Below are 55,933 nucleotides of genomic sequence, written 5' to 3' on the forward strand. Positions count from 1 at the left end.
CGGTCCGTCCGGTCCAGAGCGCGCAGCCGTGGGGCGTGGGCTGCGCGTAGGCTGTCCCGGTGGCTGATCTCCTCGTCTGGATCGACTGTGAGATGACCGGGTTGGACCTTGGCAGTGACAAGCTGATCGAGGTCGCGGCACTGGTCACCGACCCCGACCTCAACGTGCTGGGTGATGGTGTCGACGTGGTGATCCACGCCGACGAGGCCGCGCTGGAGGCGATGCCGGAGATCGTCCAGACCATGCACGCCAAGTCCGGCCTCACCGAGGAGGTCCGCCGCTCGGCGGTCACCCTGGCCGAGGCCGAGGACCGGGTGCTGGAGTACATCAGCACCTTCGTCAAGGACCCGCGTACCGCGCCACTGTGCGGCAACTCGATCGCCACCGACCGTGGCTTCATCGCCCGGGACATGCCCCGCCTCGACGCACACCTGCACTACCGCATGATCGACGTCTCGTCGATCAAGGAACTCTGCCGCCGCTGGTACCCCCGGGTGTACTTCGGTCAGCCGCAGAAGGGCCTGGCGCACCGGGCGCTCGCCGACATCCGGGAGAGCATCCGGGAGCTGGAGTACTACCGGCGCACCATCTTCGTCCCGCTGCCCGGCCCGGACGTCGAGACCGCCAAGGCCATCGCCGCCGACCTCTGACGGCGCCTGCCCCGGACGGCGCTCGCCGGCCCCTGCTGTCGGTGCTCGGCGCGGTCGGCGGGGAACCCGCTGGACGCCGTGAGCGGTGGTGTGGCTATTATTGGTCCGCACCCCGCCCGGGGCGATCGACCGGGCGTCGGAGGCGTGGTGGCTGTAGCTCAGTTGGCAGAGCACCGGGTTGTGGTCCCGGTTGTCGTGGGTTCAATTCCCATCAGTCACCCCATATCTCAGGCCCCCTCCTCGGAGGGGGCCTGAGTCGTTTCGGGGCTGGCTGGTGATCCACGCCGTTTACCGGAAACCGGGGTATCCGGGTTCGTCGGATACCCCGGTTTCCTGGATCTCGAGTCGATCCAGGTGGCTGGATCAGGCGGTCGGCGTGGCGGACGGGGTGACGGCGCCGTCCGGGGTCGGCGAAGCGTCCGGGTCGGCCGGCGGCTCGTACGGCAGGGCGCTGCCCTTGACGTACTCGTCCCAGCTCATGTTCCAGTCGGTCCAGCCGTTGCCGTTCTGGAGCTTGCGCTCGGTGCCCTTGACCGTGATCGGGTCGCCGATCTGGGTGTTCTTGAACAGCCAGTCGCCGTTGGCCATCGACACGTTCACGCAGCCGTGCGAGACGTTGACGCTGCCCTGCTGCCCTTCGGACCAAGGGGCCGCGTGGATGAACTCGCCACCCCAGGTGAGCCGCTGCGCGAAGTCAATCTTGGTGCGGTAGCCCTCCTCGGGGCCCAGCTCCTCCATCGTGTCGAACACGGTCTTACGCAGTTTCTCGATCACGACCATCGTCCCGCTGGACGAGGGGGTGCTCTTCTTGCCCAGGCTGACCGGGATGGTCTTGATCACCGAGCCGTCGCGGGTCACCGTCATCCGCTTGGTCTTGTTGTCCACGGTCATGATCAGCGACGAGCCGATCTTGACGTCCACGGAGAGGTCCGAGCGGCCGTAGTAGCCGTCACCCATCGGCAGGCCGCCGGCCTGAACGCGGTAGGAGACCTTGCTGTTCGCCTTCCAGAACTCCTTCGGCCGGTACCGGATCTCGGTGGGGCTGACCCAGTGCCAGATGCCCTCCTGGGCCGGCGTCGAGGTCACCGTCATCCGGCGCTGCACGTCGTCGCGGTAGTCCTCCGGAACGGCACGGCTGAACTTCACGATCAGCGGCATCCCGACGCCGACCACCTGGTTGTCGCCGAGGAAGCTGCTCACCCGTACCTGCTTGTCGGGCTTGGCCATCGTGGTGAAGGTGCTGGTCGCGGTGGCCGGCCGGCCGTCGTCGCCGGTGGCGGTGACCGTGGCGGTGTAGCTGGTGGCGTACTCCAGCGCCCCGTTCGGAAGCCACGTCTTGCCATCCTTGGCGAGGGTGCCCTCGACCGCCTTGCCGGACGCGTCCTTGAGGTCGACGGTGGTCTCCTCGGCGTCCTTCGTGGTGAAGGTGATGCCGGTGGACGCCGGCACGTCCTTGGCGTCCGCCGCCGGCTCGCTGATGGTCGCCGCCGCCTTGGGGGCCGGGCTCTCGTCGCCGCCCTGCCACGAGGACGGCTTGCCGCCGTCGCCGTTGGTGCAGGCGGAGGTGAAGGCCAGCGCCACGGCGAGCAGCCCCGCCGCGAGCACGCGGCGTCGCCCACGGGGCCGGATCAGCTGGTCCTGGCTAGCTCGCATGATGTCCTCACAGTCGTGGTCCCTGACCCATCGTCTCCTAATGACGCGCCAGAACCGGCCTCGGTTGCCGAGGGTGAACCGGAACACGCCGATCAGGATGCCGGAATCTTGGTACCATCCGGCGTTTCGTGATTCGGGCTCGTCTTTGTGCCGGGACTGAGGGTCGCCGCCGCCGTCGTCACGGCGCGGGCAGTGCAAGGGTACGCGCCGGCCCGTGCCATCGGCAGGGCCGGCGCAAAGGAGCCGAACCGTCAGAGCGCCGGGCCGGACCCACCCTTGGGCACCGGCAGAGCGCTGCCCTTCACGAACTCCGACCAGCTCAGGCTCCATGCCGTCCAGCCGTTGCCGGCGACGATCTTGCGCTCGGTGCCCTTGATCGTGATCGGATCGCCGATCCGCGTCTTGTCGAACAGCCACTTGGCGTTCGCCGTCGACACGTTCACGCAGCCGTGCGAGACGTTGGACCGCCCCTGCACATGCTCCGACCAGGGCGCGGCGTGGATGTACTCGCCACCCCAGGTGAGCCGCTGAGCGAAGTCGATCTCGGTGACGTAGCGGTTGGCCGGGTCCGGATCGTCGCGGGTGTCGAAGACCGTGGACTCCTTCTTCTCCATCACGACCATCGTCCCGCTCGACGACGGGGTGCTCTTCTTGCCCAGGCTCACCGGGATGGTGCGCGACAGCGCACCGTTCTCGTACACCGACATCTTCTTCGTGGCGTTGTCGACCTTCATCACGAACGACCGGCCGATCTTGGCGGTGGCCTTGCGGTCGACGTCGCCGTACTTGCCGTTGCTCAGCGGCACGCCGGCCAGCGCGATCCGCACGGTGATGGTGGTGCCCGGCTGCCAGTACTCCGGTGCGCGGTAGTAGGCCTGGGTGCCGTTGTCGACCCAGTGCCAGGCGCCCGGCTGCGGCGGGTCGGTCTTGACGAACATCCGCTTCTGGACCGCGGCCCGGTCCTTCTTCGGGATGCCCGGGTGGAACTCGGTGACCACCGGCATGGCGACCCCGTAGCTCTTGTCGTCGAAGAGGTACAGGCCGGACCCGATGGTCGACTTCGGCTTGGCCATCGTGGTGAAGGTGCTGGTGCCCTGGCTGGTCGTGCCGTCGGGCCCGGTAGCGGTCACCGTGGCGGTGTAGTTGGTGCCGTACTTCAGGGGAGCGGACGGCACCCAGGCGGAGCCGTCGGTGCGCAGCTTGCCCTCCACCGCACCCCCGCCGGCCGCGGCCAGGGTGACTGAGGCGACCTTGCCACCGTCCGGGAGCTTGGCGCTGATCTCCGTGCTCACGGGCTTGTTCTTCGTGCCGTTGGCCGGGCTCAGCGTCAGTGCCGGCCCGCTGGGCGCGTTCGACGCACCCGGGGCTGACGGCGCAGCCGATTCGGGTACGGCACTTGCATCTGTCGACGTCCCGCCGACGAATTCCGGCTTCTTCTGCTCGTCGCCGCACCCGGTCAGTGCCAGCGACGCCGCCAGGGTCAGAGCGCCCACCACCGCCCCGGCTCGCGTGAACCGTGCCATCCCCACCTCTGTTCTCGCGTACCTGGCGGACATCGTGCCCCATCAGTGCCCCGACCCATGCCCCTGCCCCGGAGCTGGCGGTCGGTTTATGACTGTATGTTCCTTAAGCTCGACCGAAGGGGGGAGTCGGGTAACCGGATTGGAGCCCGAGTTGGCGGGGTGCTAATGTTCTCTCCGTTGCCGACGAGCGCCGCTAGCTCAACTGGCAGAGCAGCGGACTCTTAATCCGCGGGTTCGGGGTTCGAGTCCCTGGCGGCGCACCAACGAGCAAGGCCCTGATCTGGTGTTCACACCAGGCCGGGGCCTTTTTCGCGTACGTCGCGGTCGGCGCGGGCGACCTGCCGGGCGCTACCGGGCCCGTCGGTGTCGTCCTGCTCGGAGACGCCGGTGCTCACCTCGACCGGGGCTACCCGTTCCTGAGATCATGTCGCGATGCGGGGACCGGCATGAGCATCACGTCCGTCATCAACTACAAGGGCGGGGTCGGTAAGACCACGATCACCATGAACCTCGGCGCCGAGCTCGCCGCCCGTGGCCGCAAGGTGCTGCTGATCGACTTGGACCCGCAGGCCAGCCTCACCTTCTCGTTCTATCCGGCCGCCGAGTGGGAGACCGACCTCGCGTACGAGAGGACCATCCTGCAGTGGTTCGGCTCGGTGCTTGCCGACGAGCCCACCGGCGCGCTGCACCCGTACGTGCTCACCCCGGAGCCGGTCAACGCGCTGCTGCCCGACGGCGGCCGGCTCGACCTGATCGCCTCCCACCTTCAGCTCGTCGACGTAGATCTGGACCTCGCCGCGGCCCTCGGCGGGTCACGCTTTCAGCACGGCAGCCCGCATTTCCTGCCGCTGCACCGGGCGCTCGCCGACGCGCTCGCCACCGACGAGTTCGCCGGGTACGACGACATCCTGATCGACTGCGCGCCCAACTTCACCATGGTCACCCGGACGGCCATCGTGGCCAGTGAACACATCCTGACCCCGGCGAAGCCCGACTACCTGTCCACACTCGGCATCGACTACCTGCGCAGCAAGGTCTCCGAGCTGGTCCGCGATTTCAACCGGGTGGCCGCCCCCGGCCCGACCATCGACCCGCAGTACCTGGGCGTGGTGTTCACTATGATCCAGTACGCCGCGGGTGGTCCGATCACCGCGTCCCGCAACTACATGCGGCTCACCGACAACCTGGAGGTCCCGGTGTTCCGGCAGACCATCCGGGAGAACAAGACCCTGTTCGGCACGGCCGGTGAACGGCACCTGCCCGCCGTGCTGGTGCCGAACGCCAACGACAAGGTGCAGTACGAGCTCCAGCAGCTGGCCAGCGAGTTCCTGGCCCGCACCCGCCCCTAGAAGGAGAGCCACCGGTGTCCGACCCCGCCGACCTCGCCCACGCCGTACTCCTGCGGGTGGCGGAGTTCGTCCGCGCGCTGCCCGCCGACCAGCTCGCCGCCCTGGCCGACGGCGCGGCGAAGCTCGCCGTCGTCGACAAGGCCCGGCCCGCCGCCCGGACGACGACGGCGGCTTCGGCCGGCGTGGACACAAACCGGGTCCGCACCGACCTCGCGGCGATCGGCGACCGGGCGGCCGGCGCCCGCTACCTCGCCGACCTGAAGCTCACCGTGGTGAAGCTGCGGGCGCTGGCCAGGGAGCTGGGCATCGCGGTGCCCAGCAAGGCCAAGAAGGCCGACATCGAGCAGGACATCCTGCAGTGGACGGTGGGCCGACGGCTGGATTCGGCCGCCATCAGCCGTCCGTCGGCCGCCCGGAACTGACCGCGTCCTCCGGCAGCAGGCTGGCCCGCAGCTCGGCCAGCACGTCGGCCCAGAACGCCGGCGGCGCCGCGCCGCGGAGCTGACCGGCGAGATGTTCGGCAAGCCGGTGAGCCTCCCGCCGGGTGAACGTCGCGTCCGCCGGGTCGTCCATCGACGGCCGGGGCCGGACTGGCGCGTCCAGCGGCACCGGGTCGCCCGTGCAGACGATGTCCAGGTGCCCGGTCGTGCGAGTCAGCGCCACGTACAGCAGCCGGTGGCCGCGTTCGTCACTGGCCACGATCTCCACCGGTTCGACCACCACCACCGCGTCGAACTCCAGGCCCTTGGCCTCCTGCGGGCTGATCAGGTTGACCGCGCCGCCCAACTCGCCCCGGTCGGCGCTGCTCCAGGTCATCCCGTTCGCGGCCAGCGCCGCCTCGACCGGTCGCCGCTGCCGGGGCGGGCAGACGATGCCGACGAACCGGCCGGCTTCGGCGTGCCCCCGCGCCACCGTGACCGCCCGGCCGGCCAGCTCGGCCAGGCCCACCCGGTGCACGCCGGTGTCCGCCGGCCCGTCCCGGACCACTTCCACCGGTGTCACGCCCGGCGCGGCCACCGGCAGCAGCGGCGCCGCCGTCTCGTACGCCTGGCGGGGTACGCGGTAGCCGTACCGCAGGGGGGTGATCCTCGCCGGGTGCACGGTCGGCAGGTGGGTGAGCACCTCGTCCCACGAGTCGCGCGCCCAGTTGCCGGTGGACTGGGCGAGGTCACCGACGACCGTCAGCGACCCGGTGGCGCTGCGTCGGGCCACCGCGCGCAACTGCATTGGGGACAGGTCCTGTGCCTCGTCGACCACCACATGCGCGTACCGCCGGCCCGGCCCGTCGATCAGGTGCGCCAGCTCGTCCAACAGCGGCAGGTCCGCTGCCGACCAGGTCTCCCGGGACAACCGGTCCGCGCCACGCCGGTGCAGCGCAGCCACCTCCGCCGGGGTGAACTCGTCCCCGGCGGCTGCCCGCAGCCGCGCGGTGGAGCCCAGCAGGTCACGCAGGAAGCCGGCCGGGGTCTGCGGTGGCCAGAGCCGGTCGGTGAGATTGCCGACCGCCTCCGAACGGGCCGGGTCCAGCCCGGTCCGGGCGGCGACCAGGGCGGTGAGCCGGTCGCGCAGCAGCCCACGGCGGCCCCCGTACGGCAGGGTCGCCGCCCGTGCCGCGGCGAGCGCCTCGGCCACTTCGACACCGGGCAGGGCGACGAAACGGCCGCCGACCAGCAGCCGCTCGGCCGGGTCCGGGGCGCCGATCCGGGCGTCCAGCGCGCGGGCCAGTAGACCCGCCATCCGGGCCTCGCCCTTGATCCGGGCGACCGCGTCGGGCTCGGTGCGGCCCCGCGGCACATCCGGGCCGAGCCGGCCGACGTCGCGCAGTTCCACCCCGTCGTCGCCCAGCGTCGGCAGCACCTGGCCGATGTACCGGACGAAGGTCGGGTGCGGCCCGACCACCAGCACATCCTGCGCCGACATGTCGTCCCGGTGCTGGAACAGCAGCCAGGACACCCGGTGCAGTGCCACGGCGCTCTTGCCGGTGCCGGGACCACCCTCGATCACCAGCACCTGGTCGCGCGGGGCGCGGATCAGGGCGAACTGGGCGGCCTGAATGGTGGCCACGATGTCCCGCATGGTGCCGGTACGCCCCCGGGCCAGATCGGCCAGCAGTTGCGCGTCCACCGCCTCGGCGATCTCGGCGAGGATGGTGTCGGCGACCTCCTCGATCGTGTTCCCGGCACAGATGAAGGCGCGCTTGCGACGTACCCCCGCTGGGTTTTCCGGGGTGGCCTCGAACCAGCCTGCGGCGGCCGGCGCTTGCCAGTTGACCACCAGCACCTCGCCCTCGGCGTCCCGGATCAGGTGCCGCCCGACGTACCAGGTGTCGCCCGTCTCTGCGTCCACCCGGCCGAACGCCACCGCTTCGTCCGTCGCACCCAACGCCCGCTGCGCCGCGTCGGCGTACCGCCGCAGGTGCGCGGCGGCGCCGGAGTGGGCCGCGGCGGACGGCAGGTGCCGCAGGTCATCGCGACGTCGGTTCCGGTGCGCCGCCGCCGCATCGAAGTACGCCTGCTCGGCGGCGATCTCGGCAGCCCTGGACGTCACGCACCCTCCCCACACCCGAGCCGGCCCGTGGGACCGACGGGATTCGATCCGGTTACCGTACCGGTCGGGTCCGACCCCGCGTCGGCCGTGGATGGACACCCACCGTCCTTGCCCGAGCCGCGATACTGGGGCCGTGTCGAGTCTTCGTCGAGTGCTCAGTGCGATTCGTGGCGCCCACCGGGCACGCTGGCTGCGCCGCGCCCTGCTGGTGGCGGCGCTCGGGGCGGTGTTGGCCGGCGCGGTCACCGGGGGCAGCATGGTGTGGGTCCGCTCTGGCGCGGAGGGCCGGACCTTCACCGTCGAGGACGTTCCCGAGGCGCCGGTGGCCCTGGTGCTGGGCGCCCAGGTCGACCCCGGCGGGCAGCCGTCGGCGTTCCTGGCCGCCCGGCTGGAGATCGCGCGGCAACTGCTCACGGCCGGCAAGGTCCATGCCATCCTGGTCTCCGGTGACCACATGAACTGGGGGTACGACGAGCCGGGCGCAATGCGGCAGTGGCTGGTCGACCGGGGGGTGCCCGACCAGAAGGTGGTGCTCGACCACGCCGGCTTCGACACGTACGACTCCTGCGCCCGGGCCAGGCAGATCTTCGGGGTGCGCCAGGCCACCGTAGTCACCCAGTCCTTTCACCTGGACCGGGCTGTCACGCTCTGCCGGGCCCTCGGCGTCGAGGCCAACGGCGTGGGCGACGAGACGGCCAAGCGGTACGCGCCGCTGTGGCGCCGGGGCGTCGCGCGCGAGTACGGCGCCGCCGACAAGGCGGCGTGGGACGTGCTGTCCGGGCGTGACCCGGTGTACCTGGGCCGGTACGAGACAGGCGTCGACGACGCCCTGCGAGGCTGAACCGGCGGCGCGCCACCCAGCGCGAGGGGCAGTGACGGGGGGCGCACGGCGCCACGATCGACGTCACGAGCCGCCTCGACCACGGCACGCTGTTCGCCATCACGTTCCCCTCGTCGTCCCAGCCTCTCGCCGACGCCGCACAGCCAGCGCAGACGACCGACAGACGGCCCCGACCGTCCTGTCCGGACGGCCAGGGCGGGCCCGTCAGGCCGGGTCCGTGGCCCGCAGCCGTGGCCACCGCTGCTCGGTCCAGGCCCACCGTCAGTCCGGTCAGGTTGGCGGTGCCCCCACCCGAGGCGAAGACCACCGCACCGGCCAGGCCGATCGGATAGCCCAGCTGCTGCACCCGACGCAGGAGCCGCCGGTTCCCGACGACGTCGGTGAGGAGCCGGCGAGCGCGAGGACGAAACCGATTCCGCCGGTCAGCAGGACGGCGGCGCGCAGCGCGGTCCCGACGGCGACTCTTCGCGTGGCGAGCAGGACCAGGCCGAGCAGTGCGTACGTGGTCAGGATGTCGCCCTGGAACAACAGCACCGCGTGCAGGATCCCGAGCACGAAGAGCCCGGCCAGCCGTCGCCGGAACCGGGGAGCGAAGTCGACGCCCCGCCGAGCGGCGGAGTCGAGCTGGAGCGTGAAGCTGTAGCCGAACAGGAAGGAGAAGAGCAGGTAGGCCTTCATCGCGGGGAGCGCCTCGACCACCCACCGGGCCGCCTGGTCGCCCCACGAGTCGTGGGCGGGATCGGGGACCAGATGGAAGGGGTAGCCGGAGGCGAAGAAGGCGATGTTGACAACCAGGATGAGGAGCAGCGCCACGGCGCGCAGCGCGTCGACGTCGGCGATCCGGGAGAACGTCCCGGGCGACCCGTCATTCACGACTGGCGGGTCTTCGATGGAGAACTTCGCGCGACCACCCCCGTGGCGAACAGGAAATCGTTCCGATGGCTCCTCCGTGACGCTATGGAACGGCCTGTCCAGGTGACAGCCGGTGAGCGGGAAGGTCGCCGGTGGGGCAGGCCCTACCCCCGGGGTGGAAGGTGGAACGAATGCCGGCGAACCGACCGGCCGGGATGGCTACTGCCGCTTCGGGAGCAGCAACTCCTCGTGGTCGAGTTCCCGCTCCAGGACCCGCAGTTCCTCGTCCGGCAGCCGACCGGAGTCCCGCCAGCGCACCAACTCCTCGCGCTGCGCGTCGAGGGCCGTGCGGCGGACCCGCAGGGCCGTCTCGTACTGCGGGGAGGTGGGTAGCTCTTCTGACCCGCTCTGCTCAAGCAGGTCGAGTCGCCCGCGGTAACGCGCCAGGCGGGCCAGCAACTGGGTCCGGGTGGTGTTGACGGCCACCGTGCTGTCCGGCTCGGCGGCGGCGACCTCGTCGAGGCGGGCCAGGGCGGCCTCCACCGCCGCCGAACGGGCCTCGTTGCGTACGCGGGCCTGGTCCGTCTCGTTGGCGCGCAGGCCGAGCATCCGCACGAGCGGTGCGAAGGTCAGGCCCTGCCCGACGAGCGTGACGAGCACGACCACGAAGGTGCAGAACAGCAGGAGGTCGCGGTCGGGGAAGGGTGACCCGTCGTCGGTGGTCAGCGGCAGTGTGAAGATCGCAGCCAGGCTGATGACGCCGCGCGTACCGGACCAGCTCAGCGCCACCACCTCCCGGGAGGTGAGGCGGCGGGCGTTGCGGTCGGCCCGGGCGATCTGCCGTGCGGTGCTCGGCTCGTCGGTGTCGTCCTGCTCGGAGATGCCACCCAGGCGGGTGTGCAGGGAGCGGGGGAGCGACTGCGTCATCACCAGCCAGGCGGGGCGCAGGAGCAGCACCACGCCCACGGACACCGCGACGGCGATGACGATGGTCGACGTGTCGTACTGGCGCAGTCCCTTCACGACCTCCGGAAGCTGCTGGCCGATCAGCAGGAAGACGAAGCCTTCGAGGAGGAAGTCGACCAGCCGCCACACCGCGCTGGTCTGCAGCCGGGCGGCCCCGGACCCAACCTGCGGCGCCTGGTGACCGACGATCAGCCCGGCGATCACCACGGCGAGCACGCCGGAGACGTGCAGCGCCTCACCCAGCAGGTAGGCCACGAACGGTGTCGCCAGCGAGATCGCGTTGGACAGCAACGGGTCCGCGGTGAGGGGTCGGGCCAGCCGTTTCGCCCAGGCGACGGCCGCCCCCACAGCGACGCCACCGGCTGCCGCCAGCACGAACTGCGCGACGGCGGCGGGGAACGAGAACGTCCCGCCGACGGCGGCGGCCACCGCCACGCTGAGCATCGTCAGCGCCGTCGCGTCGTTCAGCAGCCCCTCGCCCTGAATGATCGTGACCATCTTCGGGGGCAGGTTGACGCGCCGGCCCACCGCCAGGGCGGCCACCGGGTCGGGCGGAGCTATCGCGGCGCCGACCGCGATTCCGGCGGCGAGCGTCGCCCCGGCGACGAACAGGTGGAACCCGATGCCGACGAGTACTCCGGTGAGAAGCACCAGGACGACGGACAGGCTGACCACGATGCGCAGGTTCCGCCGGATGTCCAGCAGCGAGGAGTCCAGTGCGGCGCTGTAGAGCAGCGGCGGCAGCACGACCATGAGCACCAGCTCGGGGTCGAGGCTGACGTTGGGGCCGGGGAGCAGCGCGTACGCGATGCCGATGAGCGGCAGCAGCGCCGCCGCCGGCAGGCCGGTGCGCGACGCCACCCACCGCACGGCGACGATGACCGCGACGGCAGCGAGCACGAACAACACCATCGAATGGGCGCTCACCTGGTGACGTCCCCCTGGATCGGCGCGCGGCGCGGGCCGCACCAGCGGTAACGAGCCTACCCGCTAGATCAACCCAACCCCGGTCGGCGGTGGGGTGACCCGGGCGGGTCCGCTGGCCGGTATTGCTCGCCCATAGGCGTACGTCTATAGTCTGGCGATCACCACATTCATGGCCGTGGTCAACGCGGCCGGGTCGTCGAAGCGCTTCGACGATTCGTCGTTCAGGCCCGTCAGCCGGGTGTCGAGCCTGGCCACGCCGGTCTCGGCGCCCCCTGGCGCCTGTCGTACGACATGAGGAGAACCGCATGCGGAACAGGCGCCTTCGGCGCGGAATCACCGCGCTCGCGCTCGCACTGCTCGTCCTACCGGCCGTCCCCGGCGCGGCGCACGCCGAACCCACCTACCCGTTCCGAGATCCACACCTGCCCGTGCAGGCCCGGGTCGACGACCTGCTCGGCCGGCTCACCCAGGACGAGAAGATCTCGTGGCTGCACCAGTACCAGCCGGCCGTTCCCCGACTGGGTATCGGCCTGTTCAAGACCGGTACCGAGGCGCTGCACGGGGTCGCCTGGTCGACCGACATCGACAACAACGGCGCGGTCGTGAAGGCTCGCGGCACGTCCTTCCCGCAGCCGGTGGGCATGGCGAGCACCTGGGACACCGACCTGATCCAGCGGGTCGGCTCGGCCGTGGGCGACGAGGCGCGCGGCTACCACGCGCAGAACCCCCGGGTCTGGGGTCTCAACCTCTGGGCGCCGGTGGTCAACCTGCTCCGCGATCCTCGGTGGGGCCGCAACGAGGAGGGCTACTCCGAGGATCCGCTGCTCACCGCGAAGATCTCCACCGCGTACGGCTCGGGGATGTCCGGCGGGGACCCGGACCACCTCAAGAGCGCGCCGACCCTCAAGCACTACCTGGCCTACAACAACGAGGTCCGGCGCGACGTCACCTCGTCGAACGTGCCTCCGCGGGTGCTCAACGAGTACGACCGGGCGGCCTTCAAACCGGCCATCGCCGCCGACGCGGCGACCGGCGTGATGGCCTCGTACAACCTGGTCAACGGCCGTCCCGCGACCGTGGACCCGGACCTGGCGACGGTGGTACGGAGCTGGACCGACAAGCCCCTGATGAACGTCACGGACGCGTGGGCACCGAACAACCTCGTCGCCTCGCAGGGGTACTACCCCAACCAGGCCGAGGGGAACGCCGCGATCGTCAAGGCCGGCCTCAACAGCTTCATCACCGACGACACCAACGCCCAGCCGACCGTCACCGCCATCAAGCAGGCCCTCGCCAGCGGCCTGCTCACCGAGGCGGACATCGACGCCCGGATCTCCGAGACCCTGAACGTCCGGTTCCGCCTCGGTGAGTTCGACCCGGGCGGCGGCCGGTACGGCGGCATCACCCCGGACGTCATCAACAGCCCCGAACACCAACGGCTGGCGCGTCAGGCCGCCGGTGAGGCGATGGTGCTGCTGAAGAACTCCCGACAGGCACTTCCGCTGGACCCGGCCCGGACCCGCAAGGTGGCCGTGCTCGGTCCGCTGGCCGACACCCTCTACTCCGACTGGTACGGCGGCGACCTGCCGTACGAGGTGACCGCGCTCGACGGCATCCGCGAGCGGCTGGGCGGCTCCGCCAGCGTCAGCGGGCTCGACGGTGCGGACCGGATCGCCCTGAAGGACCCGGCGACCGGCCGGTACGTCACGGCCACCGGCACCACCGACGCCGACCCGGTCGCCGCGACCGGTGCCACCGCCTCGCTCGCCGCCCAGTTCGACGCGGTGGACTGGGGCCAGGGTGTGGTGACGCTGCGCAACGCCGCCAACGGCCGCTACCTCGGCTACAACTGGGGGCCCTTCATCACCCGCGACGAGCAGCCGAACGGCTGGTACGTCCAGCAGCAGTTCACGCTGGAGCCGCAGGCCGACGGTACCGTCGCGCTGCGCTACACCGGCTACGAGACGAAGGAGAGCTGGTTCGGCGCCAACACGTACGTCACGGTCGGCGACGACGGCGCCCTCACGCTCGGCGCGTCCACCGCGGCGGACGCGACCCACTTCGACCGCGAGGTGATCAGCAGCGGCGTCGACCGAGCCGTCGCGGCGGCCAGGGCGGCCGACACCGCAGTCCTGGTCGTCGGCAGCAACCCGTTCATCAACGGGCGCGAAGCGCACGACCGGACCTCGACGGCGTTGAGCGCCGGCCAGGAAGCGCTGGTCAAGGCCGTGACGAAGGCCAACCCGCGTACGGTGCTGGTGCTGCAGACCAGCTACCCGGTCACCATCGGATGGGAGCAGGAGCACGTCCCGGCCATCGTCTGGACCACCCACGCGGGCGCCGAGACCGGGCACGCCGTCGCCGACGTCCTGTTCGGTGACCGCAACCCGTCCGGCAAGCTCACCCAGACCTGGTACCGCTCGGATCGGCAACTACCGCCGGACCTGCTGGACTACGACATCATCTCGTCCGGGCAGACCTACCTCTACGGCACCGCGAAGCCGCTCTATCCGTTCGGCCACGGGCTGTCGTACACCCGGTTCCGGTACGGCCAGCCCCGCACCGACGCCCGCTCGGTCGCGGCCGACGGCACCATCACTGTCCGCGTCGACGTGACCAACACCGGCAGCCGAGCCGGGTCCGAGGTCGTCCAGCTCTACACCCACCAGCGCACCTCCCGAGTGAAGACCCCGATCCGGGCGCTCAAGGCGTTCCAGCGGGTGCAGCTCGCACCGGGGCAGACCCGGGCCGTGACGCTCCGGCTGCCCGTCGCCGACCTGGCGAACTGGGACGTCACCCGCAGCCGGTGGGCGGTCGAGTCGTCCACGTACGACCTGCTGGTCGGCGCGAACGCCGAGGACATTCGGGCCCGGACGGCGGTCGCGGTGCGCGGTGAGACGATCCCGGCCCGGGACCTCTCGCGGACCACCCGGGCCGAGAACTTCGACAGGTACGCGGGGGTCCGGCTCGTCGACGAGACGAAGGCACAGGGTACGGCCGTCGGCGCCACCGCCGCCGGTCAATGGATCTCCTTCGCCGGTTCCGTGCTGCGCCCCGGCGCCCACACGTTCACGGCGAGGGTCGCCAGGGCGGCGGCGGGCGCCGGCACGATCCAGGTCCGGCTGGGCTCGCCCACCGGCCGGCTGCTCGGTACGGCCACCGTGCCCAGCACCGGCGACGACTACCGGTACGTGAACGTCAGCGCCGAGGTGGCCCGGACCGCCGGCACCCACGACGTCTACCTGGTGTTCGACTCTCCACTGCGGGTGGTGGACTTCTCGCTGCGGTGACGAATGCGCCCGGTGCTTCGTGATCGTTGGCGGCTGGGCGACACGACACGCCGAGCGGCGCGCTGCTGAGCAGCCACCGATCGGCTCGGGCCGGGGTGCTGGTGCACCCCGGCCCGATTCATCGGATGATGCCCGACCGCACCTCGTCTTACCCGCGTCTTTTGCAACTTTCATAAGCATTTAAACATAGATGAGACCCAATCTTGTATTGCATTCGTCACACGTCTGACATACGCTCCGCGAGAGACTTCGTAGCGATTGGCAAAAGAGTGCGGTCGGGCTGCACCACCCGCCCCCCGCCGATCCTTGGTGGCGTCGCTGTTCCCTGCTTGTCGCTCGATGCACGTATCACGCACCACATCGACGACAAGTGAGAAAGGACAGCACGTGAGATCAGCCGTAACCACCACCACCCGCACGGCACTGCTCGCGGCGGCGCTCGTCGCCGCCACGCTGCCGGCCGTGGTGATCAGTCAATCGCCCGCCTCGGCCGCGGTTCAGGAGACCTACTACGTCGCCCCGGACGGTAACGACTCCAACGCCGGCACGCTGGCGTCTCCGTTCAAGACGGTGCAACGCGCACGGGACGCCGTTCGCACTGTGAACGCGAACATGACCGGCGACATCAACGTGTACCTGCGCGGCGGCAGATATCCCGTCACCAGCACCGTCGAGTTCGGCGCCAGCGACTCCGGCACCAACGGGTACCGGATCAGTTACGCCGCCTATCCCGGCGAGACCCCGGTCCTGGACGGTGGCGTCCAGGTGACCGGCTGGACCCAGCACAGCGGCAACATCTGGAAGGCGCCGCTGGACCGCTCCACCAAGCTGCGGGCGCTCTACGTCAACGACAAGCGGGCGTACATGGCGTCGAAGACGATCAGCTCGGGCGGGTGCTACGGCACCTACACCATCACGGCCGGCCAGGCCGCCTGGGCGTGGGAGTCGGGCTCGCAGTGCGACGGTGCCAAGTACAACCTGAACGACTTCCCGGCCATCGCCCGCAACCAGGACGACCTGGAGATCGAGACGGGAACGACCTGGACCACGGCCATCGTGGGAGTCCGCCAGGTGACCACGAGTTCCGACGGCGCGAACCGGGTGGCCCTGTTCCAGCAACCGGGCGCGGCCATCGCGCAGGGCGCGTTCAACGGCAACGCCCAGGTGGGTGGCAGCCACAAGGTCATGAACGCGTACGAGTTCCTGGACACGCCCGGTGAGTTCTACTTCGACAAGGGCGCCAAGACGGTCTACTACTACAAGGCCAGCGCCGAGAACATGTCGACCGCCGCGGTCTACGCGCCGAACAACGTCACCACCCTGCTGCGGGTCGCCGGCACCTCGACGAGCAGCCACGCGCGCAACATCACGTTCTCCGGCCTGACGGTGCAACACTCCGACTGGAACCTGTTCAACGTCGCCGGCTCGTCCTTCAAGCAGGCGCAGCAGGGCAACCTCGGCGCCCAGGTGTACGCCAAGGGCAACTTCCACGTCTACTACTACCGCAACGTGGACGTCACTCCCGGCATCGTCCAGGTGCAGAACGCCGACGGCATCCTCCTGCAACGCAACCGGATCCAACACACCGGCGCCGACGGCATCAGCATGGTCAACGACGTGCAGGGCACGCAGTTGATCGGGAACTACACCAACGACATCGCGGGGTCGGCCGTCAACGTCGGCCATCCCCAGCACGTCTACATCGGAGACGGCACGTCGACCAACCGGGAGAAGTACTCCCCGCAGGTCGAGGGGCTGCCGAAGAACATCGACATCAAGAACAACTACATCTACGACAGCGCCGTCCTGTTCAACGGGCACAGCCCCATCTCGGCGTACTTCGCCGACACCCTCACCATCTCGCGCAACCGGATCGAGAAGGCCCCCTGGTCGGGCATCACGATGGGCTGGGGCTGGTGGAACTTCGACGGGTCATCGGGCTCGATCGTGCCCAACCGGCCGACCACGACGGCGCGGAACAACACCATCAGCTACAACCACATCATCGACACGGTCCAGCGCCTCAGCGACACGGCGCCGATCTACACGCTGGGCAGCCAGCCCGGGACCACGATCACCAACAACTACCTCCAGGGCGTGCCCTCGGGCCACAAGTACGGACTGCACCCGGACGAGGGGTCGGCGTACATCACCTTCCGGGACAACGTTCTGAGTATCGACAAGAACGTCACCTGGATGATCAACTCGGACGACTTCGGGCGGAAGCACGATCTGTCCATCACGCAGATCTACGGCCCGATCAACAAGGTCTCGAACAAGAACCTGCCGAACAGCACGATCGGCGACATCATCGTGTCCTCCGACTACGTCTGGCCGGCGGCGGCGTACGGCATCGCGGCCAACTCCGGCCTGGAGGACGCCTACCGGGACATCATCCCGGCGAGCAGTTTCTCCGCACCGAACTATGTGCTGCCGGCCAGCACGTTCGTCACCAGTGCCACGGCGTCGATCCCGATCCGGAGCACCGGCGACGCCACCAAGTCGGTCTGGCTGGCTCCGTACGGCACGACCACCTTCACCGCCGGGCCGACGATGACCGGGGCTTCCGGCACCGCCACGTCCATCGCCGTGCCGACGAGTCAGGGCGAGTACCGGCTCTACGTCGTCGACGCACAGGGCAACCGGTCGGCCGAATCGACCTCGATCGTCCGGCAGCAGAGCGGCGGCGGCAGCCAGCAGGGCGGGCAGCTCGTGGGCGGCCAGTCCGGTCGCTGCGTCGAGGTCCCCAACTCCTCCACCACCAACGGCACCCAGGTGCAGCTGTGGGACTGCGGCGGGGGCACGAACCAGCGGTGGACCTCCACCGCCAGCAAGCAACTGATGGTGTACGGCAACAAGTGCCTGGACGCCTCCGGGGCCGGTACGGCCAACGGCACCCAGGTCATCATCTGGGACTGCCACGGCGGGCTCAACCAGCAGTGGAACGTCAACGCCAACGGCACCATCACGAACGGCCAGTCCGGGCTCTGCCTTGATGCCAACGGCGCCGCCAGCGCCAACGGCACGAAGATCATCCTCTGGTCGTGCAACGGTGGCCCGAACCAGCAGTGGAGCCTGCGGAGCTGACCGACCGACCACACCGGGGCCGGGCCGATGACGGCCCGGCCCCGGGCCGTCCGCGTCCCCGCCTCCTCGAGGCAGCATGTGCTACCGGACAACAAGTGGGTAATGGTGGGTGATGACGACAACCTGGAAGCCTTACGAGAAGCACGGCGGCCTGTCGGAGAAGGACAAGCGGGAGTTGCCGGAGAGCGTTTTCGCGTTCCCCGACAAGCGCAAGGAGCCGATGACCGACGCGAGCCACGTCCGTAATGCCATCGCCCGCTTCGACCAGGTGCAGGGCGTCACCGACAAGGAGCGCGACCTGGCGTTCCAGAACATCCTCGCCGCTGCGAAGCACTACGGCGTCGACGTCGCGGAGACGGACTGGCGCCAACTCGGCAAACTGCCGCACACGCCGAACCCCGCACATTGAGCGCGCCACGTCCGGCCCCGGGCGGGTCCGAGGGCCGGATTGAAGGCGTGTTAGCGTGCTCGTCGTTGTCAGCGAGCGCCGCTAGCTCAACTGGCAGAGCAGCGGACTCTTAATCCGCGGGTTCGGGGTTCGAGTCCCTGGCGGCGCACCAACAAACACTTCCTCGTACCCGACCGACAGGCTCTGGCGCGCGGAACCGACGCCTGACGGTCGCCCGAGGAACCCGACCATCCCCCGCGTGGCACTGGCCAGCTCATGCCGCTTGTTCACACGCTCAGTTCGAGTACCAGGGGACGGAGGCGCACCTGATGATGGTGTTCGCTGCCTTGACCGTGCTTCGCGGGATCTGGAACATCACTGGCCGAGTCATCGACCGCTTCGGCACCAGCGATTACCGCATTCGGTTGAGCGCTTCGGCCAATGATGCCGCGACGTCAGGCTGAGAGAAGTCCCAGACCGTCAGCAGCCCGTCCGAACTGGTGAGGGTGAGTCGTCCGTACAGCATGATCGGTAGTTGTCTATTGTTCTTGAAGCGGCGATCCGGACCGCCCGACTTGTTGGTGTACTGCCAGGTTGTCCCGACGCATTGAGCATCGGCCGGTGGAGCTTCCGACTCGATGAAGCGCTGTGGCTGCGCATGGGCATTTACTGCGGCATAGGGGAGGTCGGCGTACCGTCTGCCGTGGCGGACGATCAGCCGGTCCGGAAGAAAGTAGATAGAGTGTTCTTTACCGTGCAGGCTCGGGACGGCGATGTTCGTCACGAGCACGGGCGGGCCGGCCAAGTCCAGAGAACCCGTGCTACGGCGTATCAGCGCTCCGGCCCCGGCATTAACTTTCCGCTGGTACGGAGTACTCAGGGCGCCCTCGGCTTCGACATGCCAAACACGCTGGATGCGGCTCACAAAACCGTTGCTCGCGGCGAAGCGTTCGTACTTTACTGCGGGTGCGTCGTCAACCTGGTAGAAGACGACGACTGACCGGCGCGCGATATCTCGTTGCCTAAACCACCACACGGCGGGCAGGCCAGGCACGAGCAGTGCGAGGCCGTACGGCGCGGAGATCAACGCCAACATCGCGACGGCGGCGGCGATCCACGGCCACAGTAATCGCCGTTGGGCAGCAGTCTGGATCTGATTGATCAAATCGGCGGGATGTGCTGCGACTAGATGTTGCACCGGAGTACCAGACAACTCCTGCATAACAATTTCGTCAGTTTGAGCTACGGGTGGCCTCGACGGTTGTGGGCCAGGCGAGGTCGGGATAGGTGCCGGGCTGCCGAAGTAGGTCGTACCGAGACCTGCGACGCGGATGTAGTTGCCGCGAGGTCCGGTGCCGACCCGAAAGCCGGGGACGCCGGCGGAGACACCGACGCCCGATGGTGACAGGTTGAACCGAAACGGACCCGCCTTGAGAGTGGTCCGTAGGTAGAAGCCCATGAGTAACCTCGCGTCGTCACTGGAGTGTGGGCAACGCTATGTCGCTGCACGTGTCAGAATAATCGAACTATCGGACATTGCAGTGCGCCGAACGAGCGAACCCGTCGCTAGTCTCTCGCCTTCAAATGGCTCTTTGGAGTTTACGGGGGGTGACGTTGCCCATGATCGCGGCTCCTTGCTTGTGGCCGCCCGTGCTTTGACACTCAGGTCCTCATCGGTGGGCTGCGAGCCCTCCACGCGTCGGGCCGTCTCTAGCCACAGGCCCGCCTGAGACGGAAGAGTCGCCGACGCTCGTTCCTGTCGGTAACCGGACTGAAGTCCCCGGTCGGTTAATGGTGGCCGCCTGGATGGCTGGAACTGCCGATCCGAGTTGTCGATTTTGCCTTGAGGACTGCGGCGCTACCTTCGTCGGGCCGTGGTGAAGCCTTGGGGGTAATGATGGGATACCGCTTCAATGCACCACCGAACTGGCCGGCTCCACCTGTTGGATGGATCCCGCCATCGGGCTGGAAGCCGGATCCCGCGTGGGGTCCTCCTCCATCCGGGTGGCAATTATGGATCCCCGACTCGTCAGCTCCGGCTGCGGCAGCGCCTGTTGCGGTCGCTCGGCAGGTTGCTGCGGCCCCTGTCGTCGTCTCCCAGCAGCGCACCGAAACTCCCGAGATTCCCCTGTTCGGTGCCCGTGGCAAGGCACGCGAACTCGCTGCGGAGAATGAGCATCTTCGCCGCGAGTTGGACCAGGTAACGGTGGAGCTGACCGGTCTGCGGGCAGAGATGTCACGGCTTGGCGTGCTGTCTGCGATCGAGCTTGAGCAGCATCGGGCTCGACTTGGCCGCGAGGTCGCCGACCAGGCTGCGAAGGGTGAAGCACAAAAGGCCGAACTCGATCGGCACTTGGGTGGTCTCCGGCAGCAGATCGTGGTCACCGAGGAGACTGCGCTACTCCAGGAGGCAGGTGTTTATCAGTACCGGCACCCCCTGTCGGACGCGGTCGCCTACCAGAGCCAGCTAAGCCGCCTTCAGGAGCGGATCAAGGCGATGACCAGGAAGGACGGGGGCGCGGTCAAGGCCGCCACCGGGTGGACGGTCAACGGCTCGGCTGCCGAGGGCCGGGCTATGATTCGGGATTTCTCCAAGCTCATGCTTCGCGCCTACAACGCCGAGGCGGACAACCTGGTACGGGGGTTGAAGCCGTACAAGCTCGCCTCGGCCGTCGAGCGGCTGGGGAAGGTGGCTGCGACCATCGCCAAGCTCGGCAAGACGATGGACATTCGTATCGCCGAGGGGTACCACCGGCTGCGGGTGGAGGAGCTTGAACTCACCGCCGACTACCAGGAGAAACTGGCTGAGGAGAAGGAGAGAGAACGCGAGGAGAAGGCTCGGCTCCGGGAAGAGCGACGTGCTCAGCAGGAGATCGAGCGCGAACGCGCTCGGCTGGACAAGGAACGCCAGCACTACGCCAATGCCATGACGGTCCTTCAGGCCAAGGGTGATATCGATGGGGCAGCCCAGATGCAGGATCGGTTGAGCCAGATTGACACTGCGCTCCAGGATGTCGACCGGCGGGCCGCCAACGTCAGGGCTGGCTACGTGTATGTGATCTCCAATCTCGGTGCGTTCGGCGAGAAGATGGTCAAGGTCGGCATGACCCGTCGCTTGGATCCGCTGGACCGGGTGCGCGAACTCAGTGACGCCTCGGTGCCCTTCAACTTTGACGTCCACGCCCTGTTCTTCTCCGAGGACGCTGTCGGCATCGAGGCGCAGATGCACGCTCGTTTGGCCGACCGACGTGTCAACCTGGTCAACCACCGCCGCGAGTTTTTCTACGCCACTCCCGAAGAGGCCAAGGAGCACCTGCTGAAGTTGGCTGGCAGCCTACTTCAGTACGAGGAGACCCCCGAGGCACTGGAATACCGGCAGAGCCTCACCCATGCGCAGAAGCAACCAGCCGCAGCCACTTGACAGGCCAAGTTCTTGGATGGCGGGTGCCACCAAGCTAGCGGGGGTCCAACGGATCACTGTGCACACGCGCTGTGCAACCGTTATGAGTATCCGTCGCCGATGGGCCAGCCCGCTCTAGCCATGATCAAGCCGAATTGCCGAGATGAGGTGAACAGGTCGTTGGGTGGACTGTTCGCCTTCCGGTCAGGTGGTCCACGACAAGACCAGAGCGAACTCGCCGACCACACCGTCACGCAGGTGTACCGCCTCGACAGGGGTTTGGTGGCCGAGATGGGGATCCGGGAGTGACATGACGTGCTTCTCTGCCGCCGCTGGCTACGACCTCACCGTCCGCGGCGATTGAAGCCGAGGAGGCATCGTGGTCGCTGAACCCACCGGCAGCCCGGCCACGATCCTCGTCTGCATCCGGGGCAATTCCGGCTCGGGGAAGAGCAGCATCGCCCGGGAGCTTCGACGCCGGCACGGTCGGGGCTGCGCCCTGGTGGAGCAGGACTACCTGCGCCGTATCGTGCTGCGCGAGCGGGACACACCCGGCCGTGCGGCACCCGCGCTGATCGGGCAGACCGTTCGGTTCGCACTGGACCACGGCTACCACGTGGTGATGGAGGGCATCATGCACGCCAGCCGCTATCGGAGCATGCTGACCGCACTGCGGGACGGCCACCGCGGCCGGTCACTGTTCTGCTACCTCGACGTGTCCCTGGCCGAGACGCTGCGCCGACATCTCACCCGTCCGCAGGTCAGTGAGTTCACCGCCGAGCACATGAGCGGCTGGTACGCCGCCCACGACGTCCTGGGCTGGCCCGACGAACTCGTCCTCCCCGAGACCACAGGGCTGGACGAGGCCGTCGAGGTCATCGCGGCTGCTGCCGGACTGCCCCAGACCGGGCGCGACGACGACCTGCTGCCGAACGTCGCGTACCCGTAGGGCACCCGACGGTCGCGGCCACGGGGACGAATAGAACTGCAACTATCGACGTCAATGGATTGATTTAATATAGACGGGCAGTAATATATGTGCGGGTTCGGTCCGTCCCGGGCTGATCGGCGGCAGGAGTTTCTGATGGGTGTGCAACGACGGCGCAAGCCACGTCCGGCCACGGCGATCGGTGTGGTCGGTTCTCTCGTGGCGGGGCTGCTGACCACCCAGGCCGTCGCCGGCCCGGCGGCGGCCGCCGCCGGGCTCGCCCTGACCGTGGACGTGTCCGCCGCCCGCCACAAGATCAGCCCCGACATCTACGGTATGAACGGCGGCGACCCCGCGCTCGTCGCCGAACTCGGCACCCCGGTGGCGCGCTGGGGCGGTAACGCGAGCAGCCGCTACAACTTCAAGAACCACACCTACAACACCGGCAGCGACTGGTACTTCGAGAACATCGTGGCCGGGCCCGACAACACGGTCGAGGCGTTCGTCCAGCGAAACCGGGACCACGGGACCAGGCAGGTGGTCACCGTGCCGTTGATCGGATGGGTGGCGAAGGACTCGCCCTCGTCACACCCGTTCGCCTGCGGCTTCCCGGCCACCCGCTTCCCCGAGCAGGACTCGTTCGACCAGTGGGACCCCAATTGTGGCAACGGCCGGCACGCCGACGCGAACCTGACCGGGGCGGTCCCCACGGACACCTCGATCCCGGCCGACGCGTCGTTCGCCGGCGAGATGGTGTCCCATCTGGTGACCCAGTTCGGCCCGGCGTCACGTGGCGGCGTACCGATCTACGAACTCGACAACGAGCCGGTGCTGTGGAACTCCACCCACCGCGACGTGCATCCCGACCCGGTGAGCTACGACGAACTGGGCGGCAAGGGCACGGCGACCGCCGCGGCCATCAAGGCCGCCGACCCGCGCGCGGCGGTGCTCGGCCCGTCCGGTTGGGGCTACTGCGAATGGGTGGCGTCCGGCGTGGACGGATGCGCGCCGGGTGCCGACGCGGCGGCGCACGGCGGGCTCAACCTGTCCCAGTGGTATCTGAAGAACATGAAGGACTTCAGCGACGCCCACGGCGGGAAGCGATTCCTCGACTACTTCGATCAGCACTACTACCCGCAGATCAGTGGCGGCAAGGACGCGGAAGCCAACGCGCTGCGGCTGCGGTCCACCCGGTCGCTGTGGGATCCGACGTACGTCGACGAGTCGTGGATCGGCCCCGGCGGGGTGAACGCTCCGCCGTTGCAGTTCATCCGCCAGATGAAGGCATGGGTCGCGCAGTACTACCCCGGCACCAAGGTCGCCATCACCGAATACAACTGGGGCGCCCTGGACGACATCAACGGCGCGCTCGCGCAGGCCGACGTCCTCGGCATCTTCGGGCGCGAGGGTCTGGACCTGGCCACCATCTGGGGCGAACCGAAGCCGACCGACCCCGGCGCGTACGCGTTCCGGATGTACCGGAACTACGACGGAGCCGGGAGCAGGTTCGGCGACGTGAGCGTGTCGGCGGTCAGCGGCGACCAGGGGCAGCTCTCGGTCTACGCCGCGCAACGCTCGTCCGACAAGGCACTCACCGTCATGGTGGTCAACAAGACGGGCGGCGATCTGACCTCACGGTTGGCGCTCTCCGGATTCCAGGGCGGGGACAGGGCGCAGCGGTTCACCTACGGCCCGGCCGATCTCACCTCGATCGTCCGCGGTGAGGATCTCCGGGTGGCCCGGGGCGGCGTCAGCGCGACGTACCCGGCGAACTCCGTGACGCTGCTCGTCCTGCCGCAGCGCCGACACTGAGCGCCTACTCAGGCTTTGGCGAACCTCGTGGTGAGCCGCTCGGTCGGGTTGACCGTGTACTTCAGGTGGTAGCCGGCGGCGATCACCATCGCCTCGGCGACCTTCGCCGCGTGCTCGTGGCCCTTGACGGCGGCGTTGGCGGCCAGGTCGACCGGTTGCCCGGTGGCGAGGCTGCCGGCAAGGGCGACCAGCCGCTGGTCGTCGTCGGAGAGTTGCTCGACCGCCGGTAGCGCGAGCAGCGCCGGCCAGTCGCGGATGACCGCCACCTGGATGTCGTGACCGTCGTCGTACTCGGGGATCTGTACGACCTCGACCAGTTCGGCGAAGCCTGGTTGCTCCGGCAGCTTGGTGAAGGTCAGCAGGTGTACGGCGGCCTTCTTGGTGTCCGGGCGGTCGATCCAGGCGCCGGCGCGGATCAGCGTACGCAGAGCGTCGGGGCTGAACTCGGAGGTGGACATGCCAGTGGGCCTCCTTCGCCGAGGGGGAATCCTCGCTGTCGAGTACAGCAGACGTCGACAACCGCCTCAGGCTGGCCTGGAAGACGCGAGAATGTCGAGGTAGTGCGGGTTGGTCATGACCCCCAGCACGTTGCCGAATGGGTCCACCACCGCCGCGGTGACGAAGCCCGCGTCCCCGTGGGGCGTGATCGGCTGGTATTCGGTGGCACCCATCGCGAGGAGCCGTTGCACGGTGGCGTCGAGGTCGTCGACGTGCCAGTGCATCACAGCGCCACCGGGCCCGGCCGTCGCGTCGGGCGGGGCGTACCTGCGGTCGATGATGCCCAGCTCCGCCTGGTAGTCGCCGAGGCGGAACTCGGTGTAGGCCGGACGCCCGTCGGGGCCGGGCCGCGAGAAGTACGCCTCCTGGCCCAGGAACCGGGCGTACCAGTCGGTGGCCGCCGCCACGTCGTCGGCCCAGATGTTCAGGGTGGCGAATCCGCGCAGGCTCACCTGGTGTCCTCTCGTCGATGTCGTCCGGTGGTCACGCTATCGGCGGGCACCGACAGCTTCGTCCCGACACGGAGGCGGCCAGCCGTGTAGCGCGCGGTATCCCGGGTAGTCGCCGCCGTCAGCCCGACGAGCGGCGGGAGCCAACGTGGAGACGACGTACCCGGGGGTGGAGGAGCACGGCCTGATCGGTGACCTGCAGACCGCCGCGCTGATCAGCAAGGACGGCACGATCGACTGGTTCTGCGCGCCGCGCTTCGACTCGCCGAGCGTCTTCGCCGCCCTGCTGGACCGTCGAAAAGGTGGCCACTTCCAGCTCTCACCCGACGGCATCGAGTATTCGAGCAAACAGCTCTACCTACCCGGCACGCCGATCCTGATCACCCGTTTCCACAGCGCCGACGGGGTGGGGGAGCTGTTGGACTTCATGCCCGTCACGGGCGAGCAGGCCACCGACCGGCACCGGTTGATCCGGCTGATCCGGATGGTCCGGGGACACATGCCGTTCCGCTTCGACTGCCGGCCGCGGTTCAACTACGGGCGGGATCCGTACGAACTGGAGGTGTACCCGGAGGGCGACGTCTTCCGCAGCTCGACCCTCAGCCTCACCCTGGCCCCCTTCTCGGACGCGGATCGGCTCGTCGACAAGCGGACGATCCAGCGCGACACCGAGGGCGTCTGCTTTCGCAACGAGCTGCACGTCGGCGACATCGGCGGAGTCGTCCTGGAGACGGCCTGCCCCCACCCACCCCGGGCCCTCAGCACGCAGGAGGCGTGCGAACTGCTGGCCGAGACACGGGACCACTGGCGTCGGTGGGTGGGCCGTTCCTCCTACACCGGCCGCTGGCGGGAGATGGTCGACAGGTCGGCGATGACGCTCAAGCTCATGACGTACGCCCCGACGGGCGCCGTGGTCGCCGCCCCGACGGCGGGGTTGCCGGAGCAGATCGGTGGACCACGGAACTGGGACTACCGCTACACCTGGATCCGTGATGCCTCGTTCTCGGTCCACGCGCTGCTCAGCGTCGGTTTCACCGAGGAGGCCCAGAAGTATCTGACCTGGCTCGAAGCGCGCATCCGGGACGCCCGCGACGGCAACGTGCCTCTGCAGATCATGTACCGCATCGACGGCTCGCCGGACCTCCCCGAGGAGGTGCTGGGCCACCTGGAGGGATACCGCGGCTCGGCGCCGGTGCGGATCGGCAACGGCGCGGCGGGCCAGGTGCAACTGGACATCTACGGCGAGGCGCTCAACTCGCTGCATCTCGCCGACCAGAGCGGGTTGATGACGTCGTACGACGGGTGGCGCAAGACGGCCGGCCTGATGGACTGGCTCTGCGACCACTGGGACCAGCCCGAGGACGGCATCTGGGAGACCCGCTCCGGGCGGCAGGACTTCACCTACGGGCGGATGATGTGCTGGCTCGCGTTCGACCGCGCGATCCGCATCGCGCACGCACGTGGGCGTCCCGCGAGCATCACCCGCTGGGCGGACGAACGCAACGCCGTCTACGAGCAGGTCATCGCTCGGGGATTCCATCCGGAACGACAGGCCTTCGTGCAGCACTACCGCACCGACATCACCGACGCCTCGCTGCTCGCGATGCCCGGGGTGGGCTTCATCGCGCCGAACGATCCGATGTGGCTGTCGACGTTGCGGGCGATAGACAACGAGCTGGTCTCGGACAGCCTCGTCTACCGCTACGACCCGAACGCCTCGCCCGACGGGCTCGCCGGCTCCGAGGGCACCTTCAGCATGTGCACCTTCTGGTACGTCCAGGCCCTCGCCCAGTCCGGCCGGCTCGACGACGCCCAGCTGACGTTCGAGAAGATGCTGACGTACAGCACGCCGCTGGGGCTCTACTCGGAGGAGATCGCGCCCACCGGTGAGCAGATCGGTAACTTCCCGCAGGCGTTCAGCCACCTCTCGCTGATCAGCACGGCCCACCACCTCAACGCCCTCCTCGACGGAAAGGGGTGACCGCGGGCGTACCCGTCAGAAGAGGGTCAGTGGTTCGACCGGTATCGGTTCGGGAAGTGCGTCGAGGCCGGGCACGCGGGCGCGTACCTCGTCGTGAAAGCGGCGGGCGAGCCGCGGCGCGTCGGCGTTGTCCGGCGTGTGGACGAACATGGTGGGGGAGCGACCCTCGCGCAGCCAGTCGGCGGTGACCTCGACCCAGCGCTGCCACCCCTGGACCGTCCGGGCGTTGTCGTCGCGGCCCAGGTAACGGACGATCGGGCGGTCGGTCAGCGCGACCGACCGCAGCGGCACCCGTGGCTTCTTGGTCCAGGCGTCGCGTTCCGCGTCGCTGGTCGGCGGACTGGTGAAGAACGCGGTGGTGTCGAAGGGGATCCATTCGGCCGAGGCCGCGGTGAGGGTCGCCTCGAGCAGCCGGATCGCGTGCGGGTCGGTGAAGAACGCGGGATGGCGGACCTCCACGGCGTACCGGTGGGAGCGCGGGAGTTGGCCGAGGAACCGATCGAGGGCGGGCACGTCGGCGGGCGAGAACGACCCCGGCAGCTGGATCCAGAGAGCGTGGGCGCGTGGGCCGAGGGGCTCGATCGCGTCCAGGAAGGCGCGCAGCGGGTCGCCGACATCGGTGAGCCGGCGTTCGTGCGTGACGACCTTGGGAATTTTGAGGACGAACCGAAAGCTGGGATCGGTCTGCGCCGCCCAGGACGCGACGGTGTCCCGGGCCGGCGTCGCATAGAACGTCGTGTTGCCCTCGACGGCGTCGCACCAGCTCGCGTAGTGCCGCAGGCGCTCCGCTGGCGGCAGCAGGCGACCGGGCCACGACCGGTGGGTCCACATCGCGCATCCCACGTGCAGCCGCATGACCGCCCCTCCTCTGGTGAAGCCGCGCCCACCGTATACGCGCCCCGTGGCAGCTCGGGACAGCCGTCTGTGCGGCGGCCGACCGCCGCCCCGCAGGGCTCGTCGTCGTTCACATTCGTCGTCAACTCAGGGTTGACGGGGAGGGGGCGTCAACCTATGGTTGACGCATGACCGAGCCTTTCCAGATGAACAACCACGTCAAGCTCGACGACCTGATCCAGGCGATCAAGAAGGCGCACACCGACGCGCTCGACCAGCTCACCGACGCGGTGATCGCCGCCGATCACCTCGGTGAGGTCGCCGACCACCTGATCGGGCACTTCGTCGATCAGGCCCGGCGCTCAGGCGCCTCCTGGACCGACATCGGCCGCAGCATGGGGGTCAGCAAGCAGGCCGCGCAGAAGCGCTTCGTCGCGAAGGGCTCCACCGAGGCGGCGGCGCTCGACCCCAACGCCGGCTTCGCCCGGTTCACCCCCCGGGCCCGCAACGTGGTGGTGGCCTCGCAGGAGGAGGCCCGTGCCAGCGGTAACGCCGAGATCGGCCCCGAGCACCTGGTGCTGGGCCTGCTGGCCGAGCCGGAGGGTCTTGCCGCCAGGGTGATGGCTGGTCGGGGCGCCACCCCCGAGGCGGTGCGGGAGGCGGTCGGTGCCGTCCTCTCACCGCGGGCGGAGCAGGTTCCGGAACTCATCCCGTACGACGCGCGCGGCAAGAAGGCGTTGGAGCTGACCTTCCGGGAGGCGCTGCGCCTCGGGCACAACTACATCGGCACCGAGCACATCCTGCTCGCCCTGCTGGAGCAGGAGGACGGCGCCGGCGTGCTCACCAACCTCGGCCTGGACAAGGCGGCGGTCGAGGCCGACCTGTCCGCCGCCCTCGCCGCCGCCGTCGGTAAGAAGTGAGAACCCGGGGTCAGGACGCCTCGGGGAAGCCGTAACGCAGGGCGTGCTCCGGATCGGTCGGGTCGATCTGGCGTACGCCCGCGTCGGCGAGTCGCTTGTTGACCTCGTCGAGCTGCTCGCGGACCAGTCGGGCCTCCTCCTCGGTGACCCGGCCCCGGTGCGGCCTGCCGGCGTGCTCCAGCGTGCCGTAGTCGATCTTCTCGACGCTCTTGCGGGCCTTGGGCGGGCGGACCCGCTCGGCCGTCTTCAGCAACTGCGCCATCGGGACGTCGGTGGCCATCGCGTCGAACTCGCTGGCGGTGAGGACCACCCGTCGAGGCTCGCCGCCGCCGTGCCGGTCGTGGATCTCCACCACCGCCACGTCCAGCGCGGCGTCGTCGATGCTCTCCACCTCGCCCGGGGTGGCGTCGAGCTGCACGGGCCCGGCGACCAGGTCCGGGTGCTCCAGGACGACGACACGAACCACCTCGTCGTCCTGCTGCAGAACGGTGCCGGTGAAGTCGGAGACCTGGATCGTCTTCTTGCCCATGCGCGGAGCTTCTCCTGTCGTAGGCCGGGGTGCCGGACCTGGAAGAAATTACCCGACAGGTGTGCGAATACCGCCGCTGGTCCTCCTGCGGTGTGTCGTCCCCGACCACCGGCAGAGGCCGCCTTCGGCGCTGTCCGGGCCTGGCCGGCGCCTCAGCGGGTGTTGAGGCCGTGCCGGCTGGAGCTGCCGGCCGGCAGCTTGTTCAGTTTCGCCCAGGACAGGGCGCCCGTCGTGCGGGTCACCCGGTAGCGCGGTTGGGCCGGACGGGCTCCGGCGGCCTCCGCTGCTTGCCAGAGTCGCGTGGGGTCCTGGTGGAAGCGGTCGTTCGGCTGAATCGGCATGACCATACCGTCCCAAAGAAAGGTGTCCATGTATGGAAATACCTATGACGGTCGATCTCGCTACCCGGTTCCCGCATCTCGGGCAGCACGGCGCCCGGCGCATTCGTGACCCCGGGCGATCCGGCCCCGACGGGAAGGCCCGCCCGGTCGGGCCGCTGCGCGTACGGTGATCCACGACGTGTCCGGCGACGGGAGGTACGCATGCTCAACCGGCTGCTGCAGCTGCACCTGGCCTCCTGGCTCGGCCAGTGGCCGGCCGGCCCGGGGCTGCACGTGGTCGCCTCGCATCGCCGGCTCCAGCCGGCCTGGGACGGCCGGCTGCGTCCGGCCCTCGCCGTCGACACCGGTCGGAGCGCGGTGCTCTCCGTCGCGCCGGACCGGGTGGCGGCGATCCGGGCGTTGGTCAAGCGCGCTCCGGAGCGCATGCTCGCGGCGCTGCCGGAGGCCGTCGGACTGCCCACCTTCTGTGTGCACGACGGCCCGTTCCGCTGGAGTCTGGCTCCCGCGCCACTGCCCGACGTGGGGGAGTGGACCGAGTCGACCGCCCCTGGCCTGCCGGCCTGGCTGCGGCTGTTCGACCGGCCGGTGCTCGTGGTCCGCGACGTGGACGGCACCTACCTCGCCGGAGCCGGGATAAAACGCCACGACGCGTACGGGCACGAACTGGCCATCGGCACCGCGCCAGCCGCTCGGGGTCGGGGCCTCGCGCGTCGCCTGGTGGCGCAGGCGGCACGGCGGGTCCTAGACGAGGGCGCGGTGCCGACGTACCTGCACGAGAAGGACAACCACGCCTCGGCCCGGGTCGCGGAGGCGGCGGGCTTCCCGGACCGGGGCTGGCGGGCGTACGGGGTCTATCCGCGGTGAGACGGGGCAGCCGTCGGGCGCCGGTCTCAGTGCGCGGACCGTGGATCCCGGGCCGGATCCACGGTCCGCAACCTGCCCCCAGGCCCCGGTTCTCGGGCGGTCGGCCGCGTCGCTGACGGGTCGATCCGATGTCGATCACGCTACGTATCGAATCTGCCCGGTGCAAGGTGCGAGCTGTTGGGTCGGAGTGTCGAATAGCGGACTTGACCTGCGGCGGAGCCGGGTTGCGGGTGTGAACCGGTCAGTGACGCAGCGTGCGGATGAGGTCGAGTACCTGTCGGGTCACCGGGCGGAGCACCCGCAGCCGCGACAACGCGACCAGCCGGTCGATCAGCGGCACCACGCCGTCGATCAACTGCCGGGTCTTGACCTGACCGGGTGACCGGTCGTGCACCCAGTAGAGGACGACGCCCATGTACGCCAGCCAGAGCAGCTCGGGCAGCTGCGGGCGCAACTCCGCGTCGACCTTGGCGGTCGAGCCGGTCAGCACCTCGGCGAACAGGTCGATCGCCGCCTGCCGGGGGCCGGACGACTCGGCGGAGAAGGGACTGAGCGGAGAGGTCGGCTCGGCCGCGGTCTTGAAGAAGGTCGCCGCGAACGCGTGTGACGGGGTCAGCACGTCGATCCCGGCATGCAGCACCCCGGCCAGCCGATCGGCGAACGCCTCCTTCCGGTCGAGCACCGGTTGGGCCTTCGCCCGGTGCTCGACCTGGGACTGGGCGTAGAACTCCTGGATCAGGTGGTCCTTCGAGCCGAAGTAGTAGTAGGCGTTGCCCACCGCGACGCCGGCTTCCTGCGCGATCGCCCGCATCGTGGTCTGGGCGTAGCCGCGCTCGCGGAACAGTCGCATCGCGGTGTCCCGGATCAGCTGCCGGGTCTGCTCGCCCCGGGCGGTCGCAGGTTCACCCGCAGTGGTCGTCGGCGCAGGTTGCTCGGTCATCGGGGTCACGGTATCCCGCCGGTTCGTCCATCGGCTCGGCCCACGGATCGCGAACCCGCTCCCGGATCGCGGAGGCGGTCGCCACCACCTGCCGGGCCAGCGGCAGCAGATGCGGCCGGGACAGCCGCTCGGCCGCCGACCGGTGGTCGGCCAACGCCCAGAGGCAGGCGAACCAGGCGCCGTCGCCCGCGTACACCTCGCCGGTGTCGGCCACGACGGTCAGGTCACGCAGCGTCGCGTCGTGGTCCAGGCCGGGGAAGCGCCGCCGGGCCTCGGTCGAGCCGGCCGGCACGAACTCCAGGGGTACGAGCTGGGCGCGGGACGCGAGCCACCGGCGGGCGGCCCGGCAGAGCGGGCAGTTCGCGTCGAACAGGACGGTGAACCCCCGGACCCCACCGCCGGAGAACGCGGTGGGATCCGGAGGCCCGGCGGGCCCGCCGACCGGTGCGGCGGTCATCGGGTCACGGGGTTGGTTCCCGGCCCGTCGGCGCCGGGCTGTGCCGCGCGGGGCTGTGCGGTGCCCGGCTGTGGTCCCACCGGCTGTGGTCCCACCGGCTGGGGTCCGGTCGGGTAGGGCCCGACCGGCTGCGCTCCGACCGGATAGGGCGCGGTCGGGTGTGCGCCGTGCGGTGCGGGCGGCATGGGGAGCCGGCCGATCGGTGCGATGGGCGGGTGCGTGGCGAGCTGGCGGAGTCGGTTGCGGCGGTAGCGGCCCAGCGCGAAGACGTTGAAGAAGTGCAGCGCGCCGAGCACCAGCAGCACCAGGCCGATCTTGAGGGACAGCTCCTCCATGGCCTCACTTGTGGTGAGCACCGGGTCGGGGTGCTTCATGGCCACCGTGACGTAGCCGAGGTTGAGCAGATAGAAGCCGACCACCAGGAGGCTGTTGACCGCTCGGGCGAGTCGTTCGTCGGCGAACGCCTCCTCCAGGAAGACCTGCCCGTTGCGGGACAGCGCCCGCGCCACCCAGATGGTCAGGCCGACGCTGACCGCGAGGTAGATCACGTACATCCAGACCTTGATGTCCATGTGGACGCCTTCCTTGAACGTGTTCAACTACCGACGACGTCAGCCTAGAGCGGGTATTGAACATGTTCAAGAAGTGGCGATCAGTGACTGTGGACACTGTGGCGCGGCGCTGAGCGCGCCGTCCGGTCGAGCCCTGGAGCCCGACCGGACGGCGTCGAGGCTCAGTGAGCCAGGCCGAGGGCCTCGGCCGCCGCGCGGCCGTTGGCGTGGCTCGCGCCATAGGTGGTGACGAAGGCGCGTACGCCCACTGGGCGCCACTGGGCCGGCCAGCCCATCTCCACCACGGTCACCGGGTGCTGGGCCGCCAGGTCGGCGATCAGTTCCGGGCCGCCGGACAGCCGGTGCAGGTGCCGTCCGACCAGCACGATGGGACGATCCCCGGCCAACCCGCGCAGCGTGGCCGGGTCGGTCTCGCTGGCGATCACCCGGATCTCCCGCGTGCCGTCGAGGTGCGGGCCGAGGCCCCACGGCACCCGTCCCTCGGCGATGGTGGACTCGGTGTGCAACTGCACCACCAGCGGCTCATCCAAGCCGGTGAGCACCCCCTCCACCTGCACCGCCCGGCGCGCCACCGCGTACCCCAGATTGGAGTCCGCGGCGGTCGGTGACCCGCCGGCGGCCCGGGTCCAGGCGGCGAGCGCGGCGGCGCGGCCGCCCGCCTCCTCGACCCGGGCGATCGGCAGCCGACCGTCGGCGGTCGCCTCGACGATCTCGGCGGCCACCCGCTCGACCAGCGCGGCGTCGACCTTCGCGCCGATGCAGAGCAGGTCGGCGCCGGCCGACAGGGCCCGGACCGCGGCCGGCCCGACACCCCCGGCGGCCACCGCGGCCCCCTTCATCTCCAGCGCGTCGGTGATCACCGTGCCGGTAAAGCCGTACTCGGTACGCAGCAGGTCGACCAGGACGGCCCGGCTGAAGGTGGCCGGGTCGTCCCCGGTCAGCGCCGGCACCCGGATGTGCGCGGTCATCACGGCACGCGCCCCGGCGGCGACGACCGCGGCGAACGGCGGCAGGTCCCGCTGGCGCAGCAACTCCAGCGGTACGTCCACAGTGGGGAGTTCGTGGTGGGAGTCGGTGCTGGTGGCGCCGTGGCCGGGGAAGTGCTTGGCGCAGGCCGCGACGCCGGCGGACTGCAGGCCGTTCACGGCGGCGGCCGAGTGGGCGGCCACCCGGACGGGGTCGGCGCCGAAGGAGCGGGTGCCGATCACCGGGTTGTCGTCGGCGGTGTTCACGTCGACGGTGGGGGCGAGGTTGACGGTGATGCCGAGCGCGGCCAGTTCGGCGCCGATCGACTGGTAGACCTGTCGGGTCAGCGCCACGTCGCCGACCGCGCCGAGTGCGGCGTTGCCGGGGTACGGGCTGCCGGTGGCATGTGCCAGCCGGGTCACGTCGCCACCCTCCTCGTCGATGGCGATCAGCACGTCCGCCCGGCCGGCGCGCAGCGCGGCGGTGCCCGCCGCCACCTGCGCGGGGTCGTGCACGTTCGTGCCGAACAGGGTGTGCCCGGCCAGCCCGTCGGCCACCAGGTCGACCGCCCAGTCCGGCGGGACCGGTCCCGGGTACGCGGCGAGCAGCGTGCCCAGCGCGAGCCGACGCAGTCCTGGATCGAGCCCCACGTGATCTCCCCCTTCGGTCCCCCGGGCACGAACGTCGTACCCGCGGTGGTCGTCGCCCTGCCGGGTCGGCCGAGCACTCTGCCTCGGGGTGGCCGTTACGCTACGGCTACCCGTTCGCAGGTCGGTTTACAGTTAGCAAAGTTTACTAAAACTAGAGGACGTGGCATGAGTGCGACCCGGCTGCCCGGCACCCCCCGCCTGTTGCGGGCGCTCAACGACCGCGCGGCGTTGGAACTGCTCCTGGAGCGTGGGCCGCTCACCCGGGCCCGGCTCGGCGAGCTGACCGGGCTGTCCAAGGTCACCGCCTCGCAACTCGTCGAGCGGCTGGAGGAGCGCGGCCTGGTCAGCCGGGTCGGCGAGCAGGCCGGCGGGCGAGGGCCGAACGCCCAGCTCTATGCGGTGCGTCCGAGCAGCGCCCACGTCGTCGGGGTGGACGTCGGGCCGGACCGCGTGGTGGCCGCCTGCGCCGACATCACCGGCGCCGTCATCGGCCGCGTGGAGCAGTCGACGCGGGACACCGACGACCCGGTGGGCGTGGTGCACAACGCCGTGGTGCAGGCCGCCAGCAGCGCTCAGGCGCAGCTCAGCAGCGTCCGCCGGATCGTGCTCGGCACGCCGGGCCTGGTCGATCCGCACACCGGCGACATCACCTTCGCCTTCAACCTGCCGCGCTGGCACAGCGGTCTGCTCGCCGCGCTGCGCGACGACCTGCACACGCCAGTGGTCTTCGAGAACGACGTCAACCTGGCCGCGGTGGCCGAGGCGCAGTCCGGCGCGGCACAGGGCGTGGCCGACTTCGTCCTCGTCTGGGTGGGCGCCGGCGTCGGCCTGGCGATCATGCTGGGTGGTCGCCTGCACCACGGCAGCAGCGGCGCGGCCGGCGAGATCGGCTACCTGCCGGTGCCCGGAGCGCCGATCCCGCGCGACGTCTCGCGGCGTGCCAAGCCGGCCTTCCAGCAGGTGATCGGCGGCGACTCGGTCCGCGCGGTGGCCCGCGAGCACGGCTACCCGGACACCGACGCCGCCGAGGCCGTCCGCGCGGCCGTCGCCGACGGCGCTGCGGGCGGCCCGATGCTCGACGAGCTGGCCCGTCGGCTCGCGCTCGGCGTGGCCAGCACCTGCGTGGTGCTCGACCCGCCGTTGGTCGTGCTGGCCGGCGAGGTTGGCCAGGCCGGCGGGGCAGCGCTCGCCGACCGGGTGCAGCGGGAGGTCGCGGCCATCACCCTGGTCCGGCCACGGGTGGTGCCCACCGGCCTCACCGAGGAGCCGATCCTGCGCGGCGCGCTGCGCACCGCCTTGGACGCCGTCCGCGACGAGGTGTTCGGCTCCACCGTCGGCTGAGCCCGCTGGGGCGGTCATGTGAAGGAATATTTCACCGCAGCCCGTCGAGCTGCAAGGTCTTGCCGGCTGTCGCCGGGCCCCGCGCGGCGAGCCGCCGGGTCACCCGGCGCGGTGCGGGTGACCCGGCCCGGCCCCTTTAGATCAGGTCGCGGCGACGGAACACGGCGAACGCCGCCACGGTCAACCCGCCGGTGATCACGAGCAGCACCACCAGCGCGGGCCCCCAGGTCAGGCTGTAGAAGCCCTCGCAGTAGCCGTTGCCGCTGTTGCCCCGACAGCGCTGCGCGTCCCAGAAACGGGCCTCGCCGTTGAGCCACGCTCCGATGTGGCTGGACAGCATCAGCTGGTCCGGCCGTCGGGCATCGACGATCTCCAGCACCAGCCGGGCGCCCAGCTCCCAGACCACCGCGTACGCGGCGGCCGCGCCGAGCGCCGCCGAGGTGTGCCGGCCCAGCGTCGCGATCGCGAAGCCCACGGCGGTGGCCAACAGCACCAGCACCAGGCCGCGGCCGTGCACGGCCGCCAGCGAGCGCCAGAAGTCGTCACCGAGCTGACCGGCCAGCCCGGCGGTCTGCCCGATCACCCAGAAGGTGGCCAGGTAGACCAGCGACGCCGCCACGGCCAGCGCCAACACCGTCCCGAGCAGGGTGCCCAGCTTCGTGGCGAGCACCGTCAGCCGACGCGGCCGCCACAGCAGCAGGTTCACCACCCCACCGGAGTTCAGGTCCGCCCCGATGTACGAGGCGCCCACCAGAAACCCGAACAGCACCAGGAACGCGATGAGGAAATACAGCAGCGGGCGGGCCTGCTGGGCGAAGCTGAACACCCCGGGCAGGTAGTCGGCCGCGATCGGCAACCGGTCCTGCCGGATGGGGTCCAGCTCCGAGCAGTCGTCCGGGAAGTAGTCGCCCGTGTCGTCGGGCGAGATCCCGGCGTCCTGCCGGGCCAGGCACTGCTGGTGGGTGGCCTCCATGTTCTGCCGCGCCGCGATGGCCTGCGCCCGCGCCGAGCTGAGCTCGTCGGCGGTCGGCCGGTGCGAGCCGGCCAGGGTGGTCGCTGCGGTGACGGCGAACGCCAGCGCCAGCAGAACGACCATGAGCTGCACGAAGCGGCGCGCGGACAGCCGCTCCAACTCGGCCCGGACCAGGTTCACGCGTCCACTCCCCGTACGTCGAGATCGATCACGGCGCCGTCGGCGCCGGACGGCGGCGCCCAGTCGTCGACCTGGCGGGGCACCGACGGATGCTCGCCGGCGCCGGTCAGCTCCAGGAAGACGCTCTCCAGATCGGGCCGGAGCGGCGTCAGCTCGCTCACCCACAGCCCCTGCTCGCCCAGCACCCGGCTGATGACCGTCGGATCGGTCGCCCCGCTCACCACCAGCGCGTCACCCTCGACGGCAGCCGTCAGCTCCGCCGCGTGCAGCAGCTCGGCGGCACGGACCGGCTCGGCCACCCGGACCAGGAACTCGTGCCGGTCGTGACCCGCCAGCACCTCGCCCACCCGGCCGGCCGCCACCCGCTGCCCGCGCGAGATGATCGTGACGTGGTCGCAGATCAGTTGGATCTCGCCCAGGATGTGGCTGGACACCAGCACGGTCACCCCGGCCGCCGCGAGCGACCGCATCAGGTCGCGCATCTCGCGGATGCCCGCCGGGTCGAGGCCGTTCGCCGGCTCGTCCAGGATGAGCAGCTGCGGATCCTTCAGCAGGGCGGACGCCACCGCGAGGCGCTGCTTCATGCCCAGCGAGTAACCCTTCACCCGCTCGTCGCCGCGGTCGCGCAGGCCCACCAGCTCCAGCGCCTCGTCCACGCGGGAGATCGACACCCCACCGGCGCGCGCCAGCAGCCGCAGCGTGCGGCGCCCGGTGAAGTTGCCGAAGAACTGCGGACTCTCCACGATCGCGCCGACCCGACCGGCCACCCGGGGCAGCAGCTCGGGCGACGGCTCGCCGAACACCGTCATCCGCCCGCCGTCGGCCCGCACCAGCCCGAGCAGGGCGCGCAGCGTGGTCGTCTTGCCGGAGCCGTTGGGCCCCAGGAAGCCGTGGATCTGCCCGGCCTCGACCAGCAGGTCGAACCCGTCGACCGCCACCCTTCTGCCGTGGCGCATGCTGCGGAAGGTCTTGCGCAGACCCTCGATTTCGATGACCGCGCTCATCCGCGCGGCTCCGTACGTCGATCGGGCATGGGTCGTCCTCCGGCTGTGGTGATCAACGACACGGTGCCTCACCCTATGGCCGGGGCGCCGCCCATGGGGGGCGCCCCGGCGCTGCGTGGTTGGATGGTCGGGTGACTGGTGACCTGATCCCCGGCGCTGCCGGCGCCGCGCCTGCCGCCGCACCCGTGGACCCGGATCTGGTGGTCAGCCTCGACAGCGTCGGCGTACGCCGCTCCGGCACCGCGCTGCTGCAGGACCTGACCTGGCGGGTCGAGCTGGACGAGCGCTGGGTGGTGCTCGGCCCCAACGGCGCGGGCAAGACCACCCTGCTCAACCTGGCCGCCGGCCGGCTGCACCCCACCACCGGCGTCGCGCACGTGCTCGGTGAGCGCATCGGCCGCACCGACGTCAACGAGCTGCGTACCCGCATCGGGCTCTCCACCGCCGCGCTCGCCGAGCGGGTGCCCGCCGACGAACAGGTAAGCGACGTGGTGGTGACCGCCGCCTGGTCGGTGGTCGGGCGCTGGCGGGAGAGCTACGACCGCGGCGACGAGGCGCGGGCGCGGGCGTTGCTCAGCCAGCTCGGCGTCGGCAACCTCGCCGAGCGCCGCTACGGCACCCTCTCCGAGGGCGAACGCAAGCGCGTCCAGATCGCCCGGGCACTCATGACCGATCCGGAGCTGCTGCTGCTCGACGAGCCCACCGCCGGGCTCGACCTGGGTGGCCGCGAGGACCTGGTCACCCGGCTGGCCGAGCTGGCGTACGACCCGGACGCCCCCGCCATGGTGCTCGTCACCCACCACGTTGAGGAGATCCCGCCCGGGTTCACCCACGCGCTGCTGCTGCGCGAGGGCGCCGTCGTCGCCCAGGGTCTGCTCGCCGAGACGGTGACCGGCGACAACCTCTCCAAGACCTTCGGTCTGCCGCTGGTGGTCGAGCGGTCCGGCGACCGCTACACCGCGCGCGCCGCCTGAGCGGGCGACCGTGTCGCAGACCCGGGTGGTGGTGGTCGGCAGCGCCAACATGGACCTGGTCGCGATGGCGCCGTCGCTGCCCCGACCGGGCGAGACCATGCTCGGCACCGAATTCGTGATGGTGCCCGGTGGCAAGGGCGCCAACCAGGCCATCGCCGCGGTCCGGGCCGGCGCCTCCTGCGCCTTCCTGGGCGCGATCGGCTCCGACGCGTTCGGCGTGACGCTGCGGGCCCGGATCACGGCGGCCGGCGTGGACACCGGCCACCTGCGGGTGGTCTACGGCACCTCCGGTGTGGCGCTCGTGATGGTCAACGCGCAGGGGGAGAACGCCATCCTGGTCACCCCCGGCGCGAACGACGCGCTGGTCGGCCTCACCGACGAGGAACTGGCGACGGTACGCGGGGCGGACGTCCTGGTCGCCCAGCTGGAGATCCCGGTGCAGACGGTGACCGCCGCCGCGCTGGCCGCCCAGGCCGCCGGCACCCGGGTGATCCTCAACGCCGCACCGGCCCGGGACCTCCCACCGGAGCTGCTCGGGGCGGTGGACCTGCTGGTCGTCAACGAGGGCGAGGCGCAGGCGTTCACCGGTCGGGGCCGCGAGGAGCCTCGCGCGCTGCTCGACCTGGTGCCCCGCGCCGTTCTCACCCTCGGTGACGCGGGCGCCTGGTACGTCGACCGCGACGGCGCCGAGGTGCACGTGCCCGCGGTCCGGGTCGACGTGGTCGACTCCACAGCGGCCGGCGACGCGTTCACGGCCGCGCTGGCGGTCGGCTGGGGCGAGGGGCGGGACGTCGTCGACGCGGTGCGCTGGGCGGCGGCGGCCGGCGCGGCCTGCGTACGCAAGCTCGGCGCCTCGGTGGCACTGCCGCAACGCGCCGAGATCGACGCGCTGTACGCGCCGGGCTGACCCGTCGTCGAGCACCGCGACGTCGACGCGCCCGGCCACGTCACGCCGGCCGGCCGTCTCCCGTCCGGAAGGCCCGCCGGTACGCCGACGGTGACGTCAGCATGATCCGCCCGAAGTGGTGGCGGTAGGTGACCGGGGTGTCGAAGCCCACCGCGCCGGCGATCTGCTCGATCGGGGCTTCGGTCTCCTCCAGCAGCGCCAGACTGGCCCGGACCCGCTGGTCGATGAGCCACCGGATCGGGCTGGTCCCGGTGGCTCGGGTGAAGTGCCGCAGATAGGTGCGCGGTGACATGTGTGCCCGCCCGGCGAGCCGGGCGATGCTCAGCGGCTCGGCGAGGTGCGCGAGCGCCCACTCGATGCTGGCGGCGATCCGGTCGTCGCCCGGGTCGGCGGTCACCGGCGCCTCGACGAACTGGGCCTGTCCGCCGTCGCGGTGCGGAGGGATCACCAACCGGCGGGCGACCGCGTTGGCGATGGCCGCGCCATGGTCACGCCGCACCACGTGCACGCTGAGATCGAGTCCGGCGGCACTGCCGGCGCTGGTGAGCAGGTCGCCGTCATCGAGGTAGAGCACGTCCGGGTCCACCTCGACGCGCGGGTACCGCCGCGCCAGCAGCTCCGCGTACCGCCAGTGGGTGGTGGCTCGCCGACCGTCCAGCAGCCCGGCACCGGCCAGCGCGAACGCGCCCGAGCAGATCGACATGATCCGGGCACCGCGCGTGTGCGCCCTGCGCAGCGCGGCCACCAGCGCGGGCGACGGGTCGGCGGTCACGTCCGGCACGCCGGGCACGATCACCGTCCGCGCCGCCGCCAGCTCCGCCAGGCCGTACGGGGTGTGCAGGCTGACTCCGCCGACCACCGGGACCGGCCCCGGCTTCTCGGCGCAGATCACCAGGTCGTACCAGTCGACGTCGAACTCGGGGCGGGGCAGCCCGAACACCTCGGTGACGATGCCGGTCTCGAACACCGACATTCCCGGGTACGCGAGCACGGCGACGCGGTGACCGGCGGCCGGCTGTCGCGGCGTCGGCAGCCGGCGTGCGCTGTTCGGCATGGCGGGATGTTAGCGCAGGACGTCGTTCCCGCCACTCGTCCCGGCCGCCGGGCACGGCCACGATCAGTGTCATGACCTTCACCTTCGCCGTCCCGCCAGCCGCTCCGGACGCCGCAGCCGCCCACTTTCTCGCCCGACTCAGCGTCCAGACCGATGTCAGTGACGTGCACGCCGACCTGGCCGCCCGTACCCCCGGGCTCGTGGTGGTCGACTCCCGGGGGGTGACCGGCTGGGCGCAGGGGCACCTGCCGGGAGCGGTGCACCTGCCCACCGCCGAGATCGCCGCCCGGGCGCCTGGCCTGATCCCCACGGGTACGGCGGTGGTCACCTACTGCTGGGGGCCGGGCTGCAACGGGGCGACCCGGGCGGCGCTGGAGTTCGCCCGGCTCGGTATTCCGGTCAAGGAGATGCTCGGCGGGTTCGAGTACTGGGTACGGGAGGGGCTGCCGGTGGAGACGGAGACCGGGGTGACCCGACGTCCCGTCGACGATCTGACCGCACCGAGGGCGACGATCACCTGCGACTGCTGATCCGGCTACGGCCCGCCAGGCGGGGCGTGGGCTCAGCCGGCGGGTTCGTCGCTGAGCTTCTCGCCGCGTCGCCGCAGCATGCCGAGGCCGGGGATGCCCGCCACGGCGAGCTTGAGATCACGGGTGACGTCCAACAGGTCGTGCAGGTCGGGCCCGACCCGGTCCAGCGTCGCGAGGATGGGCAGGATGTCGGCGGTCAGGTGCTCCTTGAGCTTGGGCAACTCGTCGATCAGGTGGATCGCCGCGGTGATCTCCTCGTGGCTCAGCTCCTCGACGAACCTCCCGGTCATCGGCGCGGCCCGCCGCAGCGCCGGCTCGTACGCCGCCAGCAACTCCGCCGCCGTGGTCGCCGCCTGCGCGGCGGTGCCCACGGTGACCGCGGCGCTGCCGGCCACCGCCTCGGCCTCGGTGACCACCGTGCCGGCGACGTGCGCGACCTTCTCGGCCTCGGTGACCACCACGGCGGCGGCCGTCGCCACCTCGCTGGCGGTGTCGATGGCGGTGGTCGCGGCGGCGCTGATCACCGCGACCTCGCGGACCGCCGCCTCGGCGTCGGTGAGCACCGCATCGGTCCGGTCCAGGGTCGTCTCGATCCGATCCACCACGCCGTTGATCCTGGCCAGCAGCGCTTCCACCCCGTCGAGCACCGCGAACGCGCGGGCGGGCACGGCGGCGAACGAGGCTGCCGAGCCGAGCGCCTGGTCGAGGGCGGAGCGGGTCAGGCCGACCACGGCGGTCGGTGTGGGGAGGGGAATCGCCATGGGACCAAGTGTGCGTCGGCCCCGCCACAACCGCTCGCGGGCGACCGTCGGCGCGGCCTGCGGCGGTAGGGTGCCGGCATGTCGGCCCCCTCGCCGCACCACCCGCCGAGCACCCGGGCGGCCGTCCTGCTCGCCGTGCTCGCGGCGCTGGCCGCCGCGCTCGGCACGGCGGTGCTGGTCCGCGCGGACGCCGGCCTCTCCGTGCGGCAGGTCACCGTCGGCGGCGTGCCGATGACCGAGGTACGCGCCGGCCCGCCGACACCTGACGCGCGGCGGCCCGGCGTGGTGATCGCGCACGGATTCGCCGGCTCGGCGCGGCTGATGCGCCCGATCGCCGACACCGTGGCCCGCCGGGGAGCGGTGGCGCTGCTGTTCGACTTCGCCGGGCACGGCGCGAATCCGGCCCGACTCGGCCCCGACATGCCACCCGCGACGCTCGCCGCCGACCTGGACGCCGCGGTCGGATACCTGCGCGCCCAGCCGGATGTGGACCCGGCCCAGATCATGCTGGTGGGACACTCGATGGGCGCGGGCGCGGTGACCCGGTACGCGGCCGGGCACCCGGAGATCGCCCGGACGGTGGCGATCTCGCTGCCCGACGCCGGCGAACTGCCTCCGGGCCACCCGGCGGAGCTGTTGCTCATCGTCGGCGGCGCGGAGTTCCCCGCGTTCCGGCGCGCGGCCGACGACGCCGTGCGGCGCGGGGCGGCGGTGGGCCGACGGCCAGCGGTGGTGGTGCCCGGTGTGGAGCACATCTCGGTGCTCTTCGCCCCGCGTACCCACGAGGAGATCGCCGACTGGCTGCCCAGCGTCGACGGGGCCGCGTCGCCCCGACCGCTCGTCCGGCTCGCCGGGGCGGGGCTGCTGGTGTTCGCGTTCGCCGTCGGCGTCGTCCCGTTGGCGGCCCTGCTCCTGGGCCGGCGGGCCGGCGGGGGAACGGCGTCGGCGGGAGGCGGGGCGCCGCTGCGTGGTCTCGCCCTGCTCGGGCTGGCCGTCCTCGCGAGCGGTCTCGCGGCGGCCGTCGCGGCCGTCCTGCCGACCAACCGTCTCCCGCTCGCGGTCGGCGGTTACGTCACGGGCTTCCTGCTGGTCAGCGGGGTACTGGTGGGCGGTGGCCAACGCTGGCTGCCCGCAGCGACGCGAGCGCCCGGCGTGGCCGTCGACGAGACCGGTCGTCGTACGCCGGCACGGACCGCGGTCGCGGCGCTGGCGCTGACGGCGTACGCGATTCTCGCCGTGGCACTGCCGATCCACCTCGGACTGACCTCGGCGCTGCCGGTCGGTGCCCGCTGGTGGCTGCTCCCGGTCGTGATCGCCGCGTGCCTGCTGTTCCTGCTGGGAGTCGAGCAGGTCGCGGCCGGCCGGACCTGGCGTCGCCTGCTGGTCGTCGCGGTCACCGTGCTCGTGTTGAGCACGTCGGCGGTGCTCGGCCCGGCACCCGGGTTCGTGCTGCTGGTGGTGCCGTTGTTCGCCGTGCTGCTCGGCTGGCACGTGCTGTGGGCGGCGGTGCTGCGCCGGTACGCCACCCCGCGCTGGCTGCCGGCCCTCGTGGGCGCCGTCCTGGTGGGCTGGCCGATCGCCACCACCCTGCCGTTGCGCTGACCAGATGCTCCGCCCGGCGAGGGGTCTAGCGGCCGGCGCGGGCGACGCGCAGCGCCCACCAGATCAGTGGCACCTGCATCGGCACCCGGCCGTAGGCGATGGCCCGTTTCGACGGCCGCCGGTGCCGCCAGTCCACCGCCATCTTCACGTTGGCCGGCAGCACGGCGACGAACAGCGCGGCGGCGGCCCGACCGCCGGCCCGTCGGGTGGCGGGGTGTGCCACCGCCGCCGCCACCGTCAGCTCGGCGATCCCGCTGGCGTACGTCCAGAAGCGGGCCGCCCCGGGCAGCGCACGCGGCACGATCGGGTCGTAGAAGCCGGGGCGCAGCAGGTGGGTGACGCCGGCCGTGGCGAGCAGCCCGGCGAGCGCGACGGCCTCGCCGCGACGGGTGGTCATCGATGGTCCCCCTGCTGTTCGACGGCGCGTTGCACGGCCCGGTAGATCTGCCCGAACCGTAGCGCGTCCGGCGTGCGCAGCAGCATGTGCTCCTGACCGTGGTGCTGCACCCACAGCTCGTGCACGTGGCTGCCGCGCTCGTACGAGCGGTCCAGCCAGCCGAGGGGAATCTCCAGGAACGGGGCCAGTGCCAGCGCCCCCACCGCACAGGCGGCCAGGATGATCAGCGCCAGCTGCCAGTTGCCCCGATCCTGTGCCGACCAGGCCAGCGAGACGACGCAGACCAGCGCGACGAGGGGCGGCAGCGACAGCAGCAGGACCAGCACACCGCGACCCAGCACCCGGCCGCGTACGGCGAGGGTCTTCTGCCCTCGTTCGTGCCAGACGAACGTCACGTCGGGCAGGGCGATCACCTGACCGCCCGCCCGGATCGACTCGGAGGTCACCTGCACCGCGTCGTCCCGGTAATAGAGGGTCATCACTAAGCCTAACCGCCGACAGGCAACTCGCGCGCATGCGCGGCGGCGACAACGGCCGCGATCCCGAACGAGATCTTGGACAGTTTCCGTCAGCGGTTGACGGAAACTGTCCAAGATCCGCGAAGGGAGGCGGGCTAGCGGCGGGCGGGCTGGGTGTGCTCCATCGCGCGCTGCACCGCCCGGTAGATCTGCCCGAAGCGCAGCGCGTCGCCGGTGTGCAGCAACCGCACCGGCTGGCCCCGCCAGCGGGCCCAGATCTCCATCTGCCGGCTGCCCCTGGCGTACGAGCGGTCCAGGTGTTCGAAGAGGAAGTCGGCGACCGGGCCGACGGCCAGCCCGACCAGCACCGAGGCGCCGACGATCGCGATCGTCACGGTGGGGGAGCGGTGCAGCCAGGCGGCCAGGCCGATGCCGAGCACGGCCGCGACCAGCGGGCCGGCCAGCGCGGCGCCGAGCGCGCCCCGCCCGACCAGCACCCGCCAGGAGCGGCTGCCCCGGCGGTGCCAGACCATGGTGATCTCGGCCAGCGAGTAGCTGCGGCCGTCGACCTGGACGGCGGTGGAGGTGACCTGCACCGACCTGTCGTCGTAATACGTGATCATGGCTGGACTCCCGCCCGCGGGGCTGACACCACACTACTTACCCCAACGAGCCGGGTCGTAAGGTTGGCACGCGACTTCGACGAGGAAGTGAGGGCAGCGTGGGCGAGTTCGTTCGGCTGGAGACCAGGGACGGCATCGGCACCATCCGGCTGGAGCGGCCGCCGATGAACGCGCTCAACACCCAGGTGCAGGAGGAGTTGCGCGCCGCCGCCACGGCGGCCACCGCCGACCCCGAGGTCCGTGCCGTCATCGTGTACGGCGGGGAGAAGGTCTTCGCCGCGGGCGCGGACATCAAGCAGATGGCCGAGATGTCCTACGTGGACATGGCCGACCGGGCGGCGGCCCTGTCCAGCGCGCTCGGCGCGATCGCGCGGATCCCCAAGCCGGTGGTCGCCGCGATCACCGGGTACGCCCTCGGCGGGGGCTGCGAGCTGGCGCTGGCCTGCGACTGGCGGGTCGTGGCCGAGGACGCCAAGCTCGGCCAGCCGGAAATCAAGCTGGGCATCATCCCCGGTGCGGGCGGCACCCAGCGGCTGGCCCGCCTGGTCGGGCCGGCGCGGGCGAAGGATCTGATCATGTCCGGGCGGATGGTGGACGCCCAGGAGGCGCTGCGGATCGGCCTGGCCGACCGGGTCGCCCCGGCCGCCGAGGTGTACGACGCGGCGGTCGCGCTCATCACGCCGTACCTCAATGGGCCGGTGCAGGCGCTGCGCGCGGCGAAGCTGGCGGTCGACGGCGGCCTGGACATGGACCTGAACTCCGGCCTGGCCTGGGAGAGTCAGCTCTTCGCGGCGCTGTTCGCGACCGACGACCGGCGCGAGGGCATGGCGGCGTTCGTCGAGAAGCGCAAGCCGGACTTCACCGGCCGCTGACGATTAGCCGAGAACGGTTCACATTGCTCCTACCGGCCAGTAGCGTGGGGCCTCGGTCATGAGCGACGAAGGGGAGCGGCGAATGACGGAGCGGATCGAGGGTCACGGCGGAGAGCTGGCCCTCGCGGCACTACGCGCGCACGGCGTACGGGAGATGTTCACGCTGTCCGGCGGGCACGTCTTCCCGCTGTACGACGCCGCGCACAAGGCCGACTTCCCGATCTACGACGTCCGGCACGAGCAGTCCGCGGTCTTCGCCGCCGAGGCGGTGGCCAAGCTCCAGCGCCGTCCCGGCCTCGCCGTGCTCACCGCCGGCCCCGGTGTCACCAACGGCATCTCGGGCATGACCAGCGCCTTCTTCAACGCGTCCCCGGTGCTGGTGCTCGGTGGCCGGGCACCCGCCTTCCGGTGGGGGTCGGGCAGTCTCCAGGAGATGGACCACCTGCCGCTGGTCGCCCCGGTCACCAAGCACGCCGAGACGGTGTTCAGCACCGACGACATCCCGCGTGCGGTGGGCGCCGCCCTCACCGCCGCGCTCACCCCGCACCGGGGCCCGGTCTTCCTGGACTTCCCGCTGGAGACGGTCTTCTCGGTCGCCGAGACCGACCTGCCCGCGCCGTCCGGCGTCGACGCCGTCGAACCGGACCCGGACGAGGTCAGCCGGGCCGCGACGCTGATCGCCGGCGCGCAGCGGCCGGTCATCATCGCCGGCTCGGACGTGTACGCGGGCGACGCGGTGGCGGCCCTGCGCGAGGCCGCCGAGGCGTTGCAGGTGCCGGTCTTCACCAACGGGATGGGCCGCGGCTCCCTGCCCCCGGAGCACCCGCTCGCCTTCGCCAAGGCCCGCCGCGCCGCGCTCTCCGGCGCCGACGTCGTCGTGGTGGTCGGTACGCCGCTGGACTTCCGGCTCAGCTTCGGCGACTTCGGCGACGCCAAGGTCGTGCACATCGTCGACGCGCCCAGTCAGCGCGCCACGCACGTGCAGCCGGCCGTCGCCCCCGCCGGTGACCTGCGCCTGATCCTCTCCGCGCTGGCCGACCACGCCGGTGACCGGGCCGACCACAGCGGCTGGATCGCCGACCTTCGTACCGCCGAGGACGCCGCCCGCGCCCGCGACGCGGCCGAGATGGCCGCCGAGACCGACCCGATCCGTCCGGCCCGCGTCTACGGCGAGCTGCGCCGGGTGCTCGCCCGCGACGCGATCACCATCGGCGACGGCGGCGACTTCGTCTCGTACGCCGGTCGGTACCTGGAGCCGGCCCAGCCCGGCACCTGGCTGGACCCGGGCCCGTACGGCTGCCTGGGCACCGGCATGGGCTACGCGATGGGCGCCCGGGTCAGCCACCCGGACCGGCAGATCTGCGTGCTGATGGGCGACGGCGCGGCCGGGTTCTCGCTGATGGACGTCGAGTCGCTGGTCCGGCAGAAGCTGCCGGTGGTGATCGTCGTCGGCAACAACGGCATCTGGGGGCTGGAGAAGCACCCGATGCGGGCCATGTACGGCTACGACGTCGCCGCCGACCTCCAGCCCGAGCTGCGCTACGACACGGTGGTCAGCGCGCTGGGCGGCGCGGGGGAGATGGTCACGAAGGCCGCCGACCTTCAGCCGGCCCTGCAGCGGGCGTTCGACGCCGGAGTGCCGTACCTCGTCAACGTGCTCACCGACCCGACCGACGCGTACCCCCGCTCGTCGAACCTGGCCTGAGTCGCACCCGCCGCCGCCGTCGCCCCTCGCGGGCGGCGGCGGTGCGGCGTCTTCCCGCAGTTAAATACGCGGAATGTCAGCGTCGGTCGACGTAACGTCAGCGCGGGAACGGCGGGATGTCAGACCTGTCGCCCATGGTGGTGTCATCACCCGCAGACGACAGGAGTTGCGATGGACCACGCGATCCGCGCCGAGGGTCTGGTGCGGCGTTTCGGCGCCACCACCGCCCTCGCCGGAGTTGACCTGGCGGTCCCGACAGGGACGGTCTTCGGTCTGCTCGGGCCGAACGGCGCCGGCAAGACCACTGCGGTACGGGTGCTCGCCACCCTGCTGCGCGCCGACGAGGGACATGCCACGGTGGGCGGCTTCGACGTGGTCCGCGACGCCCACCGTGTGCGTCAGCTGATCGGCCTCACCGGCCAGTACGCCTCGGTCGACGAGACCCTGACCGGCGCGGAGAATCTGCTGCTGATCGGGCGGTTGCTCGGTCTCAGCCGGGCCGACGCCAAGCGGCGGGCCCGGCAACTGCTCGACGACTTCGGGCTCAGCGATGCTGCCGATCGGGCCGTGAAGACGTTCTCCGGCGGGATGCGGCGGCGACTGGACCTCGCCGCCAGCCTGGTCGGCCGGCCGCAGGTGCTGTTCCTCGACGAGCCGACCACGGGCCTGGACCCGCGCAGCCGCAACGACCTGTGGGACATCGTCCGCACGTTGGTCGCGGACGGGGTGACGGTGCTGCTCACCACCCAGTATCTGGAGGAGGCCGACCAGCTCGCCGGCGAGATCGCCGTGGTCGACCACGGGCGGGTGATCGCCCAGGGCACGCCGGAGGAGCTGAAGGCGAAGATCGGCGGGCAGACCCTCACCGTGCGCCCGGCCGACGTCGCCGATCTCGGCACCGTGGTCGCCATCGCCGGCGAGGTGGCCGGGGTGACCCCCGAGGTCGCGCAGAGCGCGGTCACCGTCGCGGTGAACGACCCTCGCGTGCTGCCCGTCATGGTGGGCCGCCTCGACGCGGCCGAGATCCCGGTCGCCGAGCTGGCGCTGCGCGGCGCGAGCCTGGACGAGGTCTTCCTCTCCCTCACCGGCCACCGGGCCGAGGACGCCCCGGCCGACACCGACCTGGAAAGGACCCCGGCATGAGCGCCGTGACCCTCAGCCCCGCGCTCGCCCCGACCCGTCGACTCAGCGTCGCCGCCGGGCTGCGGCACACCTTCACGCTGGCCTGGCGCAGCCTGGTGCAGATCAAACACAACCCGATGGAGCTGCTCGACCTGAGCATCCAGCCGGTGATGTTCGTGCTGCTGTTCACCTACGTCTTCGGCACGGCCATCGCCGGCTCGTCCGGCGAGTACCTCACCTTCATGCTGCCCGGCATCATGGTGCAGAACGCGCTCTTCGCCACGATGACGACGGGGTTCGGGCTGAACAACGACCTCACCAAGGGCGTCTTCGACCGGCTGCGGGCGCTGCCCATCGCCCGGTGGGCGCCGCTGGCCGGCCGGATCCTCGCCGACACCGTCAAGCAGGCGTGGTCGATCGCGCTGCTGCTCGGCGTCGGGTCGATCCTCGGCTTCCGGGTCGGCAACGGCGTACTCGGCGTGGTGGGGGCGTTCGCGCTGCTGCTGGCGTTCACGCTGGCCGCGTCCTGGATCTCGGTGCTGGTCGGGGTGCTGGTGAGCGAACCGGACAAGGTGCAGATCTTCGGCTTCATGGTGATCTTCCCGCTGACCTTCACCAGCAACATCTTCGTACCGACCGACCGGATGCCGGGCTGGTTGCAGAACTGGGTGGAGGTCAACCCGGTGACCGTGGTGGCCGACGCGCTGCGGGGTCTGCTGGTCGGCGGGCCGGTGGCCGGCCCGGTGCTCCAGACGCTGCTGTGGGGCGCCGGCATCGCGGTGATCTTCGCGCCGCTGGCCGTACGCGGCCTCAGGCGCCGAGTCTGAGTGGCGTACCGGCCGGGCCGCGTCTCACACCTCCGGCCGGTCACCCTCACGGGGCGGCTCACCGTCGCGGCGGCGCAGGTCGTCCTCCCGCCGGCGCAGGTCCTCCTCCCAGCGACGGAAGAGTTCCTGGTCCTGCTGACGCGCGCGGTCCTGCACGGAGCGGAGGAACTCCGGGTCGTCGTCGGGAGCGAGCGGGCGGCGCGGCTGCCGTTCGGTGGAGCCGCCGCCGGCCGGCCACGCCCTGCGGGCCGCGGGGTCGGGCTCCCGGCCGGCGACGAACCAGGCGATCGACCCGACCAGGGGGAAGAACAGGATGATCAGCACCCAGGCGATCCGAGGCAGGGCGCGGATCTGACCCTCCTCGGCGGAGAGGCAACTGATCAGCGCGCAGACGGCGAGGACAATCTGCACCAGGAAGAGGAGAACGTACAGCCGGGCCATGCACCCATCATGGCGCACCGCGTCGCGTCACCACAGTCCGCGAACCGTCGCCAGCACGCCGAGCAGCGCGAGCCCGACGGTGCCCAGCGCGACCAGCGGCAACGTCCGGCCGCCGGTGCGGGCCGCCCCCGTGCCGGTGCCGCGGGGCCAGCAGAGCACGAGCACGCCGCCCCAGACCAGGACGGCCGCACCGGCGATCAGCGCTCCGAACGGGCCGCCGTTCGACGCCAACCGGACGGCGAGCGCGGTCACCACGGTCAGCGTCAGCAGGGTGCGCCGCCAGGCCAGCCGGGTCCGCTCCGGTTGCAGCCCGGGATCGCGTCCGGCGCTCACCGTCCGCCGATCGCGCGCGCCAGCACCGCGATGACCAGCAGCACCGCGCCGGCGCCCACGGCGAGGGCGAGGACGGCGGGGAAGCGGGAGGCGGGCAGCTCCTGGCCGAGCCGGATGGCCCGTTCGGTACGCGCCCAGTGGTCCACCGCGCGGATCGCGACGGCGCCGCCGAGCAGCAGCAGCGCGACCGCGATGACCTCCCGCAGGTGGCTCATCGGCAGCTGCGGCAGGAACTGCGCGGCGGCCAGCCCGCCACCGACGAGCGCCAGGCTGGTGCGTAGCCAGGCCAGGAAGGTTCGCTCGTTGGCCAGCGAGAACCGGTAGTCCGGTGTCTCACCGACGGCGCGCGCCTCGGCCGGGTCGAACCATCGCCTGATCACCTCCCACATGCTGGGAGATTATCCACTTCCCCGGGGCCTTAGCCTGGTGTGGTGACGGATCTTGATGTGACCACGCTGCGCACCGCCTACGACAACCAGCTCCGCCCGGATATCCCCGACCCGGTTCCGGCGGGGGTGACGGTGGAGCGGGACGGGCCGCTGGTCCGGATCATCGGGCTCGACGCCGGGGGGTTCCTCACCTACCGCGACCTGGGCGGGTTGACCGGCGACGCGCTGGACGAGCTGATCGCCCGGCAGGTGGCGCTGTTCCGCGAGCGCGGCCAGTCGGTCGAGTGGAAGCTCAACGGGCACGACGAACCGGCGGACCTGGCGGACCGGCTGCGCGCCGCCGGCTTCGTGCCGGAGGACCGGGAGACCGTCGTGGTCGGGCCGGTCGCGCCGCTGGCCGCCGCGCTGCCCGTCATCCCCGAGGGGGTACGCCTTCGTGAGGTGACCGCGCGCGCCGACCTGGAGCGGATCGCCGCCATGGAGGAGGAGGTCTGGCAGGAGGATCGCTCGCACCTCGTGTGGGGTCTGGCCAAGGAGATCGACGCCGACCCGCACTCGATCACCATCGTGGTGGCGGAGGCGGACGGCACGGTGGTGAGCGCCGGCTGGGTGCGCTTCCCGGCGAAGACCGGCTTCGCCACCCTGTGGGGTGGCTCGACCCTGCCGCAGTGGCGTCACCGGGGCATCTACCGGGCGCTGGTCACCTACCGGGCCCGGCTGGCCGACCAGCGAGGCCGGACGCTGCTGCAGGTCGACTGTTCCGAGGACAGCCGGCCGATCCTGGAGCGGCTCGGCCTCGTCCCGGTCACCACCACCACCCCGTACGTCTACACTCCGTGATCATGGAGCAGCGGTTGACGGACGAGGAGCGCCTGACCCTCAAGACGGGCGCCTTCGGTGCGGTCTTCCTGGTCTCGAACGCCGACCCGGGGATGCTGGGCGTGATCCGGGAGAGCGTGGCCGCCTCCGGCGCGCTGGCCGACGCGAGTGGCGTGGTCAAGGAGGCGCTGACCACCGGTCCGCTGCCCCGGCTGCCCCGGGACTCCCAGCTGGAGATCGAGTCGGTGGTGTTGCCGGCGCTCGGCCGCGCGGTGCGGATCCTGCGGGAGAAGTCGCCGGCCGACGTCGAGGCGTACCGCTCGGTGGTGTTGACCGCGGCGGACCGGGTGGCCCGCGCGCACGACGGGGTGGCCCCGGCGGAGGCCGCCGCCATCGACCAGATCCGGGGTGCGCTGGCCGACCCGGCCTGACCGCGCTGCCTGTCGGTGAGCTGTGTCACTCTGTGTGCCCGGTAGCCGCAACCTACTGGCAGGTAACATTGCGCCGTGGGCAACTGCACAGCAGCCCGCGGTTGACCAGGCGTCGACCGACGCGCGAGGCTGCGGCCCAACCGGGCGAGCCAATCGCAACACCACACAGGAGGGTCGTCGAAGCGCGATGAACATCGTCGTACTCGTCAAGCAGGTGCCTGATTCGGGCGCGGACCGCAACCTGCGCAATGACGACAACACCGTCGACCGCGGTTCGGCGAACAACGTGATCAACGAGATGGACGAGTACGCCATCGAGGAGGCGCTGAAGATCAAGGAGGCGCACGGTGGCGAGGTCACCATCCTGACCATGGGTCCGGACCGGGCGACCGAGTCGATCCGCAAGGCGCTCTCCATGGGCCCGGACAAGGCCGTGCATGTGGTGGACGACGCCCTGCACGGTTCCTGCGCCGTGGCCACCTCGAAGGTGCTCGCCGCCGCCCTCGGTCAGCTGAACGCCGACCTGGTGATCTGCGGCGCCGAGTCCACCGACGGCCGGGTGCAGGTCATGCCGCACATGATCGCCGAGCGGCTGGGCGTCGCGGCGCTCACCGGCGCCCGCAAGCTCACCGTCGACGGCGCCACGCTGACCGTCGAGCGGCAGACCGAGGAGGGCTACGAGGTCGTCACCGCCTCCACCCCGGCCGTGGTCTCCGTGTGGGACACCATCAACGAGCCGCGCTACCCCTCGTTCAAGGGCATCATGGCGGCCAAGAAGAAGCCGGTGCAGACGTTCTCCCTGGCCGACCTCGGCGTCGCACCGACCGAGGTGGGCTTCGACGGTGCGACCAGCGCCGTCGTCGAGCACACCAAGCGTCCGCCGCGCTCCGGCGGCGCCAAGATCACCGATGAGGGCGAGGGCGGCGTCAAGCTGGTCGAGTTCCTCGCCACCGAAAAGTTCGTGTGAGAGCGGGTCTGGACATGTCTGAGGTTCTCGTCGTCGTCGAAGCCACCAAGGAATTCGGCGTCAAGAAGGTCACCCTGGAGATGCTCACCCTCGCCCGTGAGCTGGGCACCCCGAGCGCTGTCGTGCTCGGTGGCGCCGGCGCAGCCGAGGCGCTGAGCGCCAAGCTGGGCGAGTACGGCGCGGAGAAGATCTACGCCGCCGAGGGTGACGAGATCGACGGCTACCTGGTGGCCCCCAAGGCCACCGTGCTGGCCGAGCTGGTCAAGCGGGTGCAGCCGGCCGCCGTGCTGCTGGCGTCCGCCCAGGAGGGCAAGGAGATCGCCGCCCGGCTCGCCGTCAAGCTCGACAACGGCATCCTGACCGACGTGGTCGGCCTGGCCGCCGACGGCACCGCCACCCAGGTCGCCTTCGCCGGCTCCACGATCGTCAAGTCCAAGGTCACCAAGGGTCTGCCGCTGGTCACCGTCCGGCCCAACTCGGTCACCCCGGCCCCGGCCGCCGCGAGCCCGGCGATCGAGCAGCTCACCGTGTCGGTCACCGACACCGACAAGCTGGCCAAGGTCGTCGAGCGGGTCGCCGAGCAGAAGGGCTCCCGCCCCGAGCTGACCGAGGCCGGCGTGGTCGTCTCCGGCGGCCGTGGTGTCGGCAACGCCGACAACTTCAAGCTGGTGGAGGAGCTGGCCGACCTGCTCGGCGGCGCCGTCGGCGCGTCCCGCGCGGCGGTCGACTCCGGCTTCTACCCGCACCAGTTCCAGGTGGGCCAGACCGGCAAGACGGTCTCCCCGCAGCTCTACGTCGCGCTCGGCATCTCCGGCGCCATCCAGCACCGGGCCGGCATGCAGACCTCGAAGACGATCGTCGCTGTCAACAAGGACGGCGAGGCCCCGATCTTCGAGTTGGCCGACTTCGGCGTGGTGGGCGACCTGTTCAAGATCGTCCCGCAGGCCGCCGAGGAGATCCGCAAGCGTAAGTGACCGTGAGACAAGGAAAAGTGGCCGCCCGGCGCCGGGCGGCCACTTTTTCGTCGGGAGCTGATCGGCGGGCCGGGGAGCTGAGCCGGCCCGCCGATCAGCCCGTCAGGGTGCCTCTCAACAGGCTGTCGCCGGAGTGGCGGGTGTTGTTGTCGTACTTCTCGGCGGAGACGTCGACCACCGAGTAGCTCTTGAGGTCGACGTTCGGAGGCAGGGGCAGCAGAGCGTCCGAGTCACCACCGAGGGTGCCGATCGAGAACATCTCCATGTTCGTCGGGTTGATGAGCCAGACCTCGTAGTACCCCGGCACGCGCGGGAGATTCGCGACGTGCAGATGCAGTTGGCCGTTCTGCAGAATCCGCGCGTCACCCTGGGCCGACTTCGGCGTCGAACCGAAGGCAGCCAGGGGCGCGCTGGCCAGCACCGCGGGCGTCGGAGCGGGCGCCGGCTCGTCCGGGCGCAGCACCGAGACCGTGCCCACCACGCCGATCGCCGCCGCCGCGACAGCGGTCACCGCGGTGGCCGCCCAGCGCGACCAACCGGCACGCCGCCTGGCCCGTGACCTGCCGCCCGATTCGGGGCCCGCGACACCCGACGCCGTAGGCCCGGCCGGCGAGCCGCTCGGCCGTTGCCCGATCGTCGCCTGTTCGGCGGCCTGCTGCCGCCGGGCCTCGGTCAGCGACGGCACGGCCTCGGCCGCCCTGATCTCGGCGGCGATGCCCTGCCAGATGTGCTCCGGCGGGTCGGGCAGGTCACCGAGGCTCTGCGTCTCCACGCCGAGCCCGGCCACCTGCCGCAGGGCCGTCAGCTCCGTGCGGCAGTGCCCGCAGGTGTCGAGATGGGTGCTCTCCCCGTTGTCCGCATCGCTCTCACCGAGCGCCAGAAAAACCAGCCGCTCGTGCTCCAGGTGCTGCACCGTCCACCTCCCATCTGCGTTTCAAGCTCGCCATGCCGCGCCGGATGTGACTCTTCACGGTGCCCAGCGGCACCCCGGTCACTGTGGCTATCTGCTGGTGTGTCAGGTCGTCGTAGAAGGCCAACTCCAGCATGCGTCGTTGGTCGTCGGGCAGGCGTGCCAGCTCGTCCGCGATGACCAGCCGGTCCACCACCCGGTCCGGGTCCGGCGTCGTCTGTGCCGGCTCGGGCAACTGCCGGACCGTCTCCACCACGCGGGTCTCCCGCGCCGTGGCCCGCATCCGGTCGATCACCTTGCGCCGGCCGATGCCGAGCAGCCAGCCGATCAACGACCCCTTGGCCGGATCGAAGGTGTCCCTTCCCAGCCAGGCGGCCACGAACGTCGCCTGCGTCACGTCCTCGGCGTCGGCGCGGTTGGCCAGCATGGACGTGGCCAGGTGGAGTACGGCACGGCCGTAGCGGTCGTACGCCTCGCGCAGCGCCACCTCGTCGCCGGACCGGAACCGGGGCGCGAGGTCGTCCACCGGTGGGTCGGGTTGTTGTGGTAGCGCCGTCATCGGGCGTCCAGCCTTCGATGGGGCATACCCGACTGTAGCTGCCACAGCCCTCGCCCCACTCTCCCGGTCGATGTCATCTCACCAGCTCTTCGTCCGCCGGGCCCGATCCGGATGCGGTCGTGGCCGGAAAAAGAAATCGCGTCGAAGGCGCATCCAGCCGTCGCGGAGCCGGCGTAACCCGTTCTGCAAGCCAGGCCTGACGAATCAGCACCAATCACCAGGAGGCAGACATGCAGCTCTCGTACTTCCGTCGGGTCGCCGCGGGCGGCGCCGTCGCCGCGTTGGCCTTCGCCGGCGTCGCCGCGTTCACCGCCAGCCCCGCGTACGCCGCCACCTCGAAGGTCTCGGTCGTGCACGGCATCCCGGACACCCCGGTCGACGTCTACGTCAACGGCAAGAAGACGCTCAACAACTTCAAGCCCGGTGACGTGGCCGGCCCGCTGAACCTGGCCGAGGGCGAGTACGACATCGCCCTCACCAAGCCGGGCGAGCCGATCGGCAGCGCGATCCTCAAGGTCGACAACGCCGAGGTGCCGGGCGGGGCGAACATCAGCCTCGCCGCGCAC

Annotated in this window: 54 protein-coding genes and 3 tRNA genes (1 of these 57 only partly in view); 30 read left to right on the forward strand and 27 right to left on the reverse strand. The window is 70.8% G+C overall.

The genetic code is table 11. The features are described 5' to 3' along the window. The first annotated feature begins 59 nt into the window (after positions 1-59). Complete coding sequence (gene orn, locus ABZU53_RS19625; protein ID WP_354855169.1) at positions 60-650, forward strand: oligoribonuclease; 591 nt, start codon at positions 60-62, stop codon at positions 648-650. Positions 651-797: 147 nt separating this feature from the next. Beyond that, a tRNA-His gene (locus ABZU53_RS19630) sits at positions 798-873 on the forward strand. Positions 874-1,013: 140 nt separating this feature from the next. Here the strand turns inward: ABZU53_RS19630 and ABZU53_RS19635 are convergent. Together ABZU53_RS19635 and ABZU53_RS19640 are read right to left on the reverse strand one after the other, a co-directional pair. Next, on the reverse strand, positions 1,014-2,303 hold the full coding sequence (locus tag ABZU53_RS19635; RefSeq protein WP_354855170.1) for an Ig-like domain-containing protein: 1,290 nt from the start codon (positions 2,301-2,303) through the stop codon (positions 1,014-1,016). A gap of 251 nt (positions 2,304-2,554) precedes the next feature. Then, entirely contained in the window at positions 2,555-3,826 is a 1,272-nt protein-coding gene (locus ABZU53_RS19640) for an Ig-like domain-containing protein (RefSeq protein ID WP_355066942.1), read from the reverse strand. A 187-nt stretch (positions 3,827-4,013) separates the two neighbouring features. Here ABZU53_RS19640 and ABZU53_RS19645 point away from each other — a divergent pair. The 3 genes from ABZU53_RS19645 (at position 4,014) to ABZU53_RS19655 (ending at position 5,597) form a co-directional block, all read left to right on the forward strand. Next, positions 4,014-4,089, forward strand: a tRNA-Lys gene (locus tag ABZU53_RS19645). Positions 4,090-4,272: 183 nt separating this feature from the next. Beyond that, positions 4,273-5,175: a ParA family protein gene (locus ABZU53_RS19650; RefSeq protein WP_354855172.1), complete on the forward strand. Its 903-nt coding sequence runs from the start codon at positions 4,273-4,275 to the stop codon at positions 5,173-5,175. 14 nt (positions 5,176-5,189) lie between these two features. Continuing rightward, positions 5,190-5,597, forward strand: a complete 408-nt coding sequence (locus ABZU53_RS19655; protein ID WP_355066943.1) for a hypothetical protein — start codon at positions 5,190-5,192, stop codon at positions 5,595-5,597. Here the strand turns inward: ABZU53_RS19655 and ABZU53_RS19660 are convergent. After that, on the reverse strand, positions 5,569-7,722 hold the full coding sequence (locus ABZU53_RS19660) for a UvrD-helicase domain-containing protein (protein WP_355066944.1): 2,154 nt from the start codon (positions 7,720-7,722) through the stop codon (positions 5,569-5,571). The genes ABZU53_RS19655 and ABZU53_RS19660 overlap by 29 nt on opposite strands. Positions 7,723-7,873: 151 nt before the next feature. Between ABZU53_RS19660 and ABZU53_RS19665 the strand changes: the two genes are divergently transcribed. Further along, positions 7,874-8,563, forward strand: a complete 690-nt coding sequence (locus ABZU53_RS19665) for an ElyC/SanA/YdcF family protein (RefSeq protein ID WP_355066945.1) — start codon at positions 7,874-7,876, stop codon at positions 8,561-8,563. 270 nt (positions 8,564-8,833) lie between these two features. Here the strand turns inward: ABZU53_RS19665 and ABZU53_RS19670 are convergent, their stop codons facing one another. Beyond that, positions 8,834-9,436 carry a hypothetical protein gene (locus ABZU53_RS19670; protein WP_355066946.1) on the reverse strand — a complete coding sequence of 201 codons (603 nt, stop codon included), beginning with the start codon at positions 9,434-9,436 and terminating at the stop codon, positions 8,834-8,836. 198 nt (positions 9,437-9,634) lie between these two features. Continuing rightward, positions 9,635-11,293: a Na+/H+ antiporter gene (locus ABZU53_RS19675; RefSeq protein WP_355066976.1), complete on the reverse strand. Its 1,659-nt coding sequence runs from the start codon at positions 11,291-11,293 to the stop codon at positions 9,635-9,637. Between the two features lie 320 nt (positions 11,294-11,613). On the opposite strand from ABZU53_RS19675, the gene ABZU53_RS19680 reads away from it, so the two are divergent. The 4 genes from ABZU53_RS19680 (at position 11,614) to ABZU53_RS19695 (ending at position 18,245) form a co-directional block, all read left to right on the forward strand. Then, a complete protein-coding gene (locus tag ABZU53_RS19680) occupies positions 11,614-14,598 on the forward strand; it encodes a glycoside hydrolase family 3 C-terminal domain-containing protein (protein WP_355066947.1) in 2,985 nt (994 codons plus the stop codon). 387 nt (positions 14,599-14,985) lie between these two features. Next, a complete protein-coding gene (locus ABZU53_RS19685) occupies positions 14,986-17,685 on the forward strand; it encodes an RICIN domain-containing protein (RefSeq protein WP_355066948.1) in 2,700 nt (899 codons plus the stop codon). Between the two features lie 112 nt (positions 17,686-17,797). Continuing rightward, the gene (locus ABZU53_RS19690; protein WP_354855180.1) at positions 17,798-18,094 is read left to right on the forward strand and encodes a DUF6582 domain-containing protein; all 297 of its coding nucleotides are present in this window, start codon (positions 17,798-17,800) and stop codon (positions 18,092-18,094) included. A 75-nt stretch (positions 18,095-18,169) separates the two neighbouring features. After that, positions 18,170-18,245: transfer RNA gene (locus tag ABZU53_RS19695), tRNA-Lys, on the forward strand. Positions 18,246-18,485: 240 nt separating this feature from the next. On the opposite strand, the gene ABZU53_RS19700 is transcribed toward ABZU53_RS19695, so the two are convergent. Further along, complete coding sequence (locus ABZU53_RS19700; RefSeq protein WP_355066949.1) at positions 18,486-19,532, reverse strand: DUF4236 domain-containing protein; 1,047 nt, start codon at positions 19,530-19,532, stop codon at positions 18,486-18,488. Positions 19,533-20,279: 747 nt separating this feature from the next. Here ABZU53_RS19700 and ABZU53_RS19705 point away from each other — a divergent pair. From ABZU53_RS19705 to ABZU53_RS19715, 3 genes are all read left to right on the forward strand, one after another. Further along, complete coding sequence (locus tag ABZU53_RS19705) at positions 20,280-21,494, forward strand: DUF4041 domain-containing protein (protein ID WP_355066950.1); 1,215 nt, start codon at positions 20,280-20,282, stop codon at positions 21,492-21,494. Positions 21,495-21,852: 358 nt separating this feature from the next. Continuing rightward, positions 21,853-22,422 (forward strand): kinase, encoded by a 570-nt coding sequence (locus tag ABZU53_RS19710; RefSeq protein WP_354855183.1) that lies wholly within the window; start codon positions 21,853-21,855, stop codon positions 22,420-22,422. Between the two features lie 135 nt (positions 22,423-22,557). Further along, entirely contained in the window at positions 22,558-24,213 is a 1,656-nt protein-coding gene (locus ABZU53_RS19715) for a glycoside hydrolase family 44 protein (RefSeq protein ID WP_355066951.1), read from the forward strand. An 8-nt stretch (positions 24,214-24,221) separates the two neighbouring features. Here ABZU53_RS19715 and ABZU53_RS19720 read toward each other — a convergent pair whose 3' ends face one another. Beyond that, the gene (locus ABZU53_RS19720; RefSeq protein WP_355066952.1) at positions 24,222-24,671 is read right to left on the reverse strand and encodes a hypothetical protein; all 450 of its coding nucleotides are present in this window, start codon (positions 24,669-24,671) and stop codon (positions 24,222-24,224) included. A gap of 66 nt (positions 24,672-24,737) precedes the next feature. Continuing rightward, entirely contained in the window at positions 24,738-25,163 is a 426-nt protein-coding gene (locus tag ABZU53_RS19725; RefSeq protein ID WP_355066953.1) for a VOC family protein, read from the reverse strand. Between the two features lie 145 nt (positions 25,164-25,308). Here ABZU53_RS19725 and ABZU53_RS19730 point away from each other — a divergent pair, with 145 nt between their 5' ends. Beyond that, complete coding sequence (locus tag ABZU53_RS19730; RefSeq protein WP_354855187.1) at positions 25,309-27,141, forward strand: glycoside hydrolase family 15 protein; 1,833 nt, start codon at positions 25,309-25,311, stop codon at positions 27,139-27,141. 15 nt (positions 27,142-27,156) lie between these two features. On the opposite strand, the gene ABZU53_RS19735 is transcribed toward ABZU53_RS19730, so the two are convergent. Continuing rightward, entirely contained in the window at positions 27,157-27,972 is an 816-nt protein-coding gene (locus ABZU53_RS19735) for a DUF72 domain-containing protein (RefSeq protein ID WP_355066977.1), read from the reverse strand. A gap of 191 nt (positions 27,973-28,163) precedes the next feature. Between ABZU53_RS19735 and ABZU53_RS19740 the strand changes: the two genes are divergently transcribed. Further along, positions 28,164-28,895, forward strand: a complete 732-nt coding sequence (locus tag ABZU53_RS19740; protein WP_355066954.1) for a Clp protease N-terminal domain-containing protein — start codon at positions 28,164-28,166, stop codon at positions 28,893-28,895. 10 nt (positions 28,896-28,905) lie between these two features. On the opposite strand, the gene ABZU53_RS19745 is transcribed toward ABZU53_RS19740, so the two are convergent. Both ABZU53_RS19745 and ABZU53_RS19750 read right to left on the reverse strand, forming a co-directional pair. After that, a complete protein-coding gene (locus ABZU53_RS19745) occupies positions 28,906-29,424 on the reverse strand; it encodes a hypothetical protein (RefSeq protein WP_354855189.1) in 519 nt (172 codons plus the stop codon). 152 nt (positions 29,425-29,576) lie between these two features. Beyond that, a complete protein-coding gene (locus ABZU53_RS19750; RefSeq protein ID WP_355066955.1) occupies positions 29,577-29,765 on the reverse strand; it encodes a DNA repair protein in 189 nt (62 codons plus the stop codon). Positions 29,766-29,966: 201 nt separating this feature from the next. Between ABZU53_RS19750 and ABZU53_RS19755 the strand changes: the two genes are divergently transcribed. Next, on the forward strand, positions 29,967-30,629 hold the full coding sequence (locus tag ABZU53_RS19755) for a GNAT family N-acetyltransferase (protein ID WP_354855191.1): 663 nt from the start codon (positions 29,967-29,969) through the stop codon (positions 30,627-30,629). Between the two features lie 241 nt (positions 30,630-30,870). On the opposite strand, the gene ABZU53_RS19760 is transcribed toward ABZU53_RS19755, so the two are convergent. The 4 genes from ABZU53_RS19760 to ABZU53_RS19775 form a co-directional block, all read right to left on the reverse strand. After that, positions 30,871-31,569, reverse strand: a complete 699-nt coding sequence (locus tag ABZU53_RS19760) for a TetR family transcriptional regulator (RefSeq protein WP_354855192.1) — start codon at positions 31,567-31,569, stop codon at positions 30,871-30,873. Further along, positions 31,532-32,026: a DCC1-like thiol-disulfide oxidoreductase family protein gene (locus ABZU53_RS19765; RefSeq protein ID WP_355066956.1), complete on the reverse strand. Its 495-nt coding sequence runs from the start codon at positions 32,024-32,026 to the stop codon at positions 31,532-31,534. The genes ABZU53_RS19760 and ABZU53_RS19765 overlap by 38 nt, the downstream gene beginning before the upstream one ends. Further along, the gene (locus ABZU53_RS19770; protein WP_355066957.1) at positions 32,023-32,625 is read right to left on the reverse strand and encodes a hypothetical protein; all 603 of its coding nucleotides are present in this window, start codon (positions 32,623-32,625) and stop codon (positions 32,023-32,025) included. Before ABZU53_RS19770 ends, ABZU53_RS19765 begins: the two co-directional genes overlap by 4 nt. Positions 32,626-32,759: 134 nt before the next feature. Then, a complete protein-coding gene (locus ABZU53_RS19775; protein ID WP_355066958.1) occupies positions 32,760-34,214 on the reverse strand; it encodes a glycoside hydrolase family 3 N-terminal domain-containing protein in 1,455 nt (484 codons plus the stop codon). 165 nt (positions 34,215-34,379) lie between these two features. Here ABZU53_RS19775 and ABZU53_RS19780 point away from each other — a divergent pair, with 165 nt between their 5' ends. After that, positions 34,380-35,555 carry an ROK family transcriptional regulator gene (locus tag ABZU53_RS19780; protein WP_354855196.1) on the forward strand — a complete coding sequence of 392 codons (1,176 nt, stop codon included), beginning with the start codon at positions 34,380-34,382 and terminating at the stop codon, positions 35,553-35,555. Positions 35,556-35,691: 136 nt separating this feature from the next. On the opposite strand, the gene ABZU53_RS19785 is transcribed toward ABZU53_RS19780, so the two are convergent. Then, positions 35,692-36,708 carry an ABC transporter permease subunit gene (locus tag ABZU53_RS19785; protein WP_355066959.1) on the reverse strand — a complete coding sequence of 339 codons (1,017 nt, stop codon included), beginning with the start codon at positions 36,706-36,708 and terminating at the stop codon, positions 35,692-35,694. After that, positions 36,705-37,712 carry an ATP-binding cassette domain-containing protein gene (locus tag ABZU53_RS19790; RefSeq protein WP_355066960.1) on the reverse strand — a complete coding sequence of 336 codons (1,008 nt, stop codon included), beginning with the start codon at positions 37,710-37,712 and terminating at the stop codon, positions 36,705-36,707. The genes ABZU53_RS19785 and ABZU53_RS19790 overlap by 4 nt, the downstream gene beginning before the upstream one ends. 131 nt (positions 37,713-37,843) lie before the next feature. On the opposite strand from ABZU53_RS19790, the gene ABZU53_RS19795 reads away from it, so the two are divergent. Further along, complete coding sequence (locus ABZU53_RS19795) at positions 37,844-38,686, forward strand: ABC transporter ATP-binding protein (protein ID WP_234581363.1); 843 nt, start codon at positions 37,844-37,846, stop codon at positions 38,684-38,686. Between the two features lie 10 nt (positions 38,687-38,696). Further along, a complete protein-coding gene (locus ABZU53_RS19800; RefSeq protein ID WP_355066961.1) occupies positions 38,697-39,593 on the forward strand; it encodes a ribokinase in 897 nt (298 codons plus the stop codon). 40 nt (positions 39,594-39,633) lie between these two features. Here ABZU53_RS19800 and ftrA read toward each other — a convergent pair whose 3' ends face one another. Next, positions 39,634-40,647, reverse strand: a complete 1,014-nt coding sequence (ftrA, locus tag ABZU53_RS19805) for a transcriptional regulator FtrA (RefSeq protein ID WP_355066962.1) — start codon at positions 40,645-40,647, stop codon at positions 39,634-39,636. 71 nt (positions 40,648-40,718) lie between these two features. Between ftrA and ABZU53_RS19810 the strand changes: the two genes are divergently transcribed. Further along, on the forward strand, positions 40,719-41,177 hold the full coding sequence (locus tag ABZU53_RS19810) for a rhodanese-like domain-containing protein (protein WP_355066963.1): 459 nt from the start codon (positions 40,719-40,721) through the stop codon (positions 41,175-41,177). Positions 41,178-41,209: 32 nt separating this feature from the next. Here ABZU53_RS19810 and ABZU53_RS19815 read toward each other — a convergent pair whose 3' ends face one another. Further along, positions 41,210-41,938, reverse strand: a complete 729-nt coding sequence (locus ABZU53_RS19815) for a hypothetical protein (protein ID WP_354855201.1) — start codon at positions 41,936-41,938, stop codon at positions 41,210-41,212. Positions 41,939-42,016: 78 nt separating this feature from the next. Between ABZU53_RS19815 and ABZU53_RS19820 the strand changes: the two genes are divergently transcribed. After that, a complete protein-coding gene (locus ABZU53_RS19820) occupies positions 42,017-43,540 on the forward strand; it encodes an alpha/beta fold hydrolase (RefSeq protein ID WP_355066964.1) in 1,524 nt (507 codons plus the stop codon). A gap of 25 nt (positions 43,541-43,565) precedes the next feature. Here the strand turns inward: ABZU53_RS19820 and ABZU53_RS19825 are convergent, their stop codons facing one another. The 3 genes from ABZU53_RS19825 to ABZU53_RS19835 form a co-directional block, all read right to left on the reverse strand. Continuing rightward, positions 43,566-43,937 carry a hypothetical protein gene (locus ABZU53_RS19825; protein ID WP_355066965.1) on the reverse strand — a complete coding sequence of 124 codons (372 nt, stop codon included), beginning with the start codon at positions 43,935-43,937 and terminating at the stop codon, positions 43,566-43,568. After that, positions 43,934-44,416: a DUF6232 family protein gene (locus ABZU53_RS19830; RefSeq protein ID WP_234581355.1), complete on the reverse strand. Its 483-nt coding sequence runs from the start codon at positions 44,414-44,416 to the stop codon at positions 43,934-43,936. The genes ABZU53_RS19825 and ABZU53_RS19830 overlap by 4 nt, the downstream gene beginning before the upstream one ends. 134 nt (positions 44,417-44,550) lie before the next feature. Beyond that, entirely contained in the window at positions 44,551-45,018 is a 468-nt protein-coding gene (locus tag ABZU53_RS19835; protein WP_354855204.1) for a DUF6232 family protein, read from the reverse strand. Positions 45,019-45,116: 98 nt separating this feature from the next. On the opposite strand from ABZU53_RS19835, the gene ABZU53_RS19840 reads away from it, so the two are divergent. The 4 genes from ABZU53_RS19840 to ABZU53_RS19855 all read left to right on the forward strand — a co-directional run bounded on the left by ABZU53_RS19840 (position 45,117) and on the right by ABZU53_RS19855 (position 49,544). Then, entirely contained in the window at positions 45,117-45,890 is a 774-nt protein-coding gene (locus tag ABZU53_RS19840; RefSeq protein ID WP_355066966.1) for an enoyl-CoA hydratase-related protein, read from the forward strand. A gap of 82 nt (positions 45,891-45,972) precedes the next feature. Continuing rightward, positions 45,973-47,595 (forward strand): acetolactate synthase, encoded by a 1,623-nt coding sequence (locus ABZU53_RS19845; protein WP_355066967.1) that lies wholly within the window; start codon positions 45,973-45,975, stop codon positions 47,593-47,595. A gap of 171 nt (positions 47,596-47,766) precedes the next feature. Continuing rightward, complete coding sequence (locus ABZU53_RS19850; protein WP_354855207.1) at positions 47,767-48,738, forward strand: ATP-binding cassette domain-containing protein; 972 nt, start codon at positions 47,767-47,769, stop codon at positions 48,736-48,738. After that, entirely contained in the window at positions 48,735-49,544 is an 810-nt protein-coding gene (locus ABZU53_RS19855) for an ABC transporter permease (RefSeq protein ID WP_355066968.1), read from the forward strand. The genes ABZU53_RS19850 and ABZU53_RS19855 overlap by 4 nt, the downstream gene beginning before the upstream one ends. A 24-nt stretch (positions 49,545-49,568) precedes the next feature. Here the strand turns inward: ABZU53_RS19855 and ABZU53_RS19860 are convergent, their stop codons facing one another. The 3 genes from ABZU53_RS19860 to ABZU53_RS19870 are packed head-to-tail and all read right to left on the reverse strand — an operon-like array spanning position 49,569 to position 50,707. Next, a complete protein-coding gene (locus tag ABZU53_RS19860; RefSeq protein ID WP_355066969.1) occupies positions 49,569-49,985 on the reverse strand; it encodes a PLD nuclease N-terminal domain-containing protein in 417 nt (138 codons plus the stop codon). 27 nt (positions 49,986-50,012) lie between these two features. Continuing rightward, on the reverse strand, positions 50,013-50,318 hold the full coding sequence (locus ABZU53_RS19865) for a DUF202 domain-containing protein (protein ID WP_355066970.1): 306 nt from the start codon (positions 50,316-50,318) through the stop codon (positions 50,013-50,015). Beyond that, positions 50,315-50,707, reverse strand: a complete 393-nt coding sequence (locus ABZU53_RS19870; RefSeq protein ID WP_354855211.1) for a DUF202 domain-containing protein — start codon at positions 50,705-50,707, stop codon at positions 50,315-50,317. The genes ABZU53_RS19865 and ABZU53_RS19870 overlap by 4 nt, the downstream gene beginning before the upstream one ends. A gap of 42 nt (positions 50,708-50,749) precedes the next feature. Here ABZU53_RS19870 and ABZU53_RS19875 point away from each other — a divergent pair, with 42 nt between their 5' ends. The 4 genes from ABZU53_RS19875 (at position 50,750) to ABZU53_RS19890 (ending at position 53,898) form a co-directional block, all read left to right on the forward strand. After that, a complete protein-coding gene (locus tag ABZU53_RS19875; RefSeq protein WP_354855212.1) occupies positions 50,750-51,547 on the forward strand; it encodes a GNAT family N-acetyltransferase in 798 nt (265 codons plus the stop codon). Beyond that, positions 51,544-51,957, forward strand: a complete 414-nt coding sequence (locus tag ABZU53_RS19880) for a hypothetical protein (protein ID WP_355066971.1) — start codon at positions 51,544-51,546, stop codon at positions 51,955-51,957. Before ABZU53_RS19875 ends, ABZU53_RS19880 begins: the two co-directional genes overlap by 4 nt. A gap of 187 nt (positions 51,958-52,144) precedes the next feature. Beyond that, positions 52,145-52,924 (forward strand): electron transfer flavoprotein subunit beta/FixA family protein, encoded by a 780-nt coding sequence (locus ABZU53_RS19885; protein ID WP_344357351.1) that lies wholly within the window; start codon positions 52,145-52,147, stop codon positions 52,922-52,924. Positions 52,925-52,938: 14 nt separating this feature from the next. Beyond that, positions 52,939-53,898 (forward strand): electron transfer flavoprotein subunit alpha/FixB family protein, encoded by a 960-nt coding sequence (locus ABZU53_RS19890; RefSeq protein WP_354855214.1) that lies wholly within the window; start codon positions 52,939-52,941, stop codon positions 53,896-53,898. Positions 53,899-53,992: 94 nt separating this feature from the next. Here the strand turns inward: ABZU53_RS19890 and ABZU53_RS19895 are convergent, their stop codons facing one another. Both ABZU53_RS19895 and ABZU53_RS19900 read right to left on the reverse strand, forming a co-directional pair. Continuing rightward, on the reverse strand, positions 53,993-54,811 hold the full coding sequence (locus tag ABZU53_RS19895) for an anti-sigma factor (RefSeq protein ID WP_355066972.1): 819 nt from the start codon (positions 54,809-54,811) through the stop codon (positions 53,993-53,995). Continuing rightward, complete coding sequence (locus ABZU53_RS19900) at positions 54,765-55,367, reverse strand: sigma-70 family RNA polymerase sigma factor (RefSeq protein WP_355066973.1); 603 nt, start codon at positions 55,365-55,367, stop codon at positions 54,765-54,767. The genes ABZU53_RS19895 and ABZU53_RS19900 overlap by 47 nt, the downstream gene beginning before the upstream one ends. A gap of 230 nt (positions 55,368-55,597) precedes the next feature. On the opposite strand from ABZU53_RS19900, the gene ABZU53_RS19905 reads away from it, so the two are divergent. Beyond that, positions 55,598-55,933, forward strand: partial view of a DUF4397 domain-containing protein gene (locus tag ABZU53_RS19905; RefSeq protein ID WP_355066974.1) — the start only. It continues 495 nt past the right edge of the window; the window shows 336 of its 831 coding nt (coding positions 1-336); the start codon lies at positions 55,598-55,600; its stop codon lies beyond the right edge, outside the window.

The organism is Micromonospora sp. NPDC005194, from assembly GCF_040608335.1.
Taxonomy (GTDB): Bacteria; Actinomycetota; Actinomycetes; order Mycobacteriales; family Micromonosporaceae; genus Micromonospora.

Bases quoted from the DNA above. Each gene is read 5' to 3' on its own strand.
- ABZU53_RS19760 (WP_354855192.1), bottom strand. From the start codon at position 31,569: ATGACCGAGCAACCTGCGCCGACGACCACTGCGGGTGAACCTGCGACC.
- ABZU53_RS19735 (WP_355066977.1), bottom strand. From the start codon at position 27,972: ATGTGGACCCACCGGTCGTGGCCCGGTCGCCTGCTGCCGCCAGCGGAG.
- ABZU53_RS19845 (WP_355066967.1), top strand. From the start codon at position 45,973: ATGACGGAGCGGATCGAGGGTCACGGCGGAGAGCTGGCCCTCGCGGCA.
- ftrA (WP_355066962.1), bottom strand. From the start codon at position 40,647: ATGCCGAACAGCGCACGCCGGCTGCCGACGCCGCGACAGCCGGCCGCC.
- ABZU53_RS19835 (WP_354855204.1), bottom strand. From the start codon at position 45,018: ATGATCACGTATTACGACGACAGGTCGGTGCAGGTCACCTCCACCGCC.
- ABZU53_RS19765 (WP_355066956.1), bottom strand. From the start codon at position 32,026: ATGACCGCCGCACCGGTCGGCGGGCCCGCCGGGCCTCCGGATCCCACC.
- ABZU53_RS19750 (WP_355066955.1), bottom strand. From the start codon at position 29,765: ATGCCGATTCAGCCGAACGACCGCTTCCACCAGGACCCCACGCGACTC.
- ABZU53_RS19700 (WP_355066949.1), bottom strand. From the start codon at position 19,532: ATGGGCTTCTACCTACGGACCACTCTCAAGGCGGGTCCGTTTCGGTTC.
- ABZU53_RS19635 (WP_354855170.1), bottom strand. From the start codon at position 2,303: ATGCGAGCTAGCCAGGACCAGCTGATCCGGCCCCGTGGGCGACGCCGC.
- ABZU53_RS19650 (WP_354855172.1), top strand. From the start codon at position 4,273: ATGAGCATCACGTCCGTCATCAACTACAAGGGCGGGGTCGGTAAGACC.
- ABZU53_RS19680 (WP_355066947.1), top strand. From the start codon at position 11,614: ATGCGGAACAGGCGCCTTCGGCGCGGAATCACCGCGCTCGCGCTCGCA.
- ABZU53_RS19715 (WP_355066951.1), top strand. From the start codon at position 22,558: ATGGGTGTGCAACGACGGCGCAAGCCACGTCCGGCCACGGCGATCGGT.
- ABZU53_RS19900 (WP_355066973.1), bottom strand. From the start codon at position 55,367: ATGACGGCGCTACCACAACAACCCGACCCACCGGTGGACGACCTCGCG.
- ABZU53_RS19870 (WP_354855211.1), bottom strand. From the start codon at position 50,707: ATGTGGGAGGTGATCAGGCGATGGTTCGACCCGGCCGAGGCGCGCGCC.
- ABZU53_RS19850 (WP_354855207.1), top strand. From the start codon at position 47,767: ATGGACCACGCGATCCGCGCCGAGGGTCTGGTGCGGCGTTTCGGCGCC.
- ABZU53_RS19745 (WP_354855189.1), bottom strand. From the start codon at position 29,424: ATGGGCAAGAAGACGATCCAGGTCTCCGACTTCACCGGCACCGTTCTG.
- ABZU53_RS19860 (WP_355066969.1), bottom strand. From the start codon at position 49,985: ATGGCCCGGCTGTACGTTCTCCTCTTCCTGGTGCAGATTGTCCTCGCC.
- ABZU53_RS19755 (WP_354855191.1), top strand. From the start codon at position 29,967: ATGCTCAACCGGCTGCTGCAGCTGCACCTGGCCTCCTGGCTCGGCCAG.
- ABZU53_RS19740 (WP_355066954.1), top strand. From the start codon at position 28,164: ATGACCGAGCCTTTCCAGATGAACAACCACGTCAAGCTCGACGACCTG.
- ABZU53_RS19720 (WP_355066952.1), bottom strand. From the start codon at position 24,671: ATGTCCACCTCCGAGTTCAGCCCCGACGCTCTGCGTACGCTGATCCGC.
- ABZU53_RS19885 (WP_344357351.1), top strand. From the start codon at position 52,145: ATGAACATCGTCGTACTCGTCAAGCAGGTGCCTGATTCGGGCGCGGAC.
- ABZU53_RS19690 (WP_354855180.1), top strand. From the start codon at position 17,798: ATGACGACAACCTGGAAGCCTTACGAGAAGCACGGCGGCCTGTCGGAG.
- ABZU53_RS19810 (WP_355066963.1), top strand. From the start codon at position 40,719: ATGACCTTCACCTTCGCCGTCCCGCCAGCCGCTCCGGACGCCGCAGCC.
- ABZU53_RS19820 (WP_355066964.1), top strand. From the start codon at position 42,017: ATGTCGGCCCCCTCGCCGCACCACCCGCCGAGCACCCGGGCGGCCGTC.
- ABZU53_RS19855 (WP_355066968.1), top strand. From the start codon at position 48,735: ATGAGCGCCGTGACCCTCAGCCCCGCGCTCGCCCCGACCCGTCGACTC.
- ABZU53_RS19890 (WP_354855214.1), top strand. From the start codon at position 52,939: ATGTCTGAGGTTCTCGTCGTCGTCGAAGCCACCAAGGAATTCGGCGTC.
- ABZU53_RS19830 (WP_234581355.1), bottom strand. From the start codon at position 44,416: ATGACCCTCTATTACCGGGACGACGCGGTGCAGGTGACCTCCGAGTCG.
- ABZU53_RS19640 (WP_355066942.1), bottom strand. From the start codon at position 3,826: ATGGCACGGTTCACGCGAGCCGGGGCGGTGGTGGGCGCTCTGACCCTG.
- ABZU53_RS19675 (WP_355066976.1), bottom strand. From the start codon at position 11,293: ATGGTGTTGTTCGTGCTCGCTGCCGTCGCGGTCATCGTCGCCGTGCGG.
- ABZU53_RS19790 (WP_355066960.1), bottom strand. From the start codon at position 37,712: ATGAGCGCGGTCATCGAAATCGAGGGTCTGCGCAAGACCTTCCGCAGC.
- ABZU53_RS19780 (WP_354855196.1), top strand. From the start codon at position 34,380: ATGAGTGCGACCCGGCTGCCCGGCACCCCCCGCCTGTTGCGGGCGCTC.
- ABZU53_RS19815 (WP_354855201.1), bottom strand. From the start codon at position 41,938: ATGGCGATTCCCCTCCCCACACCGACCGCCGTGGTCGGCCTGACCCGC.
- ABZU53_RS19825 (WP_355066965.1), bottom strand. From the start codon at position 43,937: ATGACCACCCGTCGCGGCGAGGCCGTCGCGCTCGCCGGGCTGCTCGCC.